The sequence below is a fragment of the Microbacterium sp. 18062 genome (genome assembly GCF_902706225.1).
Lineage (GTDB): Bacteria > Actinomycetota > Actinomycetes > Actinomycetales > Microbacteriaceae > Microbacterium.
The window spans coordinates 1-57,520 of record NZ_CACSKB010000017.1 but is presented as its reverse complement, the minus strand read 5'-3'; the positions used below and the strand labels follow the sequence as shown (position 1 = coordinate 57,520).

General features: G+C 72.1%; 48 protein-coding genes. 31 read left to right on the top strand and 17 right to left on the bottom strand.

Annotated elements, in window-relative coordinates:
• Positions 1-169 precede the first annotated feature (169 nt).
• The 7 genes from GVL03_RS08410 (at position 170) to GVL03_RS08380 (ending at position 11,236) form a co-directional block, all read left to right on the top strand.
• Positions 170-1,192 (top strand): LacI family DNA-binding transcriptional regulator, encoded by a 1,023-nt coding sequence (locus GVL03_RS08410; protein WP_159500543.1) that lies wholly within the window; start codon positions 170-172, stop codon positions 1,190-1,192.
• Between the two features lie 51 nt (positions 1,193-1,243).
• A complete protein-coding gene (locus GVL03_RS08405; protein ID WP_159500542.1) occupies positions 1,244-2,488 on the top strand; it encodes an extracellular solute-binding protein in 1,245 nt (414 codons plus the stop codon).
• A 71-nt stretch (positions 2,489-2,559) separates the two neighbouring features.
• The gene (locus GVL03_RS08400) at positions 2,560-3,531 is read left to right on the top strand and encodes a carbohydrate ABC transporter permease (protein WP_159500541.1); all 972 of its coding nucleotides are present in this window, start codon (positions 2,560-2,562) and stop codon (positions 3,529-3,531) included.
• Positions 3,528-4,346: a carbohydrate ABC transporter permease gene (locus GVL03_RS08395; protein ID WP_159500540.1), complete on the top strand. Its 819-nt coding sequence runs from the start codon at positions 3,528-3,530 to the stop codon at positions 4,344-4,346. Before GVL03_RS08400 ends, GVL03_RS08395 begins: the two co-directional genes overlap by 4 nt.
• A 3-nt stretch (positions 4,347-4,349) precedes the next feature.
• The gene (locus GVL03_RS08390) at positions 4,350-6,323 is read left to right on the top strand and encodes a glycoside hydrolase family 127 protein (protein ID WP_235038076.1); all 1,974 of its coding nucleotides are present in this window, start codon (positions 4,350-4,352) and stop codon (positions 6,321-6,323) included.
• A gap of 74 nt (positions 6,324-6,397) precedes the next feature.
• Positions 6,398-10,447, top strand: a complete 4,050-nt coding sequence (locus GVL03_RS08385) for a LamG-like jellyroll fold domain-containing protein (RefSeq protein ID WP_159500539.1) — start codon at positions 6,398-6,400, stop codon at positions 10,445-10,447.
• Between the two features lie 336 nt (positions 10,448-10,783).
• Entirely contained in the window at positions 10,784-11,236 is a 453-nt protein-coding gene (locus GVL03_RS08380) for a cupin domain-containing protein (protein WP_159500538.1), read from the top strand.
• A gap of 36 nt (positions 11,237-11,272) precedes the next feature.
• Here GVL03_RS08380 and GVL03_RS08375 read toward each other — a convergent pair whose 3' ends face one another.
• From GVL03_RS08375 to solA, 4 genes are all read right to left on the bottom strand, one after another.
• Complete coding sequence (locus GVL03_RS08375) at positions 11,273-12,151, bottom strand: alpha/beta fold hydrolase (protein ID WP_159500537.1); 879 nt, start codon at positions 12,149-12,151, stop codon at positions 11,273-11,275.
• A 75-nt stretch (positions 12,152-12,226) separates the two neighbouring features.
• Positions 12,227-12,340: a hypothetical protein gene (locus tag GVL03_RS08370; RefSeq protein ID WP_159500536.1), complete on the bottom strand. Its 114-nt coding sequence runs from the start codon at positions 12,338-12,340 to the stop codon at positions 12,227-12,229.
• Positions 12,340-12,462: a hypothetical protein gene (locus GVL03_RS22610; protein ID WP_306770320.1), complete on the bottom strand. Its 123-nt coding sequence runs from the start codon at positions 12,460-12,462 to the stop codon at positions 12,340-12,342. Before GVL03_RS22610 ends, GVL03_RS08370 begins: the two co-directional genes overlap by 1 nt.
• 64 nt (positions 12,463-12,526) lie before the next feature.
• Positions 12,527-13,702: an N-methyl-L-tryptophan oxidase gene (gene solA / locus GVL03_RS08365; protein WP_159500535.1), complete on the bottom strand. Its 1,176-nt coding sequence runs from the start codon at positions 13,700-13,702 to the stop codon at positions 12,527-12,529.
• A gap of 199 nt (positions 13,703-13,901) precedes the next feature.
• Here solA and GVL03_RS08360 point away from each other — a divergent pair, with 199 nt between their 5' ends.
• The gene (locus GVL03_RS08360) at positions 13,902-15,323 is read left to right on the top strand and encodes an IclR family transcriptional regulator C-terminal domain-containing protein (protein ID WP_159500534.1); all 1,422 of its coding nucleotides are present in this window, start codon (positions 13,902-13,904) and stop codon (positions 15,321-15,323) included.
• A 472-nt stretch (positions 15,324-15,795) separates the two neighbouring features.
• Here the strand turns inward: GVL03_RS08360 and GVL03_RS08355 are convergent, their stop codons facing one another.
• Positions 15,796-16,689, bottom strand: coding sequence for a LysR substrate-binding domain-containing protein (locus tag GVL03_RS08355; protein ID WP_159500533.1), 894 nt, complete (start codon positions 16,687-16,689; stop codon positions 15,796-15,798).
• A gap of 103 nt (positions 16,690-16,792) precedes the next feature.
• Between GVL03_RS08355 and GVL03_RS08350 the strand changes: the two genes are divergently transcribed.
• The 3 genes from GVL03_RS08350 to GVL03_RS08340 are packed head-to-tail and all read left to right on the top strand — an operon-like array spanning position 16,793 to position 22,364.
• Complete coding sequence (locus tag GVL03_RS08350; protein WP_159500532.1) at positions 16,793-20,257, top strand: bifunctional proline dehydrogenase/L-glutamate gamma-semialdehyde dehydrogenase; 3,465 nt, start codon at positions 16,793-16,795, stop codon at positions 20,255-20,257.
• Complete coding sequence (locus tag GVL03_RS08345; RefSeq protein WP_159500531.1) at positions 20,254-20,898, top strand: FMN-binding negative transcriptional regulator; 645 nt, start codon at positions 20,254-20,256, stop codon at positions 20,896-20,898. The genes GVL03_RS08350 and GVL03_RS08345 overlap by 4 nt, the downstream gene beginning before the upstream one ends.
• Positions 20,895-22,364 carry an amidohydrolase gene (locus GVL03_RS08340; protein WP_159500530.1) on the top strand — a complete coding sequence of 490 codons (1,470 nt, stop codon included), beginning with the start codon at positions 20,895-20,897 and terminating at the stop codon, positions 22,362-22,364. Before GVL03_RS08345 ends, GVL03_RS08340 begins: the two co-directional genes overlap by 4 nt.
• A 74-nt stretch (positions 22,365-22,438) precedes the next feature.
• On the opposite strand, the gene GVL03_RS08335 is transcribed toward GVL03_RS08340, so the two are convergent.
• The 3 genes from GVL03_RS08335 to GVL03_RS08325 all read right to left on the bottom strand — a co-directional run bounded on the left by GVL03_RS08335 (position 22,439) and on the right by GVL03_RS08325 (position 25,589).
• On the bottom strand, positions 22,439-23,383 hold the full coding sequence (locus tag GVL03_RS08335; RefSeq protein ID WP_200847110.1) for a PDR/VanB family oxidoreductase: 945 nt from the start codon (positions 23,381-23,383) through the stop codon (positions 22,439-22,441).
• Entirely contained in the window at positions 23,384-24,010 is a 627-nt protein-coding gene (locus GVL03_RS08330) for an MSMEG_1061 family FMN-dependent PPOX-type flavoprotein (protein WP_159500529.1), read from the bottom strand.
• A 94-nt stretch (positions 24,011-24,104) separates the two neighbouring features.
• Positions 24,105-25,589 (bottom strand): helix-turn-helix domain-containing protein, encoded by a 1,485-nt coding sequence (locus GVL03_RS08325; protein WP_159500528.1) that lies wholly within the window; start codon positions 25,587-25,589, stop codon positions 24,105-24,107.
• 73 nt (positions 25,590-25,662) lie between these two features.
• Between GVL03_RS08325 and GVL03_RS08320 the strand changes: the two genes are divergently transcribed.
• Genes GVL03_RS08320 through GVL03_RS08295 form a run of 6 tightly spaced genes read left to right on the top strand, consistent with a single transcriptional unit; the run spans position 25,663 to position 33,653 of the window.
• Positions 25,663-26,769, top strand: coding sequence for a DUF917 domain-containing protein (locus GVL03_RS08320; protein ID WP_159500527.1), 1,107 nt, complete (start codon positions 25,663-25,665; stop codon positions 26,767-26,769).
• Positions 26,766-28,346, top strand: coding sequence for a hydantoinase/oxoprolinase N-terminal domain-containing protein (locus GVL03_RS08315; RefSeq protein WP_159500526.1), 1,581 nt, complete (start codon positions 26,766-26,768; stop codon positions 28,344-28,346). The genes GVL03_RS08320 and GVL03_RS08315 overlap by 4 nt, the downstream gene beginning before the upstream one ends.
• 41 nt (positions 28,347-28,387) lie before the next feature.
• Positions 28,388-29,968 (top strand): ABC transporter substrate-binding protein, encoded by a 1,581-nt coding sequence (locus GVL03_RS08310; RefSeq protein ID WP_159500525.1) that lies wholly within the window; start codon positions 28,388-28,390, stop codon positions 29,966-29,968.
• Positions 29,969-29,978: 10 nt separating this feature from the next.
• Positions 29,979-30,998 carry an ABC transporter permease gene (locus GVL03_RS08305; RefSeq protein ID WP_159500524.1) on the top strand — a complete coding sequence of 340 codons (1,020 nt, stop codon included), beginning with the start codon at positions 29,979-29,981 and terminating at the stop codon, positions 30,996-30,998.
• Positions 30,999-31,008: 10 nt separating this feature from the next.
• Complete coding sequence (locus GVL03_RS08300; RefSeq protein WP_159500523.1) at positions 31,009-32,880, top strand: dipeptide/oligopeptide/nickel ABC transporter permease/ATP-binding protein; 1,872 nt, start codon at positions 31,009-31,011, stop codon at positions 32,878-32,880.
• A complete protein-coding gene (locus GVL03_RS08295) occupies positions 32,877-33,653 on the top strand; it encodes an ABC transporter ATP-binding protein (RefSeq protein ID WP_159500522.1) in 777 nt (258 codons plus the stop codon). The genes GVL03_RS08300 and GVL03_RS08295 overlap by 4 nt, the downstream gene beginning before the upstream one ends.
• 63 nt (positions 33,654-33,716) lie before the next feature.
• Here the strand turns inward: GVL03_RS08295 and GVL03_RS08290 are convergent, their stop codons facing one another.
• A complete protein-coding gene (locus GVL03_RS08290) occupies positions 33,717-34,628 on the bottom strand; it encodes an Lrp/AsnC family transcriptional regulator (RefSeq protein WP_159500521.1) in 912 nt (303 codons plus the stop codon).
• A gap of 293 nt (positions 34,629-34,921) precedes the next feature.
• Between GVL03_RS08290 and GVL03_RS08285 the strand changes: the two genes are divergently transcribed.
• From GVL03_RS08285 to GVL03_RS08255, 7 genes are all read left to right on the top strand, one after another.
• A complete protein-coding gene (locus GVL03_RS08285) occupies positions 34,922-35,764 on the top strand; it encodes a transporter substrate-binding domain-containing protein (protein ID WP_159500520.1) in 843 nt (280 codons plus the stop codon).
• Positions 35,765-35,830: 66 nt separating this feature from the next.
• Positions 35,831-36,616 carry an amino acid ABC transporter permease gene (locus GVL03_RS08280; protein ID WP_159500519.1) on the top strand — a complete coding sequence of 262 codons (786 nt, stop codon included), beginning with the start codon at positions 35,831-35,833 and terminating at the stop codon, positions 36,614-36,616.
• The gene (locus tag GVL03_RS08275) at positions 36,613-37,416 is read left to right on the top strand and encodes an amino acid ABC transporter ATP-binding protein (protein WP_159500518.1); all 804 of its coding nucleotides are present in this window, start codon (positions 36,613-36,615) and stop codon (positions 37,414-37,416) included. The genes GVL03_RS08280 and GVL03_RS08275 overlap by 4 nt, the downstream gene beginning before the upstream one ends.
• Positions 37,417-37,463: 47 nt before the next feature.
• On the top strand, positions 37,464-39,062 hold the full coding sequence (locus GVL03_RS08270; RefSeq protein WP_159500517.1) for a 5-guanidino-2-oxopentanoate decarboxylase: 1,599 nt from the start codon (positions 37,464-37,466) through the stop codon (positions 39,060-39,062).
• 11 nt (positions 39,063-39,073) lie between these two features.
• Positions 39,074-40,081: a dimethylarginine dimethylaminohydrolase family protein gene (locus GVL03_RS08265; RefSeq protein WP_159500516.1), complete on the top strand. Its 1,008-nt coding sequence runs from the start codon at positions 39,074-39,076 to the stop codon at positions 40,079-40,081.
• A gap of 8 nt (positions 40,082-40,089) precedes the next feature.
• Positions 40,090-41,334 carry a M20 family metallo-hydrolase gene (locus tag GVL03_RS08260; protein ID WP_235038075.1) on the top strand — a complete coding sequence of 415 codons (1,245 nt, stop codon included), beginning with the start codon at positions 40,090-40,092 and terminating at the stop codon, positions 41,332-41,334.
• Entirely contained in the window at positions 41,331-42,275 is a 945-nt protein-coding gene (locus GVL03_RS08255) for an NAD(P)-dependent oxidoreductase (RefSeq protein WP_159500514.1), read from the top strand. Before GVL03_RS08260 ends, GVL03_RS08255 begins: the two co-directional genes overlap by 4 nt.
• A 21-nt stretch (positions 42,276-42,296) precedes the next feature.
• On the opposite strand, the gene GVL03_RS08250 is transcribed toward GVL03_RS08255, so the two are convergent.
• Together GVL03_RS08250 and GVL03_RS08245 are read right to left on the bottom strand one after the other, a co-directional pair.
• Positions 42,297-43,025, bottom strand: coding sequence for a hypothetical protein (locus tag GVL03_RS08250; RefSeq protein ID WP_159500513.1), 729 nt, complete (start codon positions 43,023-43,025; stop codon positions 42,297-42,299).
• A 2-nt stretch (positions 43,026-43,027) separates the two neighbouring features.
• The gene (locus GVL03_RS08245) at positions 43,028-43,936 is read right to left on the bottom strand and encodes an Lrp/AsnC family transcriptional regulator (protein WP_159500512.1); all 909 of its coding nucleotides are present in this window, start codon (positions 43,934-43,936) and stop codon (positions 43,028-43,030) included.
• A 173-nt stretch (positions 43,937-44,109) separates the two neighbouring features.
• On the opposite strand from GVL03_RS08245, the gene GVL03_RS08240 reads away from it, so the two are divergent.
• The 4 genes from GVL03_RS08240 to GVL03_RS08225 are packed head-to-tail and all read left to right on the top strand — an operon-like array spanning position 44,110 to position 48,294.
• Positions 44,110-45,006, top strand: a complete 897-nt coding sequence (locus GVL03_RS08240; protein WP_159500511.1) for a hypothetical protein — start codon at positions 44,110-44,112, stop codon at positions 45,004-45,006.
• Positions 45,007-45,031: 25 nt separating this feature from the next.
• The gene (locus GVL03_RS08235) at positions 45,032-46,225 is read left to right on the top strand and encodes an SRPBCC family protein (protein WP_200847109.1); all 1,194 of its coding nucleotides are present in this window, start codon (positions 45,032-45,034) and stop codon (positions 46,223-46,225) included.
• Positions 46,215-47,177, top strand: a complete 963-nt coding sequence (locus GVL03_RS08230) for a PDR/VanB family oxidoreductase (protein WP_159500510.1) — start codon at positions 46,215-46,217, stop codon at positions 47,175-47,177. Before GVL03_RS08235 ends, GVL03_RS08230 begins: the two co-directional genes overlap by 11 nt.
• Positions 47,170-48,294: an alcohol dehydrogenase catalytic domain-containing protein gene (locus tag GVL03_RS08225; RefSeq protein ID WP_159500509.1), complete on the top strand. Its 1,125-nt coding sequence runs from the start codon at positions 47,170-47,172 to the stop codon at positions 48,292-48,294. The genes GVL03_RS08230 and GVL03_RS08225 overlap by 8 nt, the downstream gene beginning before the upstream one ends.
• Positions 48,295-48,323: 29 nt before the next feature.
• Here GVL03_RS08225 and GVL03_RS08220 read toward each other — a convergent pair whose 3' ends face one another.
• Together GVL03_RS08220 and GVL03_RS08215 are read right to left on the bottom strand one after the other, a co-directional pair.
• On the bottom strand, positions 48,324-48,818 hold the full coding sequence (locus GVL03_RS08220; protein WP_159500508.1) for a metallophosphoesterase: 495 nt from the start codon (positions 48,816-48,818) through the stop codon (positions 48,324-48,326).
• 19 nt (positions 48,819-48,837) lie between these two features.
• Positions 48,838-49,254, bottom strand: a complete 417-nt coding sequence (locus GVL03_RS08215; protein WP_159500507.1) for a nitroreductase family deazaflavin-dependent oxidoreductase — start codon at positions 49,252-49,254, stop codon at positions 48,838-48,840.
• 181 nt (positions 49,255-49,435) lie between these two features.
• Here GVL03_RS08215 and GVL03_RS08210 point away from each other — a divergent pair, with 181 nt between their 5' ends.
• Entirely contained in the window at positions 49,436-49,954 is a 519-nt protein-coding gene (locus GVL03_RS08210) for a MarR family winged helix-turn-helix transcriptional regulator (protein ID WP_235038074.1), read from the top strand.
• 162 nt (positions 49,955-50,116) lie between these two features.
• Here the strand turns inward: GVL03_RS08210 and GVL03_RS08205 are convergent, their stop codons facing one another.
• The 4 genes from GVL03_RS08205 to GVL03_RS08190 form a co-directional block, all read right to left on the bottom strand.
• Complete coding sequence (locus GVL03_RS08205; RefSeq protein ID WP_159500506.1) at positions 50,117-50,341, bottom strand: hypothetical protein; 225 nt, start codon at positions 50,339-50,341, stop codon at positions 50,117-50,119.
• A gap of 72 nt (positions 50,342-50,413) precedes the next feature.
• A complete protein-coding gene (locus tag GVL03_RS08200; protein WP_235038073.1) occupies positions 50,414-51,115 on the bottom strand; it encodes a glycosyltransferase family 2 protein in 702 nt (233 codons plus the stop codon).
• Positions 51,112-52,734 carry a PIG-L family deacetylase gene (locus GVL03_RS08195; RefSeq protein ID WP_159500505.1) on the bottom strand — a complete coding sequence of 541 codons (1,623 nt, stop codon included), beginning with the start codon at positions 52,732-52,734 and terminating at the stop codon, positions 51,112-51,114. Before GVL03_RS08195 ends, GVL03_RS08200 begins: the two co-directional genes overlap by 4 nt.
• Positions 52,731-53,825, bottom strand: a complete 1,095-nt coding sequence (locus GVL03_RS08190; protein ID WP_200847108.1) for an acyl-CoA/acyl-ACP dehydrogenase — start codon at positions 53,823-53,825, stop codon at positions 52,731-52,733. The genes GVL03_RS08195 and GVL03_RS08190 overlap by 4 nt, the downstream gene beginning before the upstream one ends.
• A gap of 322 nt (positions 53,826-54,147) precedes the next feature.
• Between GVL03_RS08190 and GVL03_RS22020 the strand changes: the two genes are divergently transcribed.
• A complete protein-coding gene (locus GVL03_RS22020) occupies positions 54,148-54,780 on the top strand; it encodes a cyclodeaminase/cyclohydrolase family protein (RefSeq protein WP_200847107.1) in 633 nt (210 codons plus the stop codon).
• Positions 54,781-54,961: 181 nt separating this feature from the next.
• Positions 54,962-57,382 (top strand): phosphoketolase, encoded by a 2,421-nt coding sequence (locus GVL03_RS08180; RefSeq protein ID WP_159500504.1) that lies wholly within the window; start codon positions 54,962-54,964, stop codon positions 57,380-57,382.
• The last annotated feature ends 138 nt before the right edge of the window (positions 57,383-57,520 follow it).

Here is a 57,520-nt window from a genome sequence, read left to right as displayed (position 1 = left end):
AACGAGCGGCATGTGCGTCGCAGGAGGTGTGCGCCCTCGCGGGGCCCGGACGCCGCGGTCGACGGAGTGCGAGCGCTCGATCGCCGGACGGGGTTTGCAAACGGACCGATGTGCCATATAGTCGAACCGGTTCGAATCGAACCGGTTCGACTATAGCAACGGGGCAGACATGGTCACGATCGGCGACGTCGCTCAGGCGGCGGGCGTGTCGCGCAGCACGGTGTCCTACGCGCTCTCCGGCAAGCGCACGATCTCCGCCGAGGTGCGCAAGAAGGTGGAGGAGGCCGTCCGCGACCTCGGCTACACGCCGAACGCCGGCGCCCGCGCGCTCGCCACCTCGCAGACGCGCGTCCTCGGCCTGCTGGCGCGGTTCCTCCCCGACGAGTTCGCTCCCGCGATGCTCCAGTACATCCTCGGTGTCACCGAGCGCGCGCGGGAGCTCGGCTACGACACGCTGCTCGTCTCGGAGGAGGACGGGGTGGGGGCGCTCACCCGCATCTCGGACTCGCGCATGGTCGACGGCTTCGTGCTGCTCAACGTCGCCGAGCACGACAGTCGCCTCGGAGCGTTGCGGCGGGCGAAGCAGCCGGGCGCCCTGATCGGGCTCCCGGGAGAGACCGACGGAGTCGACGTGTTCGACCTCGACTTCGTCGCCACCGGGCAGCTGATGGTCGACCGCCTGCACGCGCTCGGACACCGCGAGGTCGTGCTGGTGTCGCAGCCGCAGCACGTGGTGGAGCGCGGCGGCGCCTATGTGTGGCGCCTCGCGAACGCGGCGCAGGAGCGAGCGCGCGAGCTCGGCGTCACCCTGCACAACTACTCCGGCTCATCGAGCCAGCCGGCGATCGGAGCGGACCTGAACGCCTTCCTCGACGCGCACCCCTCCGCGACGGGGCTCCTGCTCAACAACGAGGCGGCGGCTGCCGCCCTGCCGAGCGTCCTGCAGTCGCGAGGCCTGCGCAGCCCCGACGACATCTCGGTGATCGGGCGCTATTCCGACGACTTCGCCCGCACCTTCTCCCTCCCGTTCTCCTCGGTCGACTCGGCCGCCGACGTGCTCGGTCGCCGCGCGGTGCAGCAGCTCGTCGCGCGGATCGAGGGCGGCGACGCCGACGCCCCGTTCACCGTCGAGCTCATCCCGCCCGTGATCGACGACCGCGGATCGATCGCGCCCCCGCCCGCACGTCATTGACGACCCCACGGCCACACGCCCGTCTGGCCATCCCGTTCAAGGAGGAACCGAATGAACAGCAAGACCCTGCGCGTCCCCTTCGCGCTCATCACCGCGGCGGCCGCCGTGGGCGCCCTGGTCGGGTGCTCGGGCGGCGGCGAGAGCACCGCGTCCGACACGTACACCTGGTGGGACCCGTACCCGCAGCACGCCGAGGGGTCGGCCTGGGCCGAGCGCGTCCAGGCGTGCGGCACCGACGCCGGCGTCACGATCGAGCGCACGGCCTACGACACGACCTCGCTGACAAACCAGGCGCTGCTCGCCGCGCAGGAGAACACGTCTCCCGACGTCATCCTGCTCGACAACCCCGCCGTCTCCACCCTCGCCGAGACGGGGATGCTGACGACCGTCGACGAGCTCGGCCTCGACGTGTCGGCGGTCGACGAGAACCTGCTCGCCGCCGGTCAGCTGGACGGCGAGACCTACGGCATCCCGATCGGCGCCAACACGCTCGCGCTCTACTACAACGCCGACATCCTCGCCGCGGCCGGTGTCGACCCCGAGTCGATCACGGACTGGGCGACGCTCGATGCCGCACTCGCCTCGGTCTCGTCGACCGGCAAGCGCGGGATCACCTTCGCCGGGATCAACACCGAAGAGGGATCGTTCCAGTTCCTGCCGTGGTTCTGGGGCGCGGGCGCCGAGCTCAGCGAGCTGAACTCGCCCGCGGCCGTCGAGGCGCTCGAGCTGTGGAAGGGCTGGCTCGACGTCGGCTACGCCCCGAACTCGGTCATCGGCAACTCGCAGAACACCGTCTGGGAGGAGTTCCTCACCGGTGAGTTCGCCTTCGCCGAGAACGGCACCTGGCAGGTCAACAGCGCCGCCGACGCCCCGTTCGCGACCGGGGTGATCGAGCTCCCGGCCCGCGACGGCGGCGCCGCGCCCGCTCCGACCGGCGGCGAGTTCATCATCGCCCCGGCGCAGCAGGACACGGACCGCTACGACGTGACCCGCGGGATCATCGAGTGCATGACGACGCCCGAGGGCTTCGTGGAGACCGCGAACACCTTCGCGTACTACATCCCGCCGACGGCCGCCGGGCAGGAGGCCCTGCTCGCCGAGAACCCCGATCTCGAAACCTGGGTCTCTGCGGTGCAGGCGGCCAAGGGCCGCACGAGCGACAACCTGGGCACCGACTACCCGGTGATCTCCGAGCAGCTGTGGACCGCGGTGCAGAGCGCGCTCTCGGGCGCTCAGACACCGCAGGAGGCGCTCGACGCGGCCCAGGCCGACGCCGCAGCCGCGACCGGCGAGTGATCGCGCCCGCCTGATCGACCGCTCGGGGCGGAAGCCGCCGCTTCCGCCCCGAGCCCCCGGAGGACAGCATCATGACCACCTCGACCACCCGCCCGCCGGCGCCGCCGACCGACACCGTGGCGGTCACCGTGCCCGACGCGGGCAGGCGTCGCCCGTCGCGCCGCCACGGCTCGCGATGGGTCGCGCTCGGGTTCGCCGCCCCGCTGATCGCGTACCTGCTCGTGTTCTACGCGTTCCCGCTGGTGCGCAGCATCGACCTGAGCGTGCACGACTACACGATCCGTGCGTTCGTGCAGGGCGACGCCGAGTTCGTCGGCTTCGAGAACTACGTCGAGATCTTCCGGTCCGGGCTGTTCCCGCTCGCCCTGTGGAACACCGCGCTGTTCGTCGTCGTCTCGCTCGTCTTCCAGTACGCGCTCGGGCTCGCGCTCGCGGTCTTCTTCCGCGCCAACTTCCCGCTGTCGAGCGTGCTGCGCGGGCTTTTCCTCGTGCCGTGGCTGCTGCCGCTCATCGTGTCCGCGTCCACCTGGGCCTGGATGCTCAACAGCGACAGCGGCATCGTCAACTCGGTCCTCGGCGCCTTCGGCGTGGGGCAGATCAACTGGCTCACCTCCCCCGACACCGCTATGGTCTCGGTGATCATCGCGAACATCTGGCTGGGCATACCGTTCAACCTCGTCATCCTCTATGCGGGGCTCCAGAACATCCCGGCCGACGTCTACGAGGCCGCGTCCCTGGACGGAGCAGGCGCCTGGCGGCAGTTCTGGAGCATCACCTTCCCGCTGCTGCGCCCCGTCTCCGCGATCACCCTGCTGCTCGGCCTCGTCTACACCCTCAAGGTCGTCGACATCATCTGGATCATGACCGCCGGCGGCCCGGCGAACGCGACCACGACGCTCGCGATCTGGTCGTACCGGGAGGCCTTCGGCACCGGGCAGCCGGATCTGTCGCCCGCGGCCGCCGTCGGCAACGTCCTCATCGTGATCGCGCTGATCTTCGGTTTCTTCTATCTGCGCATCCAGCGACGTCAGGAGAGCTCATGACCGCCCGGCGCTCGTGGTGGAAGACCGCCCTCGGGGTCGTCTTCACCGCCGTCATGCTCTTCCCCGTGTACTGGATGGTCAACGTCTCGTTGACGCGCACCCAGGACCTGAGATCGAACCCGCCGCACATCTTCCCGTGGGACCCCACGTTCGAAGGCTACGAGGCGGTGCTGCGCCAGCAGCTGCCGAACCTGGGCACGAGTCTGCTCATCGGGCTCGGCTGCGTCGTGCTGACGGTCCTGATCGCGGCGCCCGCCGCCTACGCGATCGCGCTGCTCAACCTGCGCGGCGGGCGCACCCTCAACTTCATCCTGCTGGTGGCGCAGATGATCCCCGCGGTCGTCATGGCGATGGGCTTCTACGCGATCTACGTGCGGCTGGGACTGCTCAACAGCGTCTGGGGGCTCATCCTGGCCGATTCGACGATCGCCGTGCCGTTCGCCGTGCTGCTGTTCACCGCGTTCATGAGCGGTCTTCCCCGCGAGCTCCTGCAGGCGGCGCGGATCGACGGTGCCGGCGCCTGGCGCACGTTCGTGTCCATCGTGCTGCCGATGAGCCGCAACTCCGTGCTCACCGTGTCGCTGTTCGCGTTCCTGTGGGCCTGGTCGGACTTCGTGTTCGCCTCGACGCTCGCGCGCAACAGCGACCTGACCCCCGTGACCCTCGGCATCTACGCCTACATCGGCAACAACACGACCCAGTGGAACGCCATCATGGCCACCGCGGTCGTCGCCTCCATCCCCGCTGCCGTCCTCCTCGTGTTGGCGCAGCGCTACGTCGCCGCCGGTGTCACCGCCGGCGCTGTGAAGGACTGATCCGTGACGATTACCCCCTCCGTCGCGAGGGATGCCGCCGCATCCGCCGCGAAGCCTGCCCCTCGGGCCGTCCCCGTGTCGCCGACCGGCTCGGTGCGCTCCAGCGCCGGCGTCGCGGACGTCGTGCTGGACGACGACGGATTCTGGGGATCCCGGCAGCTCGTGAACGGCGACGCGACCCTCGCGCACTGCCGGGAGTGGATGGAGCGACTCGGCTGGCTCGCGAACTTCGACCGCGTCGCCCGCGGCGAGGAGACCGTCGCGCGCGCCGGCTGGCAGTTCTCCGACTCCGAGGTCTACAAGCTCCTGGAGGCGATCTCCTGGGAGCTCGGCCGCCGGGACGACGAGGAGCTCGAGCGGGTCTACGCGCAGCTCGTCGCGCGGGTCGGGGCCGCGCAGGACGACGACGGCTACCTCGGCACGGCGTTCGGGCACCCCGGTCTTCCGCCCCGCTACAGCGACCTGGCCATGGGGCACGAGCTGTACAACATGGGCCACCTCCTGCAGGCGGCGGTCGCGCGGGTGCGCGCGCACGGAGAGGACGACCTCGTGCGGATCGCGCGTCGCGCCGCCGACCACGTCGTGCGGGAGTTCGGCCCGGGCGGTCACGAGGGACTGTGCGGTCATCCCGAGATAGAGGTCGCGCTCGCGGAGTTCGGTCGCGCCCTGAACGAGCCCCGTTACATCGAGCAGGCACGTCTGTTCGTCGATCGACGCGGACACGGGACCCTGCCGGTCCGGCCGCTGCTGTCCGCCGAGTACTTCCAGGACGACGTCCCGGTGCGCCGCGCCGAGGTCCTGCGCGGTCACGCCGTGCGGGCGCTCTATCTCTCAGCCGGAGCCGCGGACGTCGCGATCGAGACCGGCGACGAGGCGCTCCTCGATGCCGTCCGCCGCCAGTGGTCGCGCACCGTGGAACGCCGCACGTACCTCACCGGCGGCATGGGCTCCCGGCATCAGGACGAGGGGTTCGGCGACGACTTCGAGCTTCCCGCCGACCGCGCCTACTGCGAGACCTGCGCGGGCGTCGCCTCGGTGATGCTGGCCTGGCGCCTCTATCTCGCGACCGGCGAGGTCGCGTACGTCGATCTCATCGAGCGCACGCTCTACAACGTGGTCGCGACCTCGCCGGCCGCGGACGGACGGGCGTTCTTCTACGCGAACCCCCTGCACCAGCGCGACGCGGCTGCGGAGGCCGCCGAGGGCGTCAACATGCGTGCCGAGGGAGGTGTGCGCGCACCCTGGTTCGACGTGTCGTGCTGCCCGACGAACCTCGCTCGCACCCTCGCCTCGCTGCCGGCGTACGTCGCGGCGACCGAGGGGGATGTCGTCACGCTGCTGCAGTACGCGGCCGGCCAGGTGCGGCTGGGCGGTCTCGTCCTGCGGATCGACACGCGGTATCCGGATGACGGACGCGTCGTCGTGACGATCGTCGAGGCGCCGCCGAGCGCCGTGACGGTGCGGCTGCGCATTCCCGACTGGGCGACCGATGCGCGACTGACCCAGCCTGGTGCCGCCGTCTGGACGGCGGCACCAGGCTGGGTCGACGTGCGGCGCACGTTCGCCGCCGGGGACCGGGTGGAGCTCGATCTGCGCATCGCCCCGCGGTTCACATGGCCGGACCCCCGCATCGACGCCGTGCGTGGCACCGTGGCGATCGAGCGCGGCCCGCTCGTGCTGTGCCTCGAGTCGACCGACCTGCCCGACGGCGTGACGCTCGACCACGTGCGTGTCGACACCACGCAGGCTCCGCTCCCGGCCGTGGACGGCGCCCGCGTCGAGGTCGCGATCGTCGCCGCCGGTCCGGACGCGCCCGGTCGCCCCCCGTTCGGGGCGCGACCGGGGCCGACGGCGGAAGGGCGGATCGAACTGCCCTTCATCCCCTACCACCGTTGGGCCGAGCGCGGCCCGGCGACCATGCGTGTCTTCATCCCGACGGCGGACGGGCTGGCGACCGAAGGGGTCCCGCAGGACTGACCCCGCGCGGACTCCGCGCACATCCCATCCGCCGGCACCGCCGGCATCCACGAGACAGAGAGGTACTCGACAGCATGCGCGATGCGACGACGCACTCCCGATGGCGCCGCGGCACGGCCGCGATCGTCGCGACGGCGGTGGTGAGCGCCGGACTCATCGCGGGGGGCACCGCCCCCGCGATGGCGGCACCACCCGACCCCGACCTGCACTATTCGATGGACGACATCACGGGGGCGACGGTCCCCGACAGCTCCGGCAACGGCTGGGACGGCGCCATCAGCGGCGCGACCGGCATCGTCACCGGGGCGGAGGACGACTCCGCGCTCGACCTGGACGGCGGGCACGTCACCATCCCGAGGGCCGTGCTCGACGGTGCGACCGATCTGACTGTGTCGACCCGGGTGCGCTGGGACGGCTCGAGCGGCCCGTGGCAGTGGATCTTCGGTCTCGGCAGCGACAACTCGCGCTACATCTTCGCGAGCCCCTCGAACGGAGACGGCGACCTGCGGGCGGCGATCACCCGCAACGGCCCGGGTTCCGAGGCCATCATCACCGGAAGAGGGCCCCTGGCGGCCGGCCGCTGGGCGACGCTCACGCTCACGCTCGACACGGACGCGGACCTGCTCACCGCCTACATCGACGGTGCGGCCGTGGCGTCCGCGTCGACCGACGTGGTCGCGGGGGAGCTGCTCCTGCCAAGCGCGACGAGCGCCGGTGCGATCGGCAAGTCGTTCTACGCCGACCCGCCCTTCGACGGGGCGATCGACGACTTCCGGGTCTACCGCTCGGCGCTGAGCGCCGGGGAGGTCGCCGCGCTCGTGGGCGGCGACCTCCCCGAGATCGTGGAGCTCACCCGGAGCGCGTTCGAGGTGCGCACCAGCGTCGGCGAGGCGCCGGCGCTGCCCGCCACCGTCCGGGCGACGTACACCGACGACGTCGCCCGCGACGTGCCGATCGCGTGGGCGGGCATCGATCCGTCGCAGTACGCGGCCTCCGGCGTGTTCACCGTCATGGGCGACGCCGCGGGCCACCCCGTCACCGCGGAGGTCACCGTGCACCGCGGAGAGGTGCGCATCGACCTCGGCACCGACACCGGAGAGGTGTACGGCGGCGCGTCCGGTCTCCTCTACGGCCTCTACGGCGAGGGGATGCCGACGGCGAACCTCATCGAGGGCATGAACGTGCGCACCGTCGCCACCAAGGCGCAGGACGGCTCGCAGCATCCGGGATCCGACGCGCTCGAGATCCTGCCCACGCTCGCCGAGACCGGCGGGGACGTCTACCTGCGCATCACCGACTGGTACCGGGGCTTCCCGTACCAGTGGCCGGGCGACACCCCCGAGGAGAAGCTGGCCGACTACCGCCGGGTCCTGGACGCCCAGCTGGACATGATCGGCGAGATCCCCCGGGAGCAGCTCGAGCACCTCGTGATCGAGCCGTTCAACGAGCCCGAGGGCAACATGTTCGGCACTGGGGAGTGGAGCCTCGACGGCACGTCGTGGCTGACCGACCCGAGCGACTACTTCGCGGCATGGGACGCGACGTACCAGCGCATCAGGGAGGCCTTCCCCGACATCCGCATCGCGGGCCCGGGCACCAGCATTCTGTTCCCGCAGGTCGAGGGCTTCCTCGAGCACGCCGTCGAGGCGGGCACCGTGCCCGACATCATCACCTGGCACGAGCTCTCCCATCCGCAGGCGATCCGCGAGTCCGTGGCGACGTTCCGCGGATGGGAGGCCGACGCCTTCGCCGGCACCGCGTACGCGGGCACCGAGCTGCCGATCAACATCAACGAGTACGCGTTCAACTACCACACCTCTGTGCCGGGGCAGATGATCCAGTGGATCTCCGCCATCGAGGAGGTCAAGGTCGACGCGATGATCGCGTTCTGGAACATCAACGGCAACCTGTCGGACTCGGCCGTGCAGACCAATCGCGGCAACGGCCAGTGGTGGCTGTACAACGCGTACGCGCAGCTGTCCGGGCACACTGTGGAGCTCACCCCGTCGTCGCCGGGCGAGAACTACACGCTGCAGGGCGTGGCCGCGCTCGACGAGGACGCGGCGATCGCCCGCACGATCGTCGGCGGCGCGTCGGGCACTGCTCCCGTGGACCTCGTGAACGTCCCCGCCGACGTCTTCGGACAGAGCGTGCGCGTGCAGGTGCGGGAGATCGCGTGGACCGGCCAGCTGGGCGACTCGGCGCAGCCCACCGTGATCTCGGATGCCGTGGTGCCCGTGTCGGACGGCACGGCGAGCATCGCGTTCGGGTCGGGTACGCTGCCGGAGCTGGTCGAGTCGTCGGCGTACGAGATCGTGGTCACACCCGGTGCGGGTGCGGTCGCCCCGGAGGCGCAGGCGCCTTGGTCGGCGTCGTACGAGGCCGAGGACGCGACCTACGCCGGCGGCGGCTACAGCCGGAACGGGCCGGAGGGCTCGCCGGCGGACGTGGCCAAGTTCTACACGTCCGGCGGGTACGACGTCGGCGGGCTCCGGACCGGCTCCGACGGCGTGCTCTCGTTCACGGTCGACGTGCCGGAGGACGGCGCGTACGACCTGTCCGTGTTCGCGAACAGCCTGAACACCTTCGCCGCCGTGGCCGAGAACGGTCCGACCAACGTGTTCGTCACGGTCGACGGTGCCGCCGAGCAGGAGATCCTCCTCCCGCTCGCGTACAAGTGGGTGGTCTGGGACCATGCCGGCACGTCGGTCGAGCTGACCGCCGGGACGCACACCATCGCGCTCGCCGCACGGAGCCTGGACGGGACGCGGGCGACCGTGGGGGACGCGATCGTCGATCGGATCACGCTGGAGCGCTCCGCATCCGCCGATGCGGTCGCCGTCTACGAGGCCGAGCTCTCCGATCACGACGGCGACGTCTCGTACGAGGGGTCCGGATCGGTCGTGCTGGACGCCGACGGGTCGGCCACGTTCTGGGTGTACGGGAAGACCGACGCCGAGGCGTCGCTGGGCGTGGTCGGCTCGGGAGGCGGCACCGTCTCGGTCAACGACGTCGACGTGCTCGACCTGGCTCGCGCGACGGACGCCGCGGTGCACCTGCAGGGCGGCGTCAACAAGATCCTGGTGCGCGGCGCCGCCGTCGTCGATGCGATCCGCATCGGGGCGTCGACCGGCGCGCTCGATGCGGTGACCTACCAGGCCGAGGACGCGCAACGGGCCGGCGCCGCCGCGGTCGCCGAGCTCGCCCTCGCCGACGGCGGGCTGGCCGTGGAGGGCATCGGCGGGGAGCCGGGCAACGGCAACACGCTCACCTTCACGGTCGACGCGGCCGAGGCCGGGCAGCACGCCGTCGTGGTGCGCTTCTCGAACCCGGAACAGGTTCCGGCGACGCACTACAACCCCAACCCGATGGCGCGTCACGCGGACATCTCGGTGAACGGGGAGGAGGCGACGCAAGTGCTGTTCGTCCCGACGTTCCATCGCAACAACTTCTGGGAGCGCACGGTGGTGCTCGACCTGAAGGAGGGCGAGAACACCGTCCGGTTCTCGGCGCAGGAGCAGCCGAACTTCGACGGCGGCACGTACGCCGAGGAGAACTGGCCTGGCATCCCGCTCCGGGCGGACGAGGCGCCGATCATCGATCGGATCACCGTCTCGCCGCTCGTGGTGGTCGCCACCGAGCCCGGTGGGCCCGGCGAGCCCGGTGTGCCGGGCACGCCGACGCCCGATCCGACTCTGCCGGGCACCGGACCGGACGCGCCGTCCGCGCCGGCGGAGTCGGGGCTCACCGCCGAGACCCGCGACCGCATCTCGGGACCGGGGTCGGTCGCCCGCGGGGAGCGGATCACCGTGACGGTCGGCACGCAGCACGCGGGGCAGACCGTCTACGGGTGGATCTACTCCGCGCCCACGGCGCTCGGCCCGGCCGTCGTGACGGCGACCGGGACGGTGACGTTCACGGTGCCGGCGACGCTCGCCACGGGAGCGCACCGCCTGGTCGTGACGGATGCGGACGGGAACGTGATCGGCTGGTACGCGCTGCGCGTCACGGATCTCGCGGCGACCGGCGGCGACGAAGCGCTGTCGTGGATCCCGGTCGGTGCGCTGCTGATCGGGGCCGGCATCGTCCTGCTCGTGCTGCGGCGCCGGCGGACCACGGCGTAGTCCGCACCGCCGAGAAGCCCCCGGGTCGTCCGGCTCGGGGGCTTCTCGGCGTGCACGACACCACGATGTGCGATCTCCGAGAGAGGGACGCGGGATCTCCGAGAGGGGCGAGAGAGAGGCATCGAGCACTGAGCGGAAGAGCCAGCCGATTGCGACGCCGCGCGGAGACGGTCCGACGCTCCAGAGACCCCGTCGGAGTCTCGACGCGGGAGTGCGCCCATTCTGCGGAGCGCGTGATCCGTCGTCGCCCGGCTGCGCGCGTCGCGCAAACCCGCCCCGTCGCCCTTGACGGTTCTGGACGTCGGAAACATCGACGAGATCGGCGGACCCTAGCCTGTGCGCACGGAGATCGAGAGGCCCGGGACCGCCGGGATCCCGGGCACGGAGGAGGACGACGGGATGCTGATCCAACGACGCGGCGACGACCCCCGCGACTGGGAGCTCTACGGCGGCGAGGGGTCCGTGCAGATCGAGTGGTACTTCCGGGAGGCCTCGCAGCTTCCGGCGAACGTCATGCTCTACCACCTGGAGCCCGGCGCCGAGGAGGGCGTCCACTTCCATCTCGAGGACGATCCCGACAGCTGCTCGACGTACAGCTCCGATGAGATGTACGTCGTCACGCGCGGCGAGGTCGTCATGATCCTCGCCGACGAGCGGGTCGTGCTCCGCGCGGGCGACGCCGCCTATGCCCCGCACGGGCACCCCCACGGCGTCGTCAACGAGTCCGCCGAGCCCGCCGAGCTGGTGCTCCTCTTCGGCCCGCCCAAGGACCCAGCGCCCACGGCCTGAATCGAAAGTCCTCACGCTTCGTCTCGCTGCGCTCGCTCAGCGACCGGCGCCGTCGCCCGGTCGCGACGAGGGGGCGAGCTCCTCGCCGTGGCGCACCGTGCGGGCGATGCCGTCGACGAGCACCGGCCAGAGCCCGTCCGGGATCAGGTGGCCCATGCCGGGGTGGACCTGGAGCTCGGCGCACTGGAGCGCGGCGGCGATGTCGACCGACGCGCTCCAATGCAGCGCGTCGTCGTCGCGCCCGTGGAGCACCAGCGCCGGCACCGTCACCGCGCGCAGGAGCTCCAAGCGCTCCGGGGCGCGGAAGAGCGCCGACCACTGCCGGGCGAAGCCCTCGGGGGCGTACCCGCGGTCGTACGCCTCGCCGGCGGCCCGCCGCATCCATTCGACGTCGATCGGGTAGCGGGCGCTGCTGGCCGAGCGAGCGTACTCACCCGCTCCGGCGACGAGCAGCTCGCGCGGGTGACGCTGCGACACGGCGCCGAGATCGGCGCGCTCGTGCAGCACGTACCGCGGGTCCTGCCCCGGGATGGTCGAGATCAGGCCCAGACCGCGCACGCGTTCCGGGTGCTCGATCGCCACCATCTGCGCCATCATGCCGCCCATCGAATGGCCCACCACGTGCGCCGCCTCGATCCCGAGGTCGTCGAGGATGCGCACGACATCGTCGCCCATGTCTCCCAGGCCGTACCCGCCGTCGAGGTCCTCGGTCCCGCCGAAGCGGTGCGAGAGACCCGTGTCGCGGTTGTCGAACCGGACGACCCGCAGGCCCTCCGCGACGAGCAGTCCGATGAGCTCGGGCCGCCACGACAGCAGCTGCGCGCCGCCGCCCGAGATCAGCACGACCAGGGGATCGCCCGGGCGTCCGAAGACCTCGTAGTAGATCCTCACGTCGTCGGTGTCGGTGTACGGCATCCGCTCGTCCCTTCGTTCGTGCCATCGATCGTCCACGCGTCCGGGCCGTCGCCGGGCGGCGGGCACGAGCCGCGCTCACGTCCGGTACAGCTCCGGCATCGACGCCAGCAGGCTCCGCGTGTACGGATGTCGCGGGTCGGTCATGACCTGCTCGCCCGCGCCCTCCTCGACGATGCGTCCATCGTGCATCACCGCGACGCGGTGCGCGACGGCGCCAGCGGGTCTCCGGGCACGAGACGCACCATCGATAACACGAGCACGGACAGCACGAGCAGCGACGGGAGGATGCGGGAGCCGAGGTAGCGGAGCATGGCCGCACGGGGCCGGCGGGGCGTCGTTCGAGTGCGAGGTCGTGCAGGGTCACGAGCGCGCCACTCACCCGATCGGCGCGTCGACGATCACCGGGCGGCGGTCGATCCCACCGGCGGGATTCGCCGCCGCGGCGACGGAGAAGGTCGAGATGTCGTCGGTGGACTCGCCGTCGACGGCGAGCTCGGCGAGGACCCGGCCGATCGCGGGGGCGAACTTGAAGGCGTGGCCGGCGCCGAGGCCGAGGATGATGTCGGGATGCTCCGGCAGCGGGCCGATCACGAAGTTGCGGTCGGGGGTGATCGCGTACTGGCACGTGACGGTGCGCAGCACCTCGCCGCTGGAGGGGATCGTGCTCCGCATGAACGCCGTGAGCTGGTCGAGCAGCTCGGACGAGGGGACGAAGGTGCGCTCCTCGGGCGTCATGAGGTTGTCGGAGCGGTCCCGAGCGGCCTTGATGCTCGGCTCGCCGTAGGTGGGGAAACCGTAGAAGCAGTGCTCGTCCTCCCAGATCCACACCGGGAAGCGGTCGCGGTCGAAGGCGTCCGCGTCCTCGGGCTTGAAGTAGGTGACCTGCTCCTGCATGGTGATCAGCGGGATCTCGGCGCCGAGGGGGGCGAGCAGCGTGTTCGTCCAGGCATCCGTCGCGAGGATCACCTTGCCGGCGTGCACGTCGCCCCGCTCCGTGTGCACGGTGACCCCGGAGTCCCCGGGCGTCAGCCCGACGACGGGGGTGCGGTCGCGGATGACTGCGCCGTGGGCCCGGGCCTGGATCTGCAGCACGGCGACCGAGCGCGCCGCGTGCACGATCCCCGAGTCGGGCGTGTAGATCGTCTCGACGTTCTCCGGCAGCGCGAACTGCGGCCAGCGCTCGTGCACCTCGGCGGGAGACAGCAGCTCGTAGGGCACCCCGACCTCGTCGAGGCTGGCGGAGAAGTCGGCGGCGGCGAAGGGGCCGTCGGTGGGGATGAAGACGAGACCTCCGGTGACGACGGTCAGCTGCTCGCCCGAGGCCTCTTCGAACTCGGCCCAGTCCCGGTACGCCGACTGGGCGAGCCGGACGTACTCGGGAGCGCCGTACGACGTGCGGATGATGCGCGAGGTGTCGTGCGACGCGCCACGGACGTGTCCCAGCTCGAACTGCTCGAACGCGACGACCTTCACGCCCCGGCGGGCGAGGTAGTAGGCGGCCGCGCTGCCGAGGGCACCCATGCCGACGACGGCGACGTCGAATTTCTCCATGCGCACATCCACTCTTCTTCGTGATCCGACCGGGTTCGGGGCTCGCCCACCAGCCCTGGTGCACAGGACGGTGAGGCGGGGGCCGAGCGAGTGAGCCCATTATTCGAAGGGCGCGAATCGGTGCTGTTACAGTGCTCGTCACATGCAAAGTGTCATGTTCAGGATTGATGGTTCTGCGGACCCTGCGAGGGAGGCGACGGTGACGGCGCGAGTGACGACGGGGCTGCGGCTCGTGCAGCTGATCGCCTCGCGTCCCGATCCCACCGAGCCCGCGCCGGTCGGGTTCCTGGCTGCGGCGATGTCCGCCTCCCTCAGCGGGACGTCCCGGCTGTGCGCCGAGCTCGAGCATCTCGGCCTGCTCGAGCGCGGCGAGGGGTACGGCGCCTATCGGCTGGGTCCGGTCGCGATCCAGCTCTCGGGGCGTGCGGCGGCCCCCTTCGCGAAGACGGTGCGGTTCGCCCTCACCCGCGCGGCGCAGAAGACCGGCGAGACCGTATGCCTGGCCGCGCCGTCCCCCGACGGATTCCGGGTGGTCTCGGTCGTCGATTCGCCCTGGACGCTGCACGCACCCGCCGCGCTGGGAGAGCTCGCCGAGGACGACGGCGCCATCGCGCTCGCCGGCCAGGGGTGGGGGGTCGACGCGCTCGGCGCGTTCCCGCGCGCGGAGGTCACCTCCGGCAAACGGGTCGAGGTCGCCCTCCCCGTGCTGGATCCACTGGGCGAGACGGTCGCCGTCGTCGCGGCGCGGCTGCCGGTCTATCGCGCCAAACGTGGCGTCCCGCAGGCGGGCAGCGCGCTCACGACGGCGCGGCGGATCCTCGAACGAGAGCTCACCGCCGGCGGGGGCGCGGGGCGGGACGAGGTGCGGCTGCCGGCCGATGCCCCGGTGGCGGACGAGGCGCGGCTGGCGTCGTCGCTCGAGGCGGCGCTGCGGATCCTGCAGCATCTCGCGGGCGGGGCCGACGCGGCGGCGGGCATCGCCCGGGCGACCGGGCTGCGGCTCGATCGCACGCGGCGTCTGCTCGAGTCGTGCCGCCGGTCGGGCCTGGTCACGGCGGCCCGGGACGGCGTGGAGCACCGGCTGGCGTGGGTCGTGCACGGCTGGTACCGCGCGGCGGCGCCGCAGACGCTCGTGCAGCGGGGCCGGCACTTCGTCGCCGAGGCGGCAGAGGCCACCGGCGCGTGCGCGTTCCTCACCGTGCTGAAGGGGATGCGCAGCTTCACGCTGGTCGAGGAGCTCGCGGTGCTCGGCGAGGGGCTGGTCATGCGCCCGTGGCTGGGCAAGCCGCATCCGATCGTCGGCTCCGACGGCGGACCCACGCTCGTGATGGACCTCACCCCCGAGCAGCTGGCCGAGATCTTCCCCTCGCGGCACACGCCGCAGGAGTTCGAGCGGTTCCTCGACCGCGTGCGACGGGCGGTGCGCGACGGAGTGCTCGCGCTGGAGTCGATCGAGGAGTTCGGGATCACGTCGGTGTCGGCCCCCGTGCGCGACGCCAGCGGGACGGTGGCGGCGGCGGCCTGCATCGTCGGGGCCACCGAGTACGTCAAGCCGCGGCTGGGCGCCATCCAGGCCGCCGCCCGGCAGCTCGCCGAGCAGGTCTCGGCGCTGCTGGTCTGAGGCGCGGCGGGGTGTCCGGCCGCTGAGCGAGCGCCGCGAGACGAAGCGTGTGGACTTTGGGTCAGCCGCATCCGTCGCGTGTCTCACTTGTGCATCCGGATCACACCGAAGCCCTGCTCAAGTGAGACACCGATCCCCGGAACGGCCCGCGCCCTCGACTCGGTGTCTCACTTGTGCAGCGGAAGACCCCGACCGACCTGCACAAGCGAGACACGGATGCCGGGCGGTCGCGGTTGTGAGACCTTCGCTTCAGCTTCTCCGCGCCCCTGCGGGGCGCTCCGTGGGGTGGGAGAAAAGCCGCTCGCTGAGCGGGAGTCGCGAGACGAGGCGCCCGGGCGACGGCGTTCGCCCCGGCGACGGCAGATCCGGGGGCGATCGGCCGTCGCCCGACAGATCACCGTCGCTCGGCAGATCCACGACGCGCGAGCTGGCGACACGACGCGCGAGCCGACCGGACGGGACGGCTGCCGCCTCAGACCCGCCGCGACCCCTCGTCGAAGGCCGACTGCAGCTCGGCCTGCACGGCGCGGATGCCGGGCCGTGCGGCCGCGCCGGTGCGGACGGCCGTGAAGACGTCGCGCCGGGGGGATCCCGGCAGAGTCGCGAGGCGTACGGGCGGTCGTTCTCCGGCGAAGACCAGATCGGGCAGCATCGCCACGGCGTGCCCCGACGCCACCAGTCGTACGTGCGCGGTGAGGTCGGCGAGCTCGAAGCGCACGTCGGGCTCGAACCCCGCAGCCCGGCATTGCTGCGTGGCCCACTGCCTGGCCGCGGTGCCGACCGGCTCCATCACCCACGGGCGATCGCGCAGCGCCCCGAGGCCCGCGTCGTCGTCCCCCGCGCCGAGGGCCAGCCGGATGGCGTCGTGCCCGAGCAGCGTCCGGTCGAGCCCGTCGCGGTGCTCGCGGGTGTGGCCGGGGTACTGCTCGGCGACGACGAGGTCGAAGCCCCGGGCGGCGAGCTCGAACAGGCCCTGCTCGGGGGCGAGCTCGGCGACCTCGACGCGCAGCCCCGGCTCGTGCTCGGCGAGCCGGGCGAGGGTCGTCGGCACAAGGCCGTGCGCGGCGGACTGCATCACAGCGAGCCGCACCGGCGCGAGCGACGGCTGCATCCGTTCGAGCTCGCTGCGCACCCGCTCGTCGGCCTCCAGCATCCGGGCCGCGTGCGCGGCGAGCGCCTCGCCCTGCGCCGTCAGACGCACGCGCCGGCCGTCGGGCTCGAGCAGCGCCACGCCCGCGTCGCGCTCCAGCTGTGCGAGCTGCTGCGAGATCGTCGACGGGCTGTATGCGAGCGCCTCGGCGACGGCCGCCAGCGTGCCGCGGACCGAGAGCTCGTGCAGCAGGCGCAGCCGGCGCAGATCGAACACAGGAGCCAATCAGTCGATAAAAACGAACGGTACTCATCATAAACGATCGCTTTTCACGATGGATCGGCGGGCGCCAGACTGATCGCCAACACGAAAGGCCGTCATGACCCTCAGCGAAGCGCCCGCGTCGGCACCCCCGGAGCCCACCGACATCCGCCCCGCCGACCTCGCCGACGAAGCCATCGCGCTCGTGCGGCAGTGGCTCGAGGCGAGCCGGTCCGAGCCCGTCGACGCGTCGGCGGAGCGTCTGGCCGGCGTCCTCCGCGACCCGAACGGCCTCGACTTCACGGTCGGCTTCGTCGACGGCGTCGTGCGCCCCGAGGACCTCCGGGTCGCCGCCCGCAACCTCGCCGCGCTGACGCCGCTGATCCCCGCGTTCCTCTCGTGGCCGCTGAAGACCGCCATCCGGATCGGCGCGTTCGTCGCGCCCTTCGCACCCGGGATCGTCGTGCCGGCGGCGCGGCTCGCGCTGCGCACGATGGTGCGCCACCTCATCGTCGATGCCACCGATCGCAGGCTCGGCCCCGCCATCCGGCGCATCCGCGGCGACGAGAGCGCCGGCACGCGCCTGAACGTGAACCTGCTGGGTGAGGCCATCCTCGGCAAGAAGGAGGCCGCGCGGCGCCTCGCCGGCACCCGGCGGCTCCTGGCCCGCGACGACGTCGACTACGTCTCGATCAAGGTGTCCTCGACGGTCGCCCCGCACACGCCGTGGGCGTTCGAGGAGGCCGTGACGGATGCGGTGGCGGCCCTCCGGCCGCTCTACCGGATCGCACGGAAGGGGCGGAAGTTCCTCAACCTCGACATGGAGGAGTACAAGGACCTCGATCTCACCCTCGCGGTGTTCACCCGGGTCCTCGACGAGCCCGAGTTCCACGACCTCGAGGCCGGCATCGTGCTGCAGGCGTACCTGCCCGATGCGCTGGGCGCGATGATGCGGCTGCAGGAGTGGGCGTCGGCACGTGTCCGGGACGGCGGCGCCCCCGTCAAGGTGCGCGTCGTGAAGGGGGCGAACCTGCCGATGGAACGGGTCGACGCCGACATCCACGACTGGCCGCTCGCGACCTGGGAGTCGAAGCAGGCCTCGGATGCGTCGTACAAGGCGGTGCTCGACTACGCCCTGCGGCCCGAACGCGTCGCCGCGGTGCGGATCGGCGTCGCCGGGCACAACCTCTTCGACATCGCGCTCGCATGGCTGCTCGCCGAACGTCGCGGGGTGACCGGCGGGATCGACGTCGAGATGCTGCTCGGCATGGCGACCGCCCAGGCCGCGGTCGTGCGGCGCACGGTCGGGTCGGTGCTGCTCTACACGCCCGTCGTGCATCCGAGGGAGTTCGACGTCGCGATCGCCTACCTGATCCGCCGGCTCGAGGAGGGCGCGTCCGCGGAGAACTTCATGTCGGCCGTGTTCGATCTCGACGGCGACGCCGGGCTGTTCGCCCGCGAGCGCGACCGGTTCCTCGCCGCGATCGCGGCGATGCCCGCCGGGGTGCCCGCCCCGCACCGGGTGCAGGACCGCACGGCCGCCGCCGCGCCTGCGCCGGGCGAGGGGTTCGGGAACACTCCGGACTCCGATCCCGCCATCGCCGTCAACCGCGGGTGGGCGAGCGCCATCCTGTCGCGGATGGAGACCTCCACGCTCGGAACCCGGACCGCCCAGTCGCACCTGATCGCCGACGAGGCGGCCCTCGACGCCGCCATCGATGCTGCCGTCGCGGCGGGCGAGGCCTGGCGGGCGCTCGGCGCCGACGGCCGTGCCGAGATCCTGCACCGCGCCGGCGACGTCCTCGAACGCCGCCGGGCGGACCTCATCGAGGTGATGGGCTCCGAGTGCGGCAAGGTCGTCGAGCAGGGCGATCCCGAGGTGTCCGAGGCGATCGACTTCGCCCACTACTACGCCGAGCAGGGTCGACGCCTGGACGCCGTCGACGGCGCGACGTTCACGCCCGCCGCGCTCACCGTCGTCACCCCGCCCTGGAACTTCCCCGTCGCGATCCCGGCGGGCTCCACGCTCGCGGCCCTCGCCGCAGGCAGCCCCGTCGTCCTGAAGCCCGCCCGGCAGGCTCGTCGTTCGGGCGCGGTCATGGCCGAGGCGCTCTGGGAGGCGGGTGTGCCCCGCGACGCGCTGACGTACGTGCAGCTCGACGGCCGCGACCTCGGGCGCCGGCTCGTGGCCCACCCGGCCGTCGAGCGCGTCGTGCTGACCGGCGCCTACGAGACCGCCGAGCTCTTCCGCTCCTTCCGCCCCGACCTGCCGCTGCTGGCCGAGACGAGCGGCAAGAACGCCGTCATCGTGACCCCGAGCGCCGACCTCGACCTCGCGGCGAAGGACGTCGCGTTCTCGGCGTTCGGGCACGCGGGCCAGAAGTGCTCGGCCGCATCCCTCGTCGTCCTCGTCGGGTCGGTCGGTGCGTCCGAGCGCTTCCGCGGGCAGCTCGTCGACGCGGTCGAGTCGCTCGAGGTCGGTCTGCCCTGGTGGGCGGCCAGCCGCGTCGGGCCCCTGATCGGTCCCGCCGACGGCAAGCTGCTGCGCGCGCTCACGACCCTCGAGTCCGGGCAGCGCTGGCTCGTCGAGCCGCAGAGGCTCGACGCCGACGGCGCGCTCTGGCGTCCGGGCATCCGCGAGGGCGTGCAGCCGGGATCGGAGTTCCACCTCACCGAGTACTTCGGCCCGGTGCTGGGCATCATGACGGCTCCCACCCTCGACGCGGCGATCGACCTCATCAACGCGATCGAGTACGGCCTCACCTCGGGGCTCCACTCCCTCGACGGCGACGAGATCCAGACGTGGCTGCGGCGCATCGAGGCGGGCAACGCCTACGTCAACCGCGGCACGACCGGCGCGATCGTCCAGCGGCAGCCGTTCGGCGGGTGGAAGAAGTCGGTCGTGGGCCCCGGCACGAAGGCCGGCGGGCCGAACTATCTGAGCGGGCTCGGCGCGTGGACGGATGCGGCGCCCCGCGCCGTCGCGTCGCGTCCCGACGCGTTCTCCTCAGCCGCGCTCGCTGCCGTCGGCGGCGACGAGCGCGGCTGGCTCGCTGCGGCCCTCGCGAGCGACGCGGCGGCGTGGCGCGAGGAGTTCGGGACCGCGCGGGACGCGTCGGGGCTCGAGTCCGAGCAGAACGTCTTCCGGTATGCGCCGGTTCCGGTCACGGTCCGGCTTGAGGACGCGCCCGAGGTCGCGCTCGTCCGGACCGTCGCGGCCGGGGTCCGCGCGGGCGCGGAGGTCTCCGTCAGCACGGCGACCTCGCTCTCGGCCGCGGCCCGCGCCTGGCTCGAGGGGCACGGCGTGCCCGTATCCGTCGACGACGCGACGGCCTGGCGGGGTCGTGCCGCGGCCATCGCGGGCACCGGTGGGCGCGTGCGACTGCTCGGCGGATCGGCGGCGCGGTTCGCCGACGCCACCGGCGGTTCCCCCGCCGTCGCCCTCTACGATGGTCCCGCGGTGACGGCGGGTCGCATCGAGATGCTGCCGTATCTGCGCGAGCAGGCCGTCTCGATCACCGCGCACCGCTTCGGCACCCCCCGCCGATACCCGGTGCCCGCCGCATCCGGAGGTCCGCGATGAGACACAGCCCCGACTACGCCGCGGGCGACGACGAATGGGTCGCCGCGCTCGTGCGCGAGAACCCGTGGGCCGCGTTCGTGAGCTTCGTGCCGGGACGCGGGCTGGTCGCGTCGCACTATCCGGTGATGCTGGACGAGGAGGCCGACGGCATCGTGCTGCTCAGCCATGTCGGCCGACCCGACGAACGGGCGCACGAGCTCGGCCGGCACGAGCTGCTCGCGATCGTCGAGGGGCCGCAAGGGTACGTCTCGCCCGGGTGGTACGGCGTGTCGCCGGCCGTTCCGACGTGGAACTTCGCGGTCGCGCACCTGTACGGCACCCCTGAGCTGCTCAGCGGCGAGGAGAACCTCGCCGTGCTCGACCGGATGGTCGAACTCCTCGAGAGACCGCTGCCCGAGCCGTTCCTGATGGCCGGAACGCTGCAGAACGAGGAGTACGCGCGCCGCATCGTCGGCGGCACGGTCGGCTTCCGGATGCGGGTGACCCGGCTGGAGGGCAAGGAGAAGATGAGCCAGGACAAGCCGGCGGCCGTCGTCGACCGGGTGCTCGAGGCGCTCCGTGCGCCCGGCCCGTACCGCAACCCCCGCCTTGCCCGCAGGATGGAGCAGGTGCACCGCCCCCGAGGAACGGACGACGCATGACCGCCGACGACCTGCTGCTGAGCGGAGCCCGCCCGTACGGCGGGGGCGCCCCGCTCGACATCCGCCTCTCCGGGGGAGTGATCGCCGAGATCGCTCCGGCCGGATCGCTCGAGGCCGCCGGCGTCGAGACGGTCGCGCTCGACGGACGCTCGGTCGGGCCGGGTCTCTGGGACGCACACCTTCATTTCACGCAGTGGGTGATCCAGCAGCGCCGCGTCGACCTCGCCGGAACCCGCGGTGTCGCCGACGCGGTCGCCGTCGTGCGCGCCGCGCTCGCAGCGGGCTTCCCGATGACCGAGGGGGTGCTGTTCGGCTACGGCCACCGCGACGGCATGTGGCCGGAGCCGGTCACGCAGGCGGCTCTCGACGTCTTCGCCGAGCCGGTCGTGCTCATCAACGGCGACCTGCACAGCGCATGGATGAACACCGCCGGCGCGGTGCGGCTGGGCCTGCGCCCGGACGCCTCGGGGGTGGTCAGCGAGGGCGAGTGGATCGGCGTCCTGCAGCGGTTCCACGCCCGCGCGAACCTACCGATCGCCGACTACCGTCGGGCCGCCGACGATGCGGCCGCCCGCGGCGTCGTCGGCGTCGTGGAGTACGAGAACGTCTTGAACGTCGACGAGTGGGCCGATCGCGTGGCGCAGGGCGTGACGAGCCTGCGGGTCGACGCGAGCGTGTGGCCCGACCGGCTCGAGACCGTGATCGCCCGGGGCCTGCGCACCGGGACCCCCGTCGATCCCGACGGCCTTGTCACGATGGGGAGCCTGAAGGTCGTCGTCGACGGATCGCTCAACACGCGCACGGCGTACTGCTGGGATCCGTACCCGGGACTCGACGCGCACGCCGCGCACGGGTGCGGGGTGTCGAGCGTGCCGGTCGAGCAGCTGCGCGAGCTGCTCGTGCGCGCGCGGGAGGCCGGGATCGGTGCTGCCGTGCACGCCATCGGCGACCGCGCGAACAGTGAGGTGCTCGACACCTTCGAAGAGCTCGGGATGCCGGGCGTCATCGAGCACGCGCAGCTCGTCCGCGTCGAGGACTTCCCCCGGTTCGCCCGGCTCGGGCTCATCGCGAGCGTGCAGCCCGAGCATGCGATGGACGACCGCGACGTCGCCGACCGCTACTGGGCGGGACGCACCGATCGCGCGTTCGCCTTCGGCTCGCTGCATGCGGCCGGGGTCCCGCTGCGGCTCGGGTCGGACGCCCCCGTCGCCCCTCTCGACCCGTGGCACGCGATCGCCTCCGCGGTCAGCCGCAGCCGCGGCGACCGGGACGCATGGCACCCGGAGCAGGTGTTGCCGCTGGAGGTCGCCCTCGTCGCGAGCACGCGGCATCCGCTCGCCGTCGGGTCGCCCGCCGACCTCGTGGTGACGGACGCGGACCCCCACGCGCTCGGGCGCGACGCGCTGCGCGGGATGCCGGTCGCCGCGACGCTGCTGGCCGGCCGCTTCACCCACCGCACGCTGTAGCCCGGACCTGCCGTCCCCATTCTCGGTCCCTGAGCGAGGAGCAAAGCTCCGAGACGAAGGGGCGCGGTGGAAGGCTACGCGTCGACGACGAGCGTCGGGGTCAGCGACCGGGAGACGCACGGGTACATCACCATCGAGGCGTCGTCGACGGTGAGCGAGTCGCGGTGCTCCGGCGTGCCGCCGAGCACCGGGACGGCGCACGACCCGCAGATGCCGCGCAGGCATGAGCCCTGCACGTCGACGCCCTCGGCCTGCAGCGCCTGCAGCATCGTCCGCTCCGCGGGCACCTCGACGGTGACCTCCGACCGGGAACAGACGACCGAGAACGGCTCGTTCGGCCGGTGCTCGCGCGGCTTGGGCTCGAACCGCTCCATGTGCAGGCGCGATCCCTCGGGCAGGCGATCGCTCAGCCCGGTGAGGGCGTCGGCGAAGCTCTGCGGGCCGCAGGCGTAGACGTCGGTTCCCGGGGCGAGGGCGGAGAGCACGGCCCCGAGGTCGAGGCGTCCGTCCTCGCCGCTGACGTGGGTGCGGACGCGATCGCCGAGGGCGTCGAGCTCGGCCGTGAAGGCCACGTCCTCACGATGGCGGCTGAGGTAGACCATCCGCCAGTCCGCGCCGGTCGCCGCGAGGTGGCGGGCCATGGCGAGGATCGGGGTGATGCCGATGCCGGCGGCCAGGAGGAGATACGACGGCGCGTCGCCGAGCGGGAAGAGGTTGCGCGGGGCGCGCACGTGGACGCGGCGCCCCACGCGCAGGAATGTGTGGATGTAGTGCGATCCGCCGCGCGAGAACGGCTCGTTGCGCACGGCGATCCGATATCCACGGGTGTCCGCCGGGTCGCCGCAGAGCGAGTACTGGCGCTCCTGGCGCGTGACGAGCTGCACGTCGACGTGCGCGCCGGGCTCCCAGGCGGGCAGCACGCCGCCGTCGGCGGCCTCGAGGCGCACGCTGACGATGTGCGGGGTCTCCCGGACGATCTCGCTCACCACGAGCGGCATCATGTCGCTGCGGTCGCGCATTCAGTAGAGCACCCGGTTGCCCTCGGTGACGGCGCGGTCGATCTCGTCGCCGACGTCGCTGTCGAGTCCCGACATGCTCGCCCAGATCTGCCCCGACGTCGGCACCTCCGCGGCGAGGTCCTGCATCTCGGCGTCCCAGATCCCGCCGCGCAGGAGCGCTCGGCCGCAGTGCAGGTAGACCTGCTCGGTGCGGACCACGGTGGCCAGCTGCGGCACCGAGTGGTCCTGCTCCAGCATGCCGAGCAGCCGCGGGTCGTCGGTGACGTATGCCGTGCCGTTGACCCGCAGCGTCTCGCTCATGCCCGGGACGAAGCAGAGCATGCCCACGTGGGGGTTCTCGAGGATGTTGTGGAACGAGTCGGCCAGCCGGTTGCCGAGTCGATCGGGGATGACGAGCGTGCGCGGGTCGAGCGCCCGGACGAACCCCGGGTAGTCCCCGCGCGGGGAGCTGTCGCAGTTGCCCGCCGCGTCGGAGGTCGCCAGGCAGAAGAAGGGCGAGTGCGCGAGGAACCTCAGACAGTTGTCGTCGAGGTGGTCGGTGATCTTCGCGATCGCCGCGGGGGAGGGATCTCCGAGTTTCGAGCGGATCCCGGCGAGATCGACCGGGGCGAAGTCCGTCGGGCGCATATCTTCGACGATAGGCGATGGGGGCGGGGATGCAACGTGGCCCCGGCACAGGGTTTCGTTCCCGACTGTGCTCGCGGCACATCGGCCGCGACGGTCAGTGGCGGCTCGCCCCGAGAAGGCGCACGCGGCAGGCGAGCTCGACCGCGAAGCGCACGTCGGGGTCGTCGAGGTCGAGCTGCAGCACCTCGCGGATCCGCTTCAGACGGTACCCGACGGCGTTGGGATGCAGCGTGAGCTCGCGGCCCGCGTGCACGAGCGAGTTGTTGTGCGCGAGGTACGCGAGGAGCGTCCGCACCGAGGTCGCGGCACGCTCGGGACCGAGGGCGTCGAGCGGGGTGAGCACGTCGTGCAGGAGGCTCCGGCTGATGGGCGAGGCGTAGAAGTCTAGGAGGACCCGGCGGAGTCCGGTGACGTCGGTGACCTCGACCCCGCCGGGACGATCGGACGCAGCGGCGGAGTCCGCCGCGATCCGCGCCTCGGCCGCGGACTGTCGCAGGCCCGTCGCGCCGAGCTGCGGGGTGCCGAGGCCGAGGGTGTAGACCCACTCGTCGCCCGTCAGCGACTGCGCATAGCGCTGCAGGCGGACCCCGATCTCCCGGAGGCGGCGCTGGTGGTCGCCCGCGCCGTGCTCCTCGCTGCTGACCAGCAGGGCCTCGTCCTGGATGAAGGCGATGTGCCACATCTCGTCGCGGCCCTCGACCAGCTGCAGGGCGAACAGCTCCAGGGCGGGCTCGACGCTGCGGGGCGGCCGCGCCTCGGGGTCGGCGCGACCGGTGGGCTTCAGCCATCCGACGACGTGCGAGTGCTGCAACGGCAGGCCGAGACGCGCGGCCTGCCCGACGAACCCCTCCACGCGGGAGGACTCGGCCAGCACCAGCTCGACGATGAGGTCGGCGCGCGACTGCGTGGGGGCGTAGCGGTCGCGCATCTGGCGTTGCGCGACACGGGAGAGGAGGGCGGCGACGACCGGTCGCGCGACGTCGGCCGCCGCATCCGTCCCATCGGCCACGAGCCGGCCGATGGGAACCTCGCCGATGCAGACGGCGTCGTTGTCGGTCCAGGCCGTCGTGGGGTCGTCGTGGAGCGAGAGCCCGACGCCGAGGGCGCTGCCCGCTGCCGCCAGGATCTCGTCGATCGTGCCCGAGGCGCCGGCCGCGGCCGCGGTGGCCTGCTCGATCGCGTAGGCGGCCCGCGTCATCGCCTCGGAGGCGCCACCCGAGAGCAGCCGGTCTATCGCGACGGCGAGGTCGGACGGTCTCACGGATGGCGCCGCCAGCACCGGCACCCGCCCCCGAGCGGCCAGCGCCACCGCGGTCTCCGCGAGGGCGAGCCCGGTCGTGACGACGATCCCCGCGAGTCCGCGGGCGCTGGCCTGCCGCAGCGCCACGTCCACACGGTACGGCTCGGGGCTCTCGTCGGCGGGGACGATCGCGAGCGTTCCCGCCGAGAGGGTGTCCAGCCCCTCCAGGGGCGTGATGTCCACCCGCTGGATATCGCCCGCCTCGATGGGGCCCGCCACGAGATGCAGGCCCAGGCGTTCGTGCTGGGCCAGAAGGTCGCGCACCGTGAATTGTGCCATGAACACAAGTGTGCCGGATTCTCTAGGCCTACGGCACATTGTTCCGGTGTGAAGCCATGCCTACTGTCGGTACATGGTTCCTGCCCCCTCCGCCGCCCCGACCCGGGATCGGCTCGCCTCGGTCGCCTCCGACGATGTCGCCGCCCTCGCCGCCGGAGCCGCGATCTTCGGCACCGGCGGCGGCGGTGCCGTGTACACCGCACAGCTCGCCACGGAGCGGGCCCTGCGCGAGACCGGCCCCGTCCCGCTCGTGTCGGTCGACGAGCTGACCGCCGCCGACGCGGTCATCATGATGTCGGGCATCGGCGCCCCCACGGTCGGCATCGAGATGCTGTCGTCCGCGAACCAGGTCGAGGTGCTGCTGCGCGAGGCCGAGGCGACCGCGGGGCGGCCGATCACCACGCTCATGGCCGCCGAGATCGGGGGCAGCAACGGCGTCGCCCCCGCCGGGTGGGCCGCGCGGCTCGGACTCAACCTGCTCGACGGCGACGGAATGGGCCGCGCGTTCCCCGAGGCGACCATGATCGCGATGAACGTCGCCGGCGTTCCGTGCGACTTCGCCGTGATGAGCGACGTCGTCGGCAACGTCGTCGTGATGAAGACCGTCGACCTCTCCTGGCTCGAGCGCCACGCCCGCGCCATCACGGTCGCCAGCGGCGGCCTGTGCCTCGGTGCCCACTATCTGCTGACCGCCGAGACCGCTCGCGGCGCGGTCATCGAGGGCACCGTCAGCGCGGCGGTCCGCGTCGGCCGCGCACTGCTGGCCTCGTCCGAGCCCGTCACCGCGGTCGCGCACGAGCTCGGCGCCTCGGTGCTCGTCACCGGCAAGATCGTGGACGTCGCGCGGCGCACCGAAGGCGGCTTCGTGCGGGGGTCCGTGACGATCGCCGGCACCGGCGCGGATCGTGGACGGCTTCAGCGCATCGAGGTGCAGAACGAGAACCTCGTCGTGCTCGAGGACGGCCAGGTGCTCGCGAGTGTGCCCGACCTGATCACGATCGTCGACGCCGAGACCGGTCACGCGATCTCGACCGAGATGCTGGGCTTCGGCCAGCGCGTGTCGGTGCTGGCCTGGGCGAGCGATCCGCTCTGGCGCACGCCGCGCGGGCTCGAGCTCGCCGGGCCGGCCGCGTTCGGCTACGACCTGCCCTATGCGCCCTTCGAGGGAGGACGACGATGACGGATGCCCGCGACCTGTCGATCGGCGTGGACGTCGGGGGCACCAACACCGACGCCGTCGTGCTCGATGGTGTCGGTGGGGTCGTCGCATCGACCAAGCAGCCGACCACTCCCGACGTCACCGGCGGCATCCGTGCCGGGATCGCCCATGTCCTGGCGGTCCTCGGCGAGGACCGTTCCCGGGTCTCGCGGGTCATGCTCGGCACGACGCACGCGACCAACGCGATCGTCAGCAGACGGGGGCTCGGCCGGGTGGCGATGATCCGTCTCGGCGCACCGGCGGCCACCGAGTATCCGCCGCTCACGAGCTGGCCGGCCGATCTGACCGCCACGGCGCTCGCCGGCACCGCGATGCTCTGCGGCGGACACATGGTCGACGGCACGCCGATCGCACCGCTCGACCGCGACGGCGTCCTGCGGTTCCTCGACGGGATCCCCGGCGTCGACGCCGTGGCCGTCGCGGGGATCTTCAGCCCCTCGTTCCCCGAGCAGGAGCTCGAGGTGGCGGCCCTCATCCGGTCGCACCTGGGTCCCGACGCGCGCGTGTTCCTCAGCCAGGACATCGGCCCGACGGGGCTGCTCGAGCGCGAGAACGCGACCGCGTTGAACGCCGCGCTGTACGGCGTCGCGCGGTCGGTGACGCGGGCGCTCCTGACCGTGGTGGAGGAGGAGGGACTCGACGCGGTCACCTATTTCGCGCAGAACGACGGCACGCTCATGTCGCTCGACTATGCCGCGCAGTACCCGGTGCTCACCATCGGCTCGGGCCCGGCCAACTCGATCCGCGGAGCCGCCTACCTCTCCGGCGTCGAGGACGCGATCGTCGTCGACGTCGGAGGCACCACCTCCGACCTCGGCGTGCTCGTGGGCGGCTTCCCCCGCGAGTCGACCCTGCCGCGCGAGATCGGGGGCGTGCGCACGAACTTCCGGATGCCCGACATCCTCAGCCTCGGCGTCGGCGGCGGCACGATCGTGGGCCCCGCGGCCGGGGCCGTGGGGCCCGGATCGGTCGGCTACCGCATCGAGCGGGAGGCCCTCCTGTTCGGCGGCACCACACCGACGCTGACGGATGCGGCGGCGCTCGCCGGCGCATCGATCGAGGGGCGGTCCCTTCCTGCGCTGCCCGCGGCCACGAAGGCTGCGCTCCGCTCCGCACTCGAGCGCGCGCACGGCCGCCTCGAGGAAGCCGTCGAGCGTCTGTCGCTCGGGCGCCTCGACCTGCCGCTCGTCGTGGTCGGCGGGGGAGCGTTCCTCGTGCCGGACGGTCTGCCGGGAGCAGGACCCGTCATCCGCCCCGGCCACGGCGGCGTGGCCAACGCCGTCGGCGCGGCGATCTCGCTCGCCGGCGGTCGCGCCGACCAGATGAGCGACGTCGAGGACCGCGACGCCGCGATCGCGGCGGCATCCAAGGCGGCGATCGCGAAGGCCATCCAGGCCGGAGCCGACCCCCTGCAGGTCTCCGTGGTCGACGTGCTCGAGACCCCCGTGTCGTACACGACGCGCCCCACCGTGAAGGTCTCCGTGAAGGCAGCAGGGCCCCTCGCGCGCCTCGGCGCGCTCGCTCCCACAGCCACCTGACGTTCCGCACCCGCAACGCACCAGCAACCCGAGGAGTAATCATGCACCGACGCAGTACCACCCCGGCGTTCCTCGCCGGGGCCGTCATCCTTGCGATGGCGCTCACCGCCTGCTCCGGCGGCGGTGGTGACGCGCAGACCGGTTCTGGCGGCGTCTTCCGGCACGCCGTCTTCCCCGAGGTCGGCAGCATCGTCCCGATGACCGCGAACCAGCCGCAGGAGCTGCAGGTCATCACGTACGCGTACGAGTCCCTCATCTACACGGATGGCGAGGGCGAGGAGTTCCCCTGGCTGGCCGAGTCGTGGGAGATCGGCGAGGACGGAAAGTCGGTGACCTTCGAGCTCAAAGAAGGGGTGACCTTCCACGACGGCACCGAGTTCGACGCCGCCGTCGCCGCCGCGAACATCAACTACCACACCGACCCCGCCAACGCGACGATCCTCGCGGACGTGCTGCCGGCGGGCCTGGTGGCCACCGGAGAGGGCACCGCCCTCGAGGTGACCGCCACGGCCTCCGATCCGTTCCTCGCGACCATCGTGGGCGACATCTTCATGGTCGGCGAGGCGGGCCTCGAGGATCCGTCCAGCCTCGAGTCGTCCTCCAACGGGACGAGCCTCTACGAGCTGACGGAGGTGGCGGCGGACCGCTACGTGTACGAGGCCCGCGACGACTACACCTGGGGCCCGGACGGCCTCACCTCGGAGACGGCGGGCCTGCCCGACGGGCTCGAGGTCACCGTGGTCACGGACGACTCGACGCGTGCCAACCTGCTCCTGTCCGGCGAGCTCAACGCGGCCGCCGTCGAAGGGTCGGACCAGGCCCGGATCGAGAGCGCCGGCCTGGAGTTCGCCGGAACCATCAACCCGATCGGCCAGATGCTCTTCAACGAGCGCGAGGATCGTCCCACGCACGACCCGCTCGTGCGCGAGGCGCTCGTGCTCGGCTTCAACCACGAGGATGCGACCGAGGTCGTGACCGGCGGCCGCCCCGTCGAGCTGACCTCCTGGATCACCGACGCGCCCTTCACCTGCTTCAACGAGGAGCCGGTCTGGGAGCGTCCGGCATCCGATCCCGCGCGTGCCGCGGAGCTGCTGGACGAAGCGGGCTGGGTCGCCGGCGCCGACGGCACCCGCTCGAAGGACGGCCAGCCGCTCGAGATCGACTTCATCTATGACGCGGGATCGACCGCACACGCCTCGGCGGGCGAGCTCGTCGCGGAGGACTGGGACGAGCTCGGCATCGCGACGAACCTGGTCGCGATGGACGGCGCCGCCTGGTCGGAGTACCTCTACGAGACCTTCGACTACGACACCGGCTGGATCCAGATCGGCGTCGGCAGCCCGGTGACCCAGGACCTGTTCTACGGCGGGGCGTCGCCGGAGGACGGGGGACTGAACTTCATGGGCGTCGTCGACGAGGAGTACACCGCGTTCGCCGACCAGGCGCGGGCAGCCGCTGACCCCGACGAGGCGTGCGGCTACTGGGAGCAGGCCGAGAAGGTCGTCGTCGACAACGTCCACACGTTCCTGATGGCCGGCACGATCCGACCGACCTTCATGTCCGGGGCGACGTTCGAGATCACCGACTACCTCCAGCCCGTCACCATCCGCATGACGGAGTGAGGAAGCGGCGATGACCACGATCGGCACCCGACTGGAGAAGACCGTCTCCGGTCCGCAGCGGCCTCGGCGGGCGCGGGCGCGGCTCTCGCCGCGCGCCGACTTCGCCGTCCGGCGGATCGGGCGTCTGCTCACCAGCCTGCTCATCGTCGTCCTCGCCGCGTTCTTCCTCATCCACCTGGTGCCGGGCGACCCGGTGCGCGCCGCCCTCGGGCCCACCGCTCCGGCGGCGCTGGTGGAGCGCACGCGCGAAGCGCTGGGTCTCGATCAGCCTGTCCCGCAGCAGCTCCTGAACTATCTCTCGGGGCTGCTGCGGGGCGACCTCGGCACCTCCATCCAGACGGGGCTCTCGGTCGGTGCCACGATCGCCTCCCGCTTCCCGACCACGCTCACCCTCGCGGCGCTGGGCTTCGCCGTCGCTGTCATCGGCGCGCTGCCGATCGGGATGGGGGCGGCGCTGCTGGCACGTTCCGGGCGCGGACGCACCGCGAACAGCGGTATCGCAGGCCTTCTCGGCGTGCTCATCGCCGTGCCGGACTTCGTGCTCTCGGTGGGGCTGATCGCGGCCTTCAGCATGTGGCTGGGGCTCTTCCCGCCTGCCGGCTGGGGGAATGCGTCCCACGCGGTGCTGCCGGTGCTCGCGCTCTCACTCGGGCCGATGGCGTACCTCGCCCGCATCGTGCAGGTGGAGATGATCACCGTGCTCGACTCCACCTACATCACCACGGCGCGGGCCAAGCGCCTCCCGCAGCGGGTGATCCTGCTGCGCCACGCGCTGCCGAACATCGTCACCGCCACGTTGACCGTCGGCGGACTGCTGCTGTCCGGACTCGTCGCCGGCACGGTGATCATCGAGACGGTCTTCGCCATTCCGGGTGCCGGCAGCACCCTGGTCTCTGCCGTCGGCACGAAGGACTATCCCATGATCCAGGGCATGGTGCTCGTCTACGCCGGCATGGTGCTCGCGGTGAACCTCGTCGTCGATCTGATCCTCATCACGATCGACCCGCGCACCACGATCGCGGAAGGGTGAGAGGCGGATCATGACCACTGTTGCGCCCGTCGCGCTCGACGCCACGACCATCGGCTTTCCGGCCGCGAAGCGGCGCCGGCGTTCCCGCTGGATCAGTCTCACCGGCATCGTCGCGATCGTCGGCCTGGCGGCGCTGGTGACCATCGCGATCGTAGGGCCGAGCGTCTGGTCCGAGGCCGCGACCGCGCGGAACATCGCCGACCGATGGGCGACGGCGAGCGCCGAGCATCCCTTCGGCACCGATGACATCGGTCGCGACATCCTCGCCCGCGTGATGGTCGCCACGCGCCTCTCGTTGCTGCTGACCGCCGGAGCGACGGCGATCCTCATCGGCGGCGGGCTCCTCATCGGCCTCACTGCGGCGATGCTCCCCCGGCACGCGCGCAGGGCGCTCATCTGGGTGATGGACATGCTGCTGGCCTTCCCCTGGCTGCTGCTGGTGCTGTTCTTCTCCGTCATCTGGAACGTGTCGGCGATCGGGGCGATGCTCGCGATCGGCCTCGCGGGCATCCCCAGCATCACGCGCCTCGTCTACAACATGGCCTCGTCCGTGACCGATCAGGACTATGTGCGCGCGGCGCGCGTGATCGGGATCGGCCCGCTGGGTGTCATGGTCAGGCACATCCTCCCCAACATCGCCGGCCCGCTCCTGGTGCAGTCGGCGGCAGCGGCGAGCACCACGCTGCTCTCCTTCGCCGGTCTCTCCTTCCTCGGCCTCGGCGTCCAGGCGCCCGAGTACGACTGGGGCCGGCTGCTCGACGAGGGACTCGGGCACCTCTACACCAATCCGATGGCCGCCATCGGGCCCGGCATCGCGGTGGTGTTCGCGGCGCTCGTGTTCACCATGATCGCCGAGACCCTCGGCGATCAGCCCGGCCAGGGTCTGCGTGCGGTCGCGAAGGCCACGCGTGCCGCTACGCGGGCCCGCCGGGCCGCCCGACGCTCGGCGCCGCAGCCGACGCCCGGCGCGGCGGCTTCCCTCGCCGAGGTGCGGGGGCTGCGGATCTCCTTCCCGGACGGCGACGGGGGCGTCATCGAGCGGGTGCGCGGCGTCGACCTGCGGGTCGCCCCCGGCGAGGTCGTCGGCATCGTCGGCGAGTCCGGCTCCGGCAAGTCGCTGACCGCGATGGCTCTCGCGGGTCTGCTGGAGCCGCCCGCCATCGTCGAGGCCGAGGTGCGACGCTTCGACGGCGTCGACCTGGACGGCAGGATCGGCCCGGCCGAACGGAAGCGGCTCGGGGTCGAGATCGGCGTGATCTTCCAGGATCCGCTCACGTCGCTGAATCCGGCGCTCACCATCGGCCGGCAGCTCACCGAGGTTCCCCGGCAGCATCTCGGCATGAGCCGGGAGGACGCCCGGAAGAGGGCCGTGGAGGGGCTCGGCGCCGTCGGCATCCCCGATCCGGCGGAGCGCCTCGGCGACTACCCCCACCAGTTCTCCGGCGGCATGCGCCAGCGCGCCATGATCGGCATGGCGCTGACCGGCGAGCCCCGCCTGATCATCGCCGACGAGCCCACGACGGCGCTCGACGTGACCGTGCAGCAGCAGGTGCTGAGCGTGCTGCGCCGCGCCCAGCTGGACACCGGTGCCGGGATCGTCTTCATCTCCCACGACATCGCGCTGGTGTCCGGCTTCTGCGACCGGGTGATCGTCATGAAGGACGGACGCGTCGTCGAGGAGCTGGAGGCGGAGCACATCAAGGAGCAGGCGAAGCACCCGTACACGAAGGGCCTCATCGCGTGCCTGCCCGACATGCGCACGGATCGGACGCAGCCGCTGCCGGTCATCCGCGAGATCCTGCCGTCCGCGGAGCCGGCCGGGCAGCGAGTCCCCGAGCCCGAGGGCTCGGCGGAGAGGCCACGGGCGGGGGCGGTCCGATGAGCGCGCTCCGGATCGAGAACCTGTACGTGCGGTACGGACGGCGAGAGGCGGTCTCGGGCGTCTCGCTCGAGGTGCCCGCCGGTCGCACGGTGGGCCTGGTGGGGGAGTCGGGATCGGGCAAGTCCACCGTGGCGAACGCCGCGGTCGGACTCGCCCCCGTCCATGCAGGCGACATCCGGGTGCACGGCACGAGCACGATCGGACGCAGCACGCAGGCCAGGGCCGCGCGCCGCCGCATCCAGCTCATCTTCCAGGACCCCTTCTCCGCCCTCGATCCCCGGATGTCGGTCGGGGACTCCATCGCCGAGGGGCTCATCGCGTCGAGCCGGGCGTACCCACGTGCCGAGCGTCGCGATCGGGTCGCCGAGCTGCTGCGGCAGGTCGAGCTCGACCCGGCGCGGGCGGACGAGCTGCCTCGCGCGTTCTCCGGCGGCCAGCGCCAGCGCATCACGATCGCCCGTGCACTCGCCGGCGACCCCGAGATCCTCATCGCCGACGAGGTGACCTCGGCCCTCGACGTCTCCGTGCAGGGCGCGATCCTCAACCTGCTGCGCGAGCTGCAGGGGAGACTCGACCTGTCGATCCTCTTCATCTCGCACAACCTCGCCGTCGTCCGGTACATCAGCGACGAGGTCTGCGTGATGAGGCACGGCCGCATCGTCGAGGCGGGGCCGACCGAGGCGCTGCTGGACGACCCGGCCGAGGAGTACACGCGGGACCTGCTCGATGCGGTGCCGGTGCTCGGCCGCCGGATGGACCTGAGCGCGGGCTGACGGCCTCGTTCCTCGGGTTCAGGTGCCGCAGAGCGCGCAACTCCGCCCGGAATGTGGGAGGGGCTACGCGTCGATCGGTCGAGCTGGGGAGTAGGACTCCTTGACGATCGTGAGATGCACCCAGGTCTCGACCCGCATGACCTCGGGCTCGTCGCGGATGCCGTCGACGACCGACTGCAGGTCCTCGAGGGAAGCGGCCGACACCGTCGCGAGCATGTCGAACGCGCCGATGCTGGTCGCCACGAACTCGACCTGCGGCGATGCCGCGAGCGTCCGGATGAGGCGGCCGATGTCGCCGCCGACGTTGATGCCGAGCCCCATCGCGAGGCTCTGCGTCACACGGTTGCGCTTGGCGACCGCCGTGATCCGGATCACGTGGTCGTCGATGAGCCGCTTGACACGGCCGCGGGCGGTGCTCTCGGAGACCCCGAGCGTCTTGCCGAGAGCCGTGTACGAGGCGCGTCCGTCGCGCTGCAGCGCTCCGATCAGCTGGCGATCGAGCGCGTCGAGCTGCGTGCGCTCGGGCCTGGTGGTGAGGGAGGAGTACGGGCTCTTGTGGACGTCCACGTACAGCAGCGTGGTGACACGGGTGATGCCCGGCACCTCGCGCACTCGCGCGATGATCTCGAACGTCTCGCGCTGGTTGTGCGAGCGGATCTCCACGACCACGTCGTGCGGTCCGCTGGTGATGGTGACCAGCGACGCCTCCGGCAGTGCGGCGAGCGCCCGCGCCACCCCCTGCGGCGCGGAGCTCACGTGCACGGCGAGATGGCACAGCGTCTCGAGCCCCAGCACGACCGGGTCGGCGATCGCGGTCACGGCGAGATGGCCGTCCTCGACGAGCCGGTGCAGCCGCTCGCGCACGAGCGGACGGGGCACGCCGAGGCGGCGGCTCACGGCGCTGACCGAGGCGCGCCCGTCCTTCCGGAGCAGACCGATGAGCTCGTCATCGAGGGAGCTCGTGCCGCGGGCCACGGGGTCCATCCTCTCCGTCCGGAGCGTCGAGTCCATCGATTCCGGGCCGACGAAACAGCGCGGAAACAGGGAATTTACCGCCCGATTCTGAGCGGGTGCGATAACAGAATCGTATCGAGAACCTCGAAACACCCCGAGGCAGTACCCGGAGCGCAGGAGCGAGCCACCAGATTCGTTGCTCCGGTGCCCTTCTCCTGCCGAAGTGTCCGACGCGAGGGGGCTTCCCTGCCTAGCATGCTCAACATCCGTACGCTCCACAGCGGATTCCCCGCACCCGAGTGAAAGAAGCCGCCATGAAGAAGGTCGCCGCGATCGGCGCAGCATCCGTCGCCGCCGTTCTCGCCCTGTCCGGATGCGCCAGCAGCGCACCCGCCACCGAGGAATCGGGGGCCGCCGCATCCTCCGACGCCCCCGAAGGCCTCATCAGCCCGAGCACCGTCACGTTCTGCATCGACCCCGAGTACCCGCCGCTGGAGTACTACGAGAACGGAACCGACGGCGAGATCATCGGCTTCGACGCCGACGCCGCCCGTGCGATCGCCGCCCACTGGGGCCTCGAGGCCACGTTCGAGGTCACGACGTTCGAAGGCCTGCAGCCGGGCATCCAGGCCGCCCGCTGCGACATCATCCCCGGCGGTCTCTACATGAGCGAGACCCGCCTCGAGGTGCTCGACGGCGTGCAGTACATGCAGACCGGTCCCGCCCTCATCGTCAGCGCCGAGGACGACACGGACTACTCGGAGGAGGCCGATCTGTGCGGTCTCACCATCTCCGCGCAGAGCGGATCGGAGAACGCCACGATCGGCGAGGAGATCGCCGCCGAGTGCGGCGACGGAACCTCGGTGGATCAGTACCCGAAGACCGCGGACACGGTCGTCGCCGTGGTGAACGGCGCCGCCGGCGCCCTCATCGAGACGGATGTCGCCGCTGCCGACATCGTGAGCCGGTCCAACGGTGCGCTGCGCCTGGTGAGCGGGTTCTTCCCGCCGAGCACTCAGTTCGGCATGTTCCTGGCGAAGGACAGCCCACTGACGGAGCCCCTCGCCGAGGCCCTGCAGGCACTGTACGACGACGGCACGCTCGCCGAGATCGCCGAGGAGTACAACCTCGATCCCGCCAACCTCCAGGTCGGCTGACCCCGTCCGGGACGCAGCGCGCCCGCTGCGTCCCGGATCCTCCCGCGACACCCCCGGACGGACCCCATGACCTTCGACGTCTCGATCTTCCTAGAGCAGGTCTTCTCCCAGGCGTTCCTCAACGGCGCGCTGCTCTCCATCTCGGTGGCGGTGCTCGCCCAGGTGGCGGCCATCGTGGTCGGTTTCGGGCTCGCCCTCGCGACGATGGCGAAGAGCCCCGTGCTGCAGGGGATCGCCCGCGTCTACATCTGGCTCTTCCGCGCCATCCCCACGCTTCTCGTGCTGCTCCTGCTCTGGAACGCGGCGCCGCAGATCTTCCCCGCGCTCCGACAGGACTGGTACACGCCCTTCGTCGCGGCGGTCGTGGGCCTCGCGCTCACCGAGGCGGCCTTCATGTCGGAGATCATCCGCTCCGCGCTCCAGAGCGTCGATGACGGGCAGGCACTCGCCGCGCGCGCGCTCGGGATGAAGCCTGCCGCGGTGCTGTTCAAGGTCGTGCTGCCGCAGGCGATCCGCGTGGCGATCCCGCCGACCGGGAACGAGTTCATCGCGATGGTGAAGTACACGTCGCTCGCCAGCGTGATCTCGTTGCGGGAGCTGCTGACCACCGCTCAGCTCGGGGTCTCCACGACCTTCCGCTACGCGGAGTACTACGCCGCGGCGACCGTCTACTACCTCGTCATCGTGTCCATCCTGATGATCCTGCAGAACCGGCTCGAGAAGCGGTATCGCTGGATCACGCCGAAGCGTCGGCGCAAGGGCGGCGGACCCGCGCCCACCGTCCCGACGGTGGGCCTGGGCACCGCCGCTCTTCCCGTCGCACACCAGACCAAGGAGGCGGAGGTCCGATGACCACGCACACCATTCTCGACTCCGCGCCCGCCGTCGCGGTGAAGGACGGTCCCCTGATCGATGCGCGGGGCCTGCACAAGCGCTACAACGACGTCGAGGTGCTCAAGGGGGTCGACTTCGCCGCGCTGCCCGGACAGGTGAAAGCCCTCCTCGGTCCGTCGGGGAGCGGCAAGTCCACGCTGCTGCGCCTGCTCAACCTGCTCGAGCACGCGGATGACGGCGAGATCATCTTCGAGGGCGCCCGCCTGGGAGTGCGTCCCGGCACGACCAGGCATGCGCCCGAGCGCATGCTCGCCGTGCAGCGGCGGGACATCGGCATGGTGTTCCAGCGCTTCAACCTCTTCCCGCACCTGACCGCCGTCCGGAACGTCTCGCTGCGCCTCGCCGCACTCCCCGGCGTCGGCCGCGCCGAGGCCGAGCAGCGCGCCGCGCAGATGCTGGAGCGGGTGGGCCTCGGGCACCGGGTGCACGCCTACCCGTCCGAGCTGTCGGGTGGCCAGCAGCAGCGTGTGGCGATCGCCCGGGCGCTCGTGCTGAACCCGAAGGTCATGCTCTTCGACGAGCCCACGAGCGCGCTCGACCCCGAGCTCGTGCACGAGGTGCTCGACGTGATGGAGGAGCTCGCGGCCGAGGGGATGACGATGATCGTCGTCACCCATGAGACCCGGTTCGCGCGGCGTGTGGCCGACGAGGTCGCGTTCTTCGACCACGGGGTCATCCTCGAGCAGGCCGAGCCGGAGAAGTTCTTCTCCGAGCCCGAGCATGAGCGCACCCGCCAGTTCCTCGCGCACCTGCACTGACCCTCGTGCCCGCATCGCTTCGCTTCACCACAGACAATGAGGACAACATGAGGTTCGGAGAAGGCGTCGTCCGCCTGCTTGCCGACTACGGCGTCGACACGGTCTTCGGGATCCCCGGTGTCCACACCATCGAGCTCTATCGAGGTCTCCGCGCGGCGGGAATCGCCTCCCACCCCGCCCGTCATGAGCAGGGCGCGGGGTTCATGGCGGACGCCTACGCGCGCCAGACCGGAACGCCGGGTGTGGCGCTTCTCGTCACCGGACCGGGGCTGCTGAACGCGCTCACGCCGCTGGCGCAGGCCTGGCACGACTCGATCCCGGTGCTGTACATCGCCGCCGACACCGCGTCGTCGCTGCTCGGCCGCAGGCGCGGGCCCCTGCACGACGTACGCGACCAGGTGATCGCCGCATCCGGTGTCACCGAGCACGTCTGGCGCGTGACGGAGCCCGCGGAGTTCCCGGCGGTGCTCGCCGAGGCCTGGCGGGCGATGACGGTCGGACGCCCCGGGCCCGCGGTGATCTCCATCCCGATCGACGTGCTCAGCCGCGAGATCCCGGATCGATTCGAACGCACGACGGATGCCGGAACGCCGGAGCCGATCGACGCGACGGCGCTCGCCGCAGCCGTCGAGGTGCTGGCCGGGGCGAAGACCCCGGTGATCATCGCCGGGGGCGGCAGCCGCGGCTCCGCGATCGCGGAGCTCGCCGAGCTGATCGACGCGCCGGTCGTGACCACCGGCAATGCGTCCGGGATCGTGCCCGCGACGCACCCGCTCGCCGTCGGCACCCTGCTGCCGTTCGACGGGACGTTCGCGCTCGTACGGGACGCGGACGTCGTGCTCGCGATCGGGACCGAGTTCTCCGAGACCGACGTGCTCTACTCGGGTCGTCCGCTCGAGATCGGCGGCACGCTCGTGCGGATCGACATCGACCCGGAGGCCGCAGCGGGGCCCGTCGCACCGGCGGTCGCCCTCCGCGCGGACGCGCGCCGTGCCGTCGACGCGCTCCTCTCGGCGCTTCCCCGCGCCGAAGCGACCACGGGCGCCGCCCGCGCCGCTCGCGCGCGCGAGGACGTGGGCTGGACCGCCCAGTCCGAGGGGCATGCGCCCTGGGTCGCGGCGATCGAGGCGTCGACGCCGTCCGGCACGGTCGTCGTGCTCGACTCGACCCAGCTCGCCTACACGCTGCATCAGATGGTCGTGCCCGAGGAGCCGACCGCGCGCATCGCCACATATGGTCTCGGCACCCTGGGCGCCGCGGTGCCGATGGCCGTCGGCGCGGCGATCGCCGCGCCCGACCGCCCGGTCCTCGCCGTCGCCGGCGACGGGGGAGTGCTGTTCTCTTTGCCCGAGTTGGCCACCGCCGTCGACCTGCAGCGGCAGTTCACCCTGCTGATCTGGGACAACCGCGGCTACGGCGAGATCCGCGACTCCTTCGATCGAGCCGATGCCGAGCGCATCGACACCGAGGTCACCGCCCACGACCACGCCGCCATCGCCCGCGGCTTCGGCGCGCACGCCGTCGTGGTCGACAGCCCGGACGAGCTCTCCGCCGCCCTCGCGACATCCTTCGAATCCGCCGGCGCGACCGTCATCGTCGCCCGGGAACACAGTCCCGCCGACCTCGCCACCGCCCGGTCGCTCTAGGAAGGACCATCATGACGACGATCGACTCGACGCTGGAGATCTCCGACGGGCGGTTCCATGCCCTCCTCGGTCCCGAGCCCCTGCCCGCGTTCCACGACACCGCCGAGCTGGAGGCGACCTGGGGGCGGCGCTGGGGTGCGGCCGACGAGGTCAGCCGACTCCGCTCCGTGCTCATGCGCCGGCCAAGCGCCGGGCTCGCCGACATCCGTGCCGACGCGTACTCCGACGAGCTGGACGCGCTCGTCGACCCCCAGCTGCGCTGGTACTGGACGGGGCGTGAGCAGCCGGACCTCGAACGCGTCGCGGCCGAGCATCAGGGCCTCGTCGACACGCTCGAGGCGAACGGCGTCCAGGTGTACCTCGCCGAGGATCTGCCCCGTACCTTCACGAAGTCGATCTACACCCGTGACCCGCTCGTCACCGTGCCCGGCGGTGCCGTGATCGGCCGCCTCGCCGCTCGCGTGCGGCGCGGCGAGGAGCAGTCGACCACGGCCGCGGTCGCCGCGGCCGGGATGCCGATCCTGGGAACCATCACCGGCTCCGGACTCGTCGAGGGCGGCACGTTCGTCAAGGTGCGGCGCGACACGGCGTTCTTCGGCACCTCCGTGCGCTGCAACCCCGAGGGCCACCGTCAGCTGGCGGAGCTCCTGGAGATGCACGGCATCACGCTGCACCGCGTCTCGCTGCCCGGCTACCTCATCCACCTCGACATGTGCTCGTCGATGCTCGACGACGATCTGGCCCTCGTCAACCCGCGACTCGCGCCGTACGACTACATGAATGCGCTGCGCGAACTGGACGTCGAGCTCGTCGAGGTCGATCCGGGCGAGGAATGGGCGTGCAATCTGCTGGTGCTCGACCGGCGCACGGTCATCATGCCCGACCACCTGCCGCGGACCGCGGAGAAGCTCGCCGACAAGCACGGCGTCACCGTCATCACCGTGCCGTATCGCGAGATCCTGAAGAACGGCGGCGGAATCCACTGCTCCACGATGGAGCTCCAGCGGGAATGGAAGTGAGCGCGCCTATGACACGCGACTTCCTCGCCGACTTCGCCGAGATGAGCGCGTTCGGCGCCACCGCCCGGAACGGCCTCGACCGCCTGGCGGGCACGGAATCCCACCGCGACGTGCGGGCGTGGCTCACCGAGCTGCTGACCGAGCAGGGCTTCGAGGCGCAGTCGGATGCCGCAGGCAATCTCTTCTGGCTGCGGCGAATCGCGGGCGATGCTCCGTTCGTGCTCTTCGGCTCGCACCTCGACAGCCAGCCGAAGGGCGGGCGCTACGACGGATCGTACGGCGTGCTCGCCGCCGCGCACGCGGCGATCACTGCGGCCGGGAGGCTGCGCGCGGCCGGCCGGACGCCGCGCTACAACATCGCGGTGGTGGACTGGTTCAACGAGGAGGGCGCCCGCTTCAAGCCGAGCATGATGGGCAGCGGCGTGTTCACCGGCAAGCTCGACCTCGACGCGGTGCTGGCGACCACCGACCGCCTGGGGACGAGTGTCCGGGACGCCCTCGACGCGATGGGGGCGCGCGGGGACTTCGTGCTCGGGCCGGTCGCCGGCTACGCCGAGATCCACATCGAGCAGGGCCGCTCGCTCGAGGAGCAGGGCATCACGATCGGCGTCGTCGAGGCGACCTGGTCGGCGCACAAGTTCGAGATCCTCGTGCGCGGCGATCAGTCGCACACCGGTTCGACGCGCATGGCCGACCGCAAGGACGCCCTGCTGGGTGCCGCTCACCTCGTGGTGGGAGTGCGCGGGATCTGCGCGGCGTTCCCCGAGGAGGCGCTGCACACGTCGGTCGGCGAGCTGAACGTCTTTCCGAACTCCCCGGTGACGGTGGCGGGCGAGGTGAGCCTTCTCGTCGACCTGCGGGCGCCCTCCGACGCGACTCTCGAGCAGGCGGGTGTGCTCCTGCGCGCGGCCATCGCCGCCGCCGAGGCCGCCAGCGGCACCGAGATCGAGATCGTGAAGGTGAACACCTGGAACAGCGGCCCGTTCCTCGAGCGAGGCATCGCGCTGGTCGAGCGGGCGGCCGAGGAGTCCGGTCGCACCAGCACCCGTGTCCTCACCCTCGCCGGGCACGACGCCACGAACGTGAAGGACATCGCTCCGACGGCACTCGTGTTCGTGCCGAGCGTCGCGGGCATCACGCACAACGAGGCCGAGTACACGCGCGACGAGGACGCGCTCGCCGGCGTCGAGGTCTTCACGCGGGTGGTCGAGCAGCTGGCGCTCGGTGCCCTCGACGGGGAGCCCGCACGGTGACCTCCGCGCGACCGGTCGCGATCATCACCGACGTGACCGACCTCTCCGTCGACCCCGCGGTCGAGATCCTGGAGTCGGCGGGATTCGCCGTGCACGTGCTCGCGCTCGATCGCGACCCGATCGTGCCGGATGCGGCCAGGAGCGCCGTCGTCGCCCTCGCCGGCTATGCGTTCCTCGGTCGTGAGTTCTTCGATGCCCTGCCGGACCTGAGGTACGTCGGTACCGCGTCGGCGGGCTTCGACATGGTGGACATCGACACCGCCCGCGCGCGCGATGTCGTCGTGCAGCCCCTGGTCGGCGTCGCGACCCAGGAGGTCGCCGCACACGCGCTGACGCTGATCCTGGCGGTCGAGCGCGATCTCGTCGCCGCAGCGCGCGGGGTGGCCGACGGCGGCTGGAGCGAGTCCTATGCGGCACTGCCGCGTCGTCTCTCCGAGCTCACCCTCGGGCTCTACGGCCTCGGGCGCATCGGCCGGCAGCTCGCGGCGATCGCTCGGCCCCTGTTCGCACGGGTGATCGCCCACGACCCCTACGTCACCCGTGCGGGCGACGGCGTCGACGCGTTGGTGACCGTGCCCGAGCTCCTGTCCGCGAGCGATGTGCTCTCGCTCCACCTGCCGCTGACCCCGGCGACGCACGGCGTCGTCGCTGCGGCGGAGCTGGCCGCGCTGCCGGCCGGCGCGACGCTCGTCAACGTCTCGCGAGGCGAACTGGTCGACTCCGATGCGCTCGTCGCGGCGCTCGACGCCGGCCGGCTGCGCGGGGCGGGTCTCGACGTGCTCGGCGGGGAGCCGCCCCGCGCGGACGACCCGCTGCGGATGCATCCCCGCGCGATCGTCACCCCGCACGTCGCCTATCTGTCCGAGCGTTCGCTCGAGGGCTACCTGCGGCAGCCGGCTCGGTCCGCTGTCGCCTGGTGGGAGTCCGCGCACGCCCGCTGACCACATCGCGTGCCGCATGCCTCACACGTAGTACGGGACGGTCCCCCGGGTGGCGCCGGGCAGGATGTGCTCGTCGGCCTCGAGCGCCGAACGCCACTCGGCCAGGAACGCGCGCCCGGTCGCGGTGTCGAGCGCGAGCCCGGAGACCCGCATGTTCGGCACGACGAGCGCGAGCACCGCTCCGAGAGCGGCCGCCGCGGGAACGCCCGCACCATCCCATTCGCCGCCGTGCAGCGGCTGGGGGAAGATCCGTGCGACGTCGCCGTCCCAGTCCACGAGGCCGCCGAGACCCTGCAGCTCGGCGAGCAGCCGGCCCGTGTAGGCGGCATGCGACCCGAGTCCGCGCAGCGTGCTCGGGTCGTCGGCGAGCGCGCACAGCACGATGAGCGGTGCGATGAGGTCGGGGTGCGCGGTCAGATCCACCTCGATGCCGCTGAGGTGTCCCGACGTCGAGCGGCTCGTGCAGGTGAGGCCCTCCGCGGAGCGTACGACGTAGGTTCCCATCGTCGCGAGCGCCTCTCGAAGGGTGTTCGCCGAGGCGTCGCGGGCGACGGCCTCCCAGTTGCGGACGACGACGGTTCCGGTCGTGACCGCGGCGGCGGCGAGGAAGACCGCCGCGTCGGCGATGGTCGGCGCATACACCTCTACGTCGGCGGGGGTGCCGGGCCGCGCCGTCAGGAGTCGCGGGACGGTCACCGTCGCACGCATGGGGATCCGCGCCAGGGGTGCCTCCCAGATCTGCTCCGTCATCGTCAGTGCGTCCTCTCTCCCGCATCCAAGGGGATCTCCTGGGGGTCGTACAGCTCCTTCGTCACCGCGAGGTGCGCCCACGACGCGAGCTCGGTGACGCCGTCGAGGGAGTGCATCGCATCGAGCTCGGTCTCTGCCTCCTCGAGACTCGGGACGCGGATGGTGCCGACGAAGCCGGAGCGTCCGATCGTCGTGGCGAGGTATTCGATCGCGGGGCGGCGGGAGAGCGCGGTGCGTGTCTCGACGATGCCCTTCGCCGTCAATCGAAAGCCGATCTGCAGCGAATCCTGCCGTGCCTGCTGCCGGATCCCGATCTGCACGACTCCGGAGTCGATCAGCCGCAGCACACGCGCCCGCGCGGCGGCGGTCGTGAGGCCGACCGCACGCGCGAGTGACGCATAGGACTCGCGTCCGTCGGCCTGCAGCCGCCGCAGCAGCACCCGGTCGATGCCGTCCACCGCTACGTCGGCGAGCGGATGCAGGGCCACCATCGCGTCCTTCACGATGTCGAGATACTCGTCGACCTCGACACGTCTCACCTCCGGCAGGCGCCTGATCGTGTCGAGCAGCTCCGCCAGCGCGGGACGATCCGCGACACGGACCTCGGCCGCCACGGGAAGCTCGCCGGCGACCCGCGTGACGTAGGGGATCTCCGGGCGTCGGCCCAGGGCGTCGGCGAGGGCGGCCGGCGAACCGTGCGAGGCGAGGAGCAGGTGCGCGAAGGCGTGCTGACCGAACACGGACGGATGCACGATGCCGCGGACCTCGATGTTCTCGTCGGCGAGCTGCGCGAGCAGCTGCCGGGTGTGCGCTCCCGAGAGCCCGGTGGCTCGCCCCAGGGCCTCGACGGATGCCCGGCCGTCCTCCGCGAGCGCGGACAGGAGCGCGTCTCGGGCACGCGATGCGGACATGCTTCTCCCTTGCTCCCAGTGCGACCCTACTGAACAGCTCGTACGTTTCCGCGATGTAAAGCGGATGCGGAAAGTTTGTTAAATCCGTGACAGCACTATCTATTTTTGCAGATTTGTACGCGATACGTATCTAGTCTTTCGTATGTCCGCTGCTTCTGTGAAGGATTTTCCTCATGTCAACTCACCGGGACGACGTCCCCTCACCGCCCCTGCGTGCCGTCCAGTCGCTCTGGGCGATGGAGGATCTGCCCTCGACGGCCGCGCCCTGGACCCTCGACCAGCAGATAGCACTCCTCGTGGAGGCCGATTACTCGGCCGTCGCCGTGGACCTGGGGGCGCGCAAGGCCCCGACCGCTCCGGTGCTCGCCGGCGCTCTGCACGGTGTGCCGCTCGAGAGGATCGTGTTCGCCTTCGCCGGCACCGACGTGCAGCTCGCCGACGCGCTGCGATACGCGGAACGCATCGACGCGACCGAGATGGTGCTCTGCGCGAGCAGCTACGTCCAGGACGTCCACGAGGCGGCGGCGCAGGTGCAGCGCTGGCATGCGCAGGCGGCCGCATCCGGAGTCGATCTGCAGCTCGAGACGCACCGGAACACCCTCACCAACGACCTGCGGTTCACCCGCCGCCTGGTGGAGGTGCTCGATCCCGCGATCTCCCTCGCGATCGACCTGTCGCACTACATCGTCGGCGCGGAGATCCCCGCCGAGCCGACCGAGGAGATCGAGGAGCAGATCGGCGTGATCCTGTCGCGCGCGGGGAGCCTGCAGGGGCGGATCGCGTCGCGCTGCCAGGTGCAGCTGCCGCTCCACCACCGGTCCTCCGAGCCCTGGATCGCGCTCGCCCGTCGCTGGTGGCGACAGGGCTTCGCCGCACTCCTGGACCGCCGGGGCGGGGACGGCATCGCCCCCGTGACGTTCGTCACCGAGCTGGGCACCGCTCCGTACGCGCTCGCCGACGCGGACGGCGTCGAGCTCAGCGACCGCTGGGCAGAAGCTCGCACCCTCCTCTCCTGGGCGGCGGAGGACCTCGCCGCCGCATCCTCGCTTCGCGCACCCGTCCCGCTCTGACCCCCCACGACCAAGGAAGCCGACCATGGACACCGCCCCCACCCAGATGAACTACGCGACGACCTCGACGGGGAACGTCATCGTCGAGGGCCCGCTCAGCGACGACACGCTCGGGCGCTCGATCGTGCCCGCCCGCGCCTACACGGGCGACGAGGAGTTCGCCCACGAGCAGCGCACGATCTTCCGTTCGGGATGGTCGTGGGCCGGGTACGCCCACTGGCTGCCGAACGTCGGCGACGTGCGTCCGACCACCATCGCCGGCACCCCGGTGCTGCTGGTGCGTTCGACCGAGGACGAGATCAAGGTCTTCCACAACTCCTGCCGGCATCGCGGGATGGTGCTCACCGAAGAGCCGATCGAGGTCACGCAGCGCATCCAGTGCGCGTACCACTGCTGGTCGTACAACCTCGACGGCTCGCTCGCCGCCGCGCCCTACTTCACCCGCGAGCGGCGCGGCCAGCCGTCGCCCGAGGCGAAGGAGCGCCTGCACCTGCTCCCCGTGCCGAGCGCCGTGTGGGCCGGGATGGTCTTCGTGAACCTCTCCGACGATCCGCGCCCGTTCGAGGAGTCCGCGGGCCCGCTCATCGAGCGCTGGTCGCACATCGACTTCGACCGCCTGCACCTGGCCGCCGAGCGCGAGTTCGACCTGCAGGTCAACTGGAAGCTGACGGTCGAGAACTTCCTCGACTTCTACCACCTGCCGTTCGTGCACCCGCAGGTCGGCCCCGTCACCGCCTCGCTCGACGTCGACGACGTCGTGATCGAGCCGAGCCTGATCATCGGCGGCACATACCCGCGCGGTGCGGTCGGCAAGGCCAAGAAGACCGAGGACCAGCTGCCCTACCTCGGCGACGTCCCCGAGGAGAAGAAGGAGTCGCAGGACATCTTCTGCCTGTTCCCGAACGCCCTCGTCTTCCTCGAGGCGGACTGGTTCCAGGTCATCGCGATCGACCCGCGCAGCGCCACCCACACCGTCGAGCACATGGCGGTCTTCGTCGACGAGGCGGCGGCCGACCCGAGGTACGCGGGGGCCATCGCCGATCTCGTCGAGGTGCTCTTCCACGTCAACGAGCAGGACATCCCCTTCCTCTACAAGCTGCAGGCCGGCAGGAACTCGATCGGGTCGGATCACACGTCGCTCGTGCCGCAATGGGATCAGATCACCGCGATGTTCCAGACGATCGTCGCAGCGAAGGCCGGTTACGGCAGTGAGCGGTGACATCCTCGCCGGTGCCCTCCGGGAGCACCTGGTGGTGGAAGGCGTCGATCGCCTCAGCGCCGACGTGGTCTCGATTCGCCTCGTACATCCCGCCGGTGACCCGCTCCCGGAGTGGTCGCCCGGCGACCACATCGACCTCGAGTTCGAATCCGGGCTGACTCGTCAGTACTCCCTGTGCGGCGATCCGGCCGACCGGGCGTCGTGGTCGGTCGCCGTCCGTCTCGACCGCGCCGGCCGCGGAGGGTCCGCCTACGCACACACGCGTCTCGCCGCGGGCGACCGCATCCGCGCGATCGGGCCGAAGAGACGGTTCCCGCTCGAGCCCGCGCCGCACCACGTGCTCGTCGCGGGCGGGATCGGCATCACCCCGATCCTCACGATGGCCGAGCATCTCGCCGCCCAGGGCGCGTCCTTCCGGCTCGCGTACTTCGACCGGGGTGCGCATCGGATGGTGTTCGCCGACCGGGTCGGCGCGCTCGGCGACGCGGCGGTGGTGGTCGACCGGGATCTCGACGCGAGCACGTCTCTCGCCGTCGTGCTCGCCGACGTGCCACCGGGCTCTCTCGTCTACGCGTGCGGACCGAAGGCGATGCTCGCAGAACTGCAGGCGCTCGTGCCCGCGGAGGCCCTGCGCTTCGAGGACTTCGCGCCCGAAGCGGCTCTCCCCGTCGAGGACGCCGCATCCGACGCGTTCGAGGTGCAGCTCGGCGCGGGCGGCGACGTCCACCCGGTGCCCGCGGGGTGCTCGCTGCTCGACGTGCTGCTCGGGGCGGGCGTCGACGTCGTGTGGTCGTGCCGCGAGGGCAACTGCGCCAGCTGCGAGACGCCCGTGCTCGAGGGGGTGCCCGACCACCGGGACGTCATCCTCACCGAGGACGAGCGCGCCGTCGGCGACGTGATGTTCCCGTGCGTCTCGCGAGCGCGCAGCGCCCGGCTGGTGCTGGATGTCTGAGCCGGTGCGCTCCCGCGCGCTGGTCTACGACGACCGCGTCGACGCTGCGCCGCAGGTGCGGGACACCCTCGTGCGCGCGCCGGGCACGGGCGAGGTCCGTGTGCGGATGCGAGCGGCCGGCATCTGCCACTCCGATCTGCACGCGCTCAACGGAGACTGGCCGATCGGGCAGCGGGTCGTGCTCGGGCACGAGGGGGCCGGCGTGGTCGACGCGGTCGGCGAGGGCGTGACCCATCCCGCCGTGGGCGATCTGGTCGCGCTCAACTGGTACGCGCCCTGCCGTGCGTGCACCGTATGCCTGCGCGGACGGCCGTGGCTGTGCACGCAGACCGCCGCGCTCGAGAACGCGCTGCCGGGCGGGGCCACGGGGGCATCGGATGCGGACGCGCCGCACCGCGGGATCTGGCCGTATCTCGGAGTGGGAGCGTACGCGGAGTATGTGACGGTGCCCGCCCACGCGGCGGTTCCGGTGCCGTCCGCCGTGCCCGCGGCGGTCGCCGCGCTGATCGGCTGCTCGATCACGACGGGCTACGGCGCGGTGCGTCACACCGCGGACGTCCGGCCGGGCGAGAGCGCCGTCGTGGTCGGGAGCGGGGGAGTGGGGCAGGCCATCATCCTCTCCCTCGTGCTGGCGGGGGCGAGCACCATCGTGGTCGTCGACCGCAGCGAGCAGAAGCTCCGGGCCGCGAGCGAGCTCGGCGCCACGCACACCGTGCTCGCCGACGGCAGCGAGCAGGAACGACTGCGGGAACTGTTCCCGGAGGGTGCAGATGTCGCGTTCGACGCGATCGGCGCACCATCCGTCGCGGGATACCTGCCGGCTCACGTCGCCGCGGGCGGCCGCTGCGTCCTGGTCGGGATGCCGCGGGTCGGCGGCCGTGCCGCGGTGGACACGTGGGACATCGTCACCCGGGGCATCAGCGTGATCGGCTGCAACTACGGCTCGGCCGTGCCGGAGCGGGACTTCCCCGCGATCGCGGGGCTGTACCTCGACGGCGCGCTGCCCCTCGACCTGCTCGTCGGGCCCTGGGTGTCGCTCGACGACGCGGCCGCCGCCATCCTGGCGCTCCCGGCGCACACCGGCGGGCGGATGGTGGTGGACCTTGCCGCGATCTGAGTCCCGGCTGCCCGACGCGGAAGGGGACGTCAGAGGGCGACGAGCTCGACCTCGCGGAGCTCCGCGCCGTCGACGACCGCGGTCAGGAACGTGTGGTGGGTCTGGCGTCGCCGATCGGTCGGCGAGCCGGGGTTGAGCAGACGCAGGCCGCGCGGGGTCGTGGTGTCCCAGGGGATGTGGCTGTGCCCGAAGACGAGCACGTCGGCGTCCGGAAAGGCCTCATCCATGCGCCGTTCGCGCGACCGGGCGTCGCCCGTCTCATGGACGACGGCGAGCTCGAGTCCCTCGATCCGGCGGCGCGCGATCCCGGGCAGTCGCGCGCGCAGGTCCGCCCCGTCGTTGTTGCCCCACACGCCGACGACCTCCCCGTGCCGTTCGAGCTCGTCGAGCACGGATGCCGCGACCCAGTCGCCGGCGTGCACGATGAGGTCCGCCGCATCCGCCGCCCGGAGCGCCGCGTCGGGCAGGGCACGCGCTCGGCCGGGGATGTGGGTGTCGGAGACGAGCAGCAGCCGGGTGGACATGGATCGGGCGATCTGTGAGTCAGTCGCGGCGGGTCAGCTCGACCACGGGGATGATGCGGGTGGTGCGCTGCTCGTACTGCTGGAATCCGGGGCTGGCGGCGGTGAAACGCGCCCACGCCGCGTCGCGTGCGTCGTCCCGCAGCACCGCCGCGTGCACCGGCACGACGCCGTCGGGCGTCTCGATCTCCGTGTCGGGGTGCGCGAGCAGATTGTGGAACCAGCCGGGGTTGTCGTCGGCGCCGGCCTTGGACGCGGCGATGAGCCAGGTGCCGGGGCCGTCGGGGATGGCCATCACCGGCGTCACCCGCTCGGCGCCGCTCCTGGCCCCGACGTGATGCAGCAGCACGAGGCTGCGACCGAACTGCGAGACCGTGCCGCCGTTCGCGCGGAACTCCGCGATGATCGGGTCGTTGAACCGGGCGTACGGGCTCGTCATGGGCCGATTATCTCTCCCCCGCGGGCTCGCGCGCCACGGCGCTCGCGATGGTGCCCGTGACGGTGCGGCGGCGGCATCCGAATCTCGTCGTCGTCGCGGATCGTGAACAGGCGCAGAACCTGGTCCGAGGTCGACGACGCAAGGTGCTTCCGCCGCGGCGTCCCGTTGGTACGGTCGACGTGTGACGGCCGACAACACGGACGACGAGGTGGACCTGCTCATCGACGCCTGGGCGCAGCGTCTGCCGCACGTCGACCTCACGCCGCTCGACGTCATGTCGCGGCTGCGCCGTGCCGCCATCCGACTCGACCGCCTGCGGGCGGCCGCCTTCGCGACCGCCGGGCTCGCCTCGTGGGAGTTCGACGTGCTCGCGGCGCTCCGCCGCGCGGAGCCGCCGCACGAGCTGAGCCCGATGCAGCTGATCGGGCTCACGATGATCGGCAGCGCGGCGATGACCAATCGGCTCGCGAACCTCGTCGACCGCGGCCTCATCCGCCGCAAGCGCAACCCGCGTGACGGGCGCAGCGTGATCATCACGCTCACCGAGGCGGGCACGGCGAGCGTGGATGCGGCGATGACCGAGCTCGTCGCCCGCGAGGCCGCCGCGCTCGAGGTGCTCGACGACGGCGAGATCGCCGCTCTCGCACGGATGCTGCGCCCGCTCATGGGGCGGGAACGCCCGCCGCGCGTGGACGGGTGACGCGACTCAGCCCTCGCGCAGCCGGCCGAGGAGGCGCTCGGCGAACCACGCGGGTGCTGCAGCGGCAGGCCGTGCCCGGCGCCCGGGACGATCTCCAGCTCGCTCGAGGGCGACGCGGCGTGCAGGGCGCGCATCCCGGTGCGCACGTGGTCCTCGACGAGGTCAGGGGAGGTCGGAGACGCGCAGGTCGTCCGGGCTGTCGCCGCCGGAGCCCGGCTCGTCCTCCGGCAGCACATCGCCCTGGCCGTTCTCGCCGATCTCCGCGGCGAGCGGATCCTCGCCCTGCGAGTCCGGCAGCAGGGCCTCGTCCGGCACGTCCTGGGGAGGGATGGTGCCCTCGGCGGGCGGCGTCTCCTCGGGCGTCGCGTCGTTCCACGTGTCGCTCATCGTCTTGTCCCTTTCTCGTCGTCGTCGTTGGCAGCCGGCCGGTCCCGGCCGGTCCGCGGTGACCATCGGGCGTCAGCCGAAGCCGGGCACCAGGTCCTCGCGCAGGTAGCGGGCGTAGCCGCCGGGGGTGCGGCCCTGCTGGCGGCCGCTCGTGCGCACCCACGCGCCGTCGGTCGCGACGATGCGCGCGCCGGCGGTCCGCGCGGCTTCGACGAGCCGCACATCCTCGTGCTCGGGCAGGGGCGGGAACCCGCCCACGGCGTCGAGCGTCGAGGCGCGCACGCCCAGGTTCGCGCCGTGCACGGCTCCGAGCGCCGCCTCGGGTGAGTAGCGCGCCCACCACGCGGCGGTGCGGATGGCATCGAGATCGCGGAAGTCGGGACGCACCGTGCCCACCACCACATCGGCGCCCGCATCCGCCGACTCCACCTGGTGCGTCAGCCAGTGCGCCGGCACGACGGAGTCCGCATCCGTGTGGGCGGTCCAGAGCGTCGCCGCGTCGACGTCGGGGAACCACCGGCGGGCCACGGCGAGGCCGGCGGCTCGAGCCGCGCCGACGTTCCGCGCGTCGATGCGGACGATGCCGACGCCCGCGGTCTCGGCGACCCGCTCGCTCCCGTCGCGGCACGCGTCGAGCACCACCCACACGGCGCACGCCACATCCGGATGCGACGCGGCGAGCTGGGACGTCGCGGCCCCGAGCGATGCGAGACAGGCCTCCAGCAGCTCCTCCTCGTCGTGGGCCGGCACGACGACCGCGACCGCGCGGATCACGTCAGCACCCCCTGGCCGACGACGCCCCGGGCCCGTGCCCCGGTATCTTCGCGGGGCGTTCCGGGAACGGAGAGGGTCCGGTCGCTGAGCGGGCGGGACGAGGCGTCCGAGCCGAGGAGGTTCCGCGTCCCTTCGTCTCGGAGCTTCGCTCCTCGCCCTGGGGCCGAGGCGGGGGACTCCCGGTTCGGTGACCCGTGGGCGGGGACCCTCCGGGACGGCTCCGTCAGGCCTTCCTCCTCGGCGACGGAGGGGGCATCGGGGCGCACGAGCACGTCGAGGAGGAAGTCCTCCTCGACGTGGCGCGACAGCATCCGCCAGTCCCTGCGCGTCGAGACGGCGGAATGGACGTCGTCGCCGGTCTGCGGCGCTCCCTCGATCGGATGACGCCAATGGCAGAGCACGAGCACGGCGTCCGCGGACGCGCTCCCGTCGATCCTCTCGAGCGCGAGCGCGAGCTTCCCGGGGGTCCAGTAGTACCCGAGCTCCGACAGCACGACCAGGTCGAAGGTGCCGTGCGGCCAGTCCTCGGGGAGCTCGTGCCGCTCGAACACCGCACCGCCGGGCACGCCGCGGTCGCGAGCGCGGCGCAGCGCGACCTCGGACGCATCCACGGCGACCACGGATGCGGCGCGCTCGGCGAGGACGCGGGTCGTCGCACCGCTCGCGCAGCCGAGCTCGAGCGCTCTCCTGAACACCTCCCGGGGGAGCGCGGCCAACAGGAGCGCGCGCTTTCGCCGTTCGTACCAGCGCGACTCCAGGCCCCACGGATCCTCATGGCGCGCGTGGAACGCGTCGAAGTCGGCGGCCGTCCGCGGTGCGGCGCTCGTCTCCGCATCGGATGGCGCCGTGTCGGCTGGCGCCGCGTCGGGGCGTCCCGCGTCGGGGAGGACGAACACCTCGACGTCGCGGGCGAAGTGGGCGAGCGTGTTGGCATGCAGCATCGCGCCGTCCTCGGGGCGGCCCGGGTCCGCCTCCAGCTGGCTGCGATACGCCGCCACCGCGCGCCGCTTGGCGCCGCTCGCCTCGGCGCCGAGCGGCAGAGTGCGCCAGGTGCTCGTGTCCACTCCGGCGGGGTCGGCCCAGTGCCACATCCAGATCGGATAGCCGACGACCGAGACCCCGCCGCCGCGCAGGGCGAGCGCGATCTCGCCGAGCACACGATGATCCCGGTGGCCGTCGCCCCACCAGGTGGTCGCGACCAGGGTGCGCTCGGCGCGGCCCCGTCGCACGATCGCGGCGACGGCCTCGGTCACGGCGGCGCGCGCCTGCTCGACCCCGCCGTCGTCGACGCCGAGGAGGACGAGCGCGGCGCGCGGGGTGAGCGCGGTGACGGCGGCCAGGAACTCCGCGCGGCGGATGCCTGCGAGCGCCGTCGGGTCCGGATGCCCGGGGTGGGACGCCTCGCCGTCGGTCACGAGGACGATCGTGACGTCGATCCCGGATGCGGCTGCCCAGGCGATCAGGCCGCCGGCGCCGAGTGCCTCGTCGTCGGGGTGCGCGGCGAGCACGATGAGCCGGTCGATCGTGAGATCGAGCGGCGGAGCCTCCCGCCACGGAGCCGCCTCCCGCCAGCGCGTCTCCTCCGTCCCGACGTCGCGATGGTCGAAGGCGACGCTCATCGTGTCGACTCCCGGCTCTCGGGCGCGGCACCGCTCAGCCGACCGAGCCGCGCGAGGTCGCGGTCGGCGTGGTCCTGACGCACGTACAGCTCGAGATCGGCCACCCGGCGGGCGTGCGTCTCGTCGACCGACGCCGGGCCCGGGCCGAGCGCGCGCGCCTCGAGCGCGAGCACCGCGCGGACGTTCCCCGCGACGACCGCGCGCACCCGTGCGGCGAGGAGCCGGGCGGGCTCGCCGTCGACACCGTCGTCGACGGCTCGTGCTGCGGCGGCGAGGGCGATCGACGACGCCCAGCTCGCCGCATCCGCCTCGCCGGCGTAGACCTCTGCGAGCTGGTCGGCGCCGGCGATGCGCGCCCGGGCGGACAGCGTGTCGGCCAGCGGCTGCGCGCCGCCCCACCAGACCGCGGCGACGCCCATGCCGCCCCAGGCGAACCCGGGACGCCGCAGATACCAGCCGGGCCCGCCGACCGGCAGCGCTGGTGCCCGGTCGAGATCGATCGGGGCGCTCACGACCTGGGCGAGACCTCGGGGCACCCACGGCCCGGGTCTCGTCGAGACGCTCGGCCCGCGCAGGTCGACGGCGAACAGGCCGCGGTCATCGTCCACCCACGCCGTGATGAGCGCGCGATCGAGCTGCGCGGCGAGCGAGCACCAGGGCTTCGTGCCGGTGAGGCGCCAGGTGCCGTCGGCCTGCCGCTCGGCGCGCACCGGGTCGTCCCCGCCCTCGGCGGCGAAGACTCCCCAGCTGCCGCCGGCGTCCGCCATCCGCAGATCGAGGGGGACGCCGTCGCGGCGGGCCTCGGCGAGGATCGCGAGGGCGTCGAGGTGCGGCTCCAGCATCCGGGCCGCGGCGACGTCGATGCGCGCCGTCTCCGCCAGCAGCCGCCAGAGATCCGCCGTCCGCGTCCCGGGGAGGGGAGCAGCCGTGCCGGCGCGGACGACCCAGGGCAGAGTGCGCTCGGGGTGCAGCCCGAACCCCTCGATGGAGCGGGCGTCCGCGAGCAGCTCGTCGACGGCGGAGCCCTGCGCGCCCGTCGGCGCGAGCGCCATGTCGCTCTCCCCATCCGAGTGGGCTCGCATGATTGCCATTCCCAGACCGTATGTCGGTCGGGGTGGCTTTTCGGGGGACTTGACACGATCCGCGCCGGCGTCAGCGCGGCAGGCCGTGGACGCGGGGGTCGAGTGAACCGTGGTGCGCCGTCAGTCGTCGGATCGCTGGGGCAGAAGCTGGCCACAGGGGTCCCCGTGGCGGCGGGGCATCTATCTGATCCGACGACCGGGGTTCCACCGGACGCTTCCCGGTCGCCGAGCTTCGTCTTGTCGCTGTGTCCCTCGCTCGGGCACGGGTGGGGCCCTCGGGATCGGCACCGGGTCTTGCCGTGGGCGACCGGGCCGTGGGATCGTCGGTCGGATGGACGAGTCAGCGCGGACCGAAGCGGCGACGATCGAGTCCGTCGCGGTCGGGGACTGGCTGGAGCGGCTCGCCGGAGCATCCGGTGTGCCGGGCGGCGGGGCGGCCTGCGCGCTGATGGCGGCGACAGCCGCGTCCCTGGTCGGGATGGTCGCGGGCTACGTCGGCGACGACGAGGGGGAACGCATCGTGGCCCGCGCCGAACGCGGGCGCCTCACGGCGCTCGCCGAGATCGAGCGCGACGCCCGGCAGTCCGGACGCCTGGGCGACGCGCTGCGGGAGAACCGCGACGACTCCGCCGACGCGCAGCCGACCGTGCGCGCGGCGGCGGTGGCCTCGGCCGGGTCGGCGATCGGGCTCGGCGAGGTGACCGCATCCTTGCTCCCCGATCTCGAGGGGCTGCTCGACCTCGTCGAGCGCTACCTCGTCCCCGACATCGTGGTCGCCGCCGAGGCGCTCACCGCGGGCCTGAGCGGCGCCGCGGCGATCGCCCGCGCCGACCTCCGGCTGGCGGCGTCGCACGGCGGCGCCGAGGGCGACGACATCGGCGCGGTGCGTTCCCGCCTCGACGCGCTCGGCGACGCCCGCACCCGCGCCGACGAGCTCCGTCGCACCGCCGCCGCGCGCGTCTGACCCGAAGGTCTCCCCCTCTCGGTCCCTGAGCGAGGAGCGAAGCTCCGAGACGAAGGGCAGCGACCGCCCTCTCCCCGCCCGGAGTGCCCCACCCCTACGGGACAGCCCCGTCTCCGCTAGCCGAGAGCGCCCCGCACGGCAAGGCGGTGCATCCGCGGCCCATCCGCGCGAACGTGGAGGCATGGACGAGGCGAAGCCCCTGAGCGAACCTGCCCGCACCGACCCGACCCCGGCCCTCGACGACGCGACCGTCGACTCCCTCGACCGGTGGTGGCGCGCGGCCAACTACCTGAGCGTCGGGCAGATCTACCTCCTCGACAACCCGCTGCTGCGCGAGCCGCTGCACCGCGATCATGTGAAGCCGAGGCTCCTCGGCCACTTCGGCACCGTGCCCGGCCTGACCCTCGTCTACGCGCACGCCAATCGCGCCATCCGCGAGCGGGATCTCGAGGCGCTCTACGTCGCCGGTCCCGGCCACGGCGGCCCGGGCGTCGTCGCGGGCGGATGGCTCGACGGCACGTATTCGGAGCTGTATCCGGCGGTGTCGCAGGACGAGCAGGGGATGCAGCGTCTCTTCCGCCAGTTCTCGTTCCCGGGCGGCATCCCGAGCCATGCCGCGCCGGAGACCCCGGGGTCGCTGCACGAGGGCGGTGAGCTCGGGTACTCCCTGAGCCACGCCTACGGAGCGGCCTTCGACAACCCCGATCTCACGGTCTTCTGCGTGATCGGCGACGGGGAGGCCGAGACCGGCCCGCTCGCGACCGCGTGGCACGGGAACAAGTTCCTCGACCCCGTCGGCGACGGCACGGTGCTGCCGATCCTGCACCTGAACGGCTGGAAGATCGCGAACCCGACCGTGCTCGACCGCATCCCCGAGGAGGAGCTGCTCGAGCTCATGCGCGGCTACGGGCACGATCCGCTGCTCGTCTCGTTCGCGGCCGACGACGACCACCACGAGGTGCACCGGCGGTTCGCGGCCACTCTCGACGAGGCCCTCGACCGCATCGCTCGCATCCGGCGGGATGCGGCGGGCGGTGCCACCGAACGCCCTCGCTGGCCGATGATCGTCCTGCGCTCCCCGAAGGGATGGACCGGCCCCGCGACGATCGACGGCCGGCAGGTCGAGGGCACGTGGCGCGCGCACCAGGTGCCGCTGCCGAACGCGCGGGACACCGACGAGCACCTGCGGGCGCTCGAGGACTGGCTGCGGTCGTACCGGCCCGAGGAGCTCTTCGACGCCGACGGCGCACCCGTCGACGCGATCACGGCGCTCACCCCCGCGGGCGACCGACGACTGTCGGCCTCGCCGCACGCCAACGGGGGACTCCTGCGCCAGGACCTCGATCTGCCCGACTTCCGCGACTTCGCGGTGGAGGTCGCGGAGCCCGGGGCCGAGGACGCCTCGGCGACCGCGGTGCTCGGGGCATACTTCGCGGAGGTCATCCGCCGGAACCCGCGCACCTTCCGCATCTTCGGGCCCGACGAGACGGCGTCGAACCGCCTCGCCCCGGCGGTGTACGAGGCGAGCGAGAAGCAGTGGAACGCGCGCATCGTCGACCTCGACGAGCACCTGGCGCGGGCGGGGCGGGTGATGGAGGTGCTCAGCGAGCACCAGTGCCAGGGGTGGCTCGAAGGATATGTGCTCACCGGCCGGCACGGGGTCCTCACCTCCTACGAGGCGTTCGTGCACATCGTCGACTCCATGTTCAACCAGCACGCGAAGTGGCTGGAGGCCTCGCGCCGCATCCCGTGGCGTCGTCCCGTGCCGAGCCTCGACTATCTGCTCTCCAGTCACGTGTGGCGACAGGATCACAACGGGTTCAGCCACCAGGACCCGGGCTTCATCGACGTCGTGGTGAACAAGAGCGCGGAGGTCGTGCGCGTCTATCTGCCGTTCGACGCCAACACGCTGCTGTCGACCTATGACCACTGCCTGCGCACCACCGACTACGTCAACGTGGTCGTCGCCGGCAAGCATGAGGCGCCGCAGTGGCTGTCGATGGACGAGGCGGTCGTGCACTGCACGCGCGGTCTCGGCATCCTGCCGTGGGCGGGCACCGAACGCGACGGCGATGCGCCGGACATCGTGCTCGCCGCCGCGGGCGACGTGCCCACGGTCGAGGTGATCGCGGCCGCCGAGCTGCTGCGCGAGGGCGCCCCGGAGCTCGCGGTGCGCGTGGTGAACGTCGTGGACCTCATGCGCCTGCAGTCCGAGAGCGAGCATCCGCACGGGCTCGCCGACCGTGAGTTCGACGCGATCTTCACAACGGACGCCCCGATCGTCTTCGCCTACCACGGCTACCCCTGGCTCATCCACAGGCTGACCTACCGTCGTGCGGGGCACGCGAACCTGCACGTCCGCGGCTACAAGGAGCGCGGCACCACGACAACGCCGTTCGACATGGTGATGCTGAACGACATCGACCGGTTCCAGCTGGCGATCGACGCGATCGACCGGGTTCCGGGCGCGGCGGAGGCGCACGGTCCGTTCCGGCAGTCCCTCGCCGACCGCCGCATCCGCGCCCGCGCGTACACGAGGCGGCACGGCGAGGACGACCCGGAGATCTCCGGATGGCGGTGGAGTGCGGCGAGGCCCCGCTGAGGCTGGGGCCCGCTCGGGCTGGGGCCCGCTGCCCGCGTCCTAACCCCCGCGATAAACCAGTTCCGCCGCGAGACACCGCGTATGACGTGATGTCTCGGGCCGTATGTGGTTTCTCGCGGGGGCGGATGGGGCGGATGG

Coding starts and splice junctions, on each gene's coding strand:
- GVL03_RS08345 (WP_159500531.1), top strand. CDS start 20,254: ATGAGACACAGCCCCGACTACGCCGCGGGCGACGACGAATGGGTCGCC.
- GVL03_RS08310 (WP_159500525.1), top strand. CDS start 28,388: ATGCACCGACGCAGTACCACCCCGGCGTTCCTCGCCGGGGCCGTCATC.
- GVL03_RS08340 (WP_159500530.1), top strand. CDS start 20,895: ATGACCGCCGACGACCTGCTGCTGAGCGGAGCCCGCCCGTACGGCGGG.
- GVL03_RS08315 (WP_159500526.1), top strand. CDS start 26,766: ATGACGGATGCCCGCGACCTGTCGATCGGCGTGGACGTCGGGGGCACC.
- GVL03_RS08300 (WP_159500523.1), top strand. CDS start 31,009: ATGACCACTGTTGCGCCCGTCGCGCTCGACGCCACGACCATCGGCTTT.
- GVL03_RS08245 (WP_159500512.1), bottom strand. CDS start 43,936: ATGTCCGCATCGCGTGCCCGAGACGCGCTCCTGTCCGCGCTCGCGGAG.
- GVL03_RS08220 (WP_159500508.1), bottom strand. CDS start 48,818: ATGTCCACCCGGCTGCTGCTCGTCTCCGACACCCACATCCCCGGCCGA.
- GVL03_RS08305 (WP_159500524.1), top strand. CDS start 29,979: ATGACCACGATCGGCACCCGACTGGAGAAGACCGTCTCCGGTCCGCAG.
- GVL03_RS08205 (WP_159500506.1), bottom strand. CDS start 50,341: ATGAGCGACACGTGGAACGACGCGACGCCCGAGGAGACGCCGCCCGCC.
- GVL03_RS08190 (WP_200847108.1), bottom strand. CDS start 53,825: ATGGCAATCATGCGAGCCCACTCGGATGGGGAGAGCGACATGGCGCTC.
- GVL03_RS08385 (WP_159500539.1), top strand. CDS start 6,398: ATGCGCGATGCGACGACGCACTCCCGATGGCGCCGCGGCACGGCCGCG.
- GVL03_RS08400 (WP_159500541.1), top strand. CDS start 2,560: ATGACCACCTCGACCACCCGCCCGCCGGCGCCGCCGACCGACACCGTG.
- GVL03_RS08235 (WP_200847109.1), top strand. CDS start 45,032: ATGGACACCGCCCCCACCCAGATGAACTACGCGACGACCTCGACGGGG.
- GVL03_RS08195 (WP_159500505.1), bottom strand. CDS start 52,734: ATGAGCGTCGCCTTCGACCATCGCGACGTCGGGACGGAGGAGACGCGC.
- GVL03_RS08335 (WP_200847110.1), bottom strand. CDS start 23,383: ATGCGCGACCGCAGCGACATGATGCCGCTCGTGGTGAGCGAGATCGTC.
- GVL03_RS22610 (WP_306770320.1), bottom strand. CDS start 12,462: ATGCTCCGCTACCTCGGCTCCCGCATCCTCCCGTCGCTGCTCGTGCTG.
- GVL03_RS08410 (WP_159500543.1), top strand. CDS start 170: ATGGTCACGATCGGCGACGTCGCTCAGGCGGCGGGCGTGTCGCGCAGC.
- GVL03_RS08285 (WP_159500520.1), top strand. CDS start 34,922: ATGAAGAAGGTCGCCGCGATCGGCGCAGCATCCGTCGCCGCCGTTCTC.
- GVL03_RS08250 (WP_159500513.1), bottom strand. CDS start 43,025: ATGACGGAGCAGATCTGGGAGGCACCCCTGGCGCGGATCCCCATGCGT.
- GVL03_RS08270 (WP_159500517.1), top strand. CDS start 37,464: ATGAGGTTCGGAGAAGGCGTCGTCCGCCTGCTTGCCGACTACGGCGTC.
- GVL03_RS08275 (WP_159500518.1), top strand. CDS start 36,613: ATGACCACGCACACCATTCTCGACTCCGCGCCCGCCGTCGCGGTGAAG.
- GVL03_RS08320 (WP_159500527.1), top strand. CDS start 25,663: ATGGTTCCTGCCCCCTCCGCCGCCCCGACCCGGGATCGGCTCGCCTCG.
- GVL03_RS08225 (WP_159500509.1), top strand. CDS start 47,170: ATGTCTGAGCCGGTGCGCTCCCGCGCGCTGGTCTACGACGACCGCGTC.
- GVL03_RS08350 (WP_159500532.1), top strand. CDS start 16,793: ATGACCCTCAGCGAAGCGCCCGCGTCGGCACCCCCGGAGCCCACCGAC.
- GVL03_RS08260 (WP_235038075.1), top strand. CDS start 40,090: ATGACACGCGACTTCCTCGCCGACTTCGCCGAGATGAGCGCGTTCGGC.
- GVL03_RS08180 (WP_159500504.1), top strand. CDS start 54,962: ATGGACGAGGCGAAGCCCCTGAGCGAACCTGCCCGCACCGACCCGACC.
- GVL03_RS08295 (WP_159500522.1), top strand. CDS start 32,877: ATGAGCGCGCTCCGGATCGAGAACCTGTACGTGCGGTACGGACGGCGA.
- GVL03_RS08330 (WP_159500529.1), bottom strand. CDS start 24,010: ATGCGCCCGACGGACTTCGCCCCGGTCGATCTCGCCGGGATCCGCTCG.
- GVL03_RS22020 (WP_200847107.1), top strand. CDS start 54,148: ATGGACGAGTCAGCGCGGACCGAAGCGGCGACGATCGAGTCCGTCGCG.
- GVL03_RS08325 (WP_159500528.1), bottom strand. CDS start 25,589: ATGGCACAATTCACGGTGCGCGACCTTCTGGCCCAGCACGAACGCCTG.
- GVL03_RS08265 (WP_159500516.1), top strand. CDS start 39,074: ATGACGACGATCGACTCGACGCTGGAGATCTCCGACGGGCGGTTCCAT.
- GVL03_RS08240 (WP_159500511.1), top strand. CDS start 44,110: ATGTCAACTCACCGGGACGACGTCCCCTCACCGCCCCTGCGTGCCGTC.
- GVL03_RS08375 (WP_159500537.1), bottom strand. CDS start 12,151: ATGCCGTACACCGACACCGACGACGTGAGGATCTACTACGAGGTCTTC.
- GVL03_RS08370 (WP_159500536.1), bottom strand. CDS start 12,340: ATGCACGATGGACGCATCGTCGAGGAGGGCGCGGGCGAGCAGGTCATG.
- GVL03_RS08280 (WP_159500519.1), top strand. CDS start 35,831: ATGACCTTCGACGTCTCGATCTTCCTAGAGCAGGTCTTCTCCCAGGCG.
- GVL03_RS08405 (WP_159500542.1), top strand. CDS start 1,244: ATGAACAGCAAGACCCTGCGCGTCCCCTTCGCGCTCATCACCGCGGCG.
- GVL03_RS08215 (WP_159500507.1), bottom strand. CDS start 49,254: ATGACGAGCCCGTACGCCCGGTTCAACGACCCGATCATCGCGGAGTTC.
- GVL03_RS08395 (WP_159500540.1), top strand. CDS start 3,528: ATGACCGCCCGGCGCTCGTGGTGGAAGACCGCCCTCGGGGTCGTCTTC.
- solA (WP_159500535.1), bottom strand. CDS start 13,702: ATGGAGAAATTCGACGTCGCCGTCGTCGGCATGGGTGCCCTCGGCAGC.